At 50.8% G+C, this 57,671-nt stretch carries 47 protein-coding genes, 1 rRNA gene, 1 other RNA gene, 1 pseudogene and 1 other annotated feature; of the genes and pseudogenes, 28 read left to right on the forward strand and 22 right to left on the reverse strand.

The annotated features are described in order from the left end of the window. The 4 genes from OGV98_RS21820 to rluD all read right to left on the reverse strand — a co-directional run. A 16S ribosomal RNA gene (locus OGV98_RS21820) occupies window positions 1-76 on the reverse strand; the annotation flags it as partial. A 440-nt stretch (window positions 77-516) separates the two neighbouring features. Continuing rightward, a complete protein-coding gene (clpB, locus tag OGV98_RS21825; protein WP_003845841.1) occupies window positions 517-3,090 on the reverse strand; it encodes an ATP-dependent chaperone ClpB in 2,574 nt (857 codons plus the stop codon). Window positions 3,091-3,219: 129 nt separating this feature from the next. Beyond that, a complete protein-coding gene (gene yfiH, locus OGV98_RS21830; RefSeq protein WP_096890359.1) occupies window positions 3,220-3,951 on the reverse strand; it encodes a purine nucleoside phosphorylase YfiH in 732 nt (243 codons plus the stop codon). Then, complete coding sequence (gene rluD / locus OGV98_RS21835) at window positions 3,948-4,928, reverse strand: 23S rRNA pseudouridine(1911/1915/1917) synthase RluD (protein ID WP_003031246.1); 981 nt, start codon at window positions 4,926-4,928, stop codon at window positions 3,948-3,950. Before rluD ends, yfiH begins: the two co-directional genes overlap by 4 nt. Before the next feature lie 131 nt (window positions 4,929-5,059). On the opposite strand from rluD, the gene bamD reads away from it, so the two are divergent. From bamD to pheA, 4 genes are all read left to right on the forward strand, one after another. After that, window positions 5,060-5,797 carry an outer membrane protein assembly factor BamD gene (bamD, locus tag OGV98_RS21840; RefSeq protein WP_003031245.1) on the forward strand — a complete coding sequence of 246 codons (738 nt, stop codon included), beginning with the start codon at window positions 5,060-5,062 and terminating at the stop codon, window positions 5,795-5,797. A gap of 269 nt (window positions 5,798-6,066) precedes the next feature. After that, window positions 6,067-6,405, forward strand: coding sequence for a ribosome-associated translation inhibitor RaiA (gene raiA, locus OGV98_RS21845; RefSeq protein WP_286552133.1), 339 nt, complete (start codon window positions 6,067-6,069; stop codon window positions 6,403-6,405). A 102-nt stretch (window positions 6,406-6,507) separates the two neighbouring features. After that, window positions 6,508-6,633 (forward strand) — a sequence feature (Phe leader region). Further along, window positions 6,509-6,556 carry a pheA operon leader peptide PheL gene (gene pheL, locus OGV98_RS21850; protein ID WP_100250063.1) on the forward strand — a complete coding sequence of 16 codons (48 nt, stop codon included), beginning with the start codon at window positions 6,509-6,511 and terminating at the stop codon, window positions 6,554-6,556. (Overlaps the previous feature by 48 nt.) Window positions 6,634-6,655: 22 nt before the next feature. Beyond that, the gene (pheA, locus tag OGV98_RS21855) at window positions 6,656-7,816 is read left to right on the forward strand and encodes a bifunctional chorismate mutase/prephenate dehydratase (protein ID WP_202581070.1); all 1,161 of its coding nucleotides are present in this window, start codon (window positions 6,656-6,658) and stop codon (window positions 7,814-7,816) included. A gap of 96 nt (window positions 7,817-7,912) precedes the next feature. Here the strand turns inward: pheA and tyrA are convergent, their stop codons facing one another. Next, window positions 7,913-9,034 (reverse strand): bifunctional chorismate mutase/prephenate dehydrogenase, encoded by a 1,122-nt coding sequence (gene tyrA, locus OGV98_RS21860; RefSeq protein WP_003031242.1) that lies wholly within the window; start codon window positions 9,032-9,034, stop codon window positions 7,913-7,915. A 10-nt stretch (window positions 9,035-9,044) separates the two neighbouring features. Beyond that, window positions 9,045-10,115 carry a 3-deoxy-7-phosphoheptulonate synthase AroF gene (gene aroF, locus OGV98_RS21865; protein WP_003031241.1) on the reverse strand — a complete coding sequence of 357 codons (1,071 nt, stop codon included), beginning with the start codon at window positions 10,113-10,115 and terminating at the stop codon, window positions 9,045-9,047. Window positions 10,116-10,329: 214 nt separating this feature from the next. Between aroF and OGV98_RS21870 the strand changes: the two genes are divergently transcribed. The 4 genes from OGV98_RS21870 (at window position 10,330) to OGV98_RS21885 (ending at window position 13,095) form a co-directional block, all read left to right on the forward strand. Next, window positions 10,330-10,704: a DUF2799 domain-containing protein gene (locus OGV98_RS21870; protein ID WP_003845849.1), complete on the forward strand. Its 375-nt coding sequence runs from the start codon at window positions 10,330-10,332 to the stop codon at window positions 10,702-10,704. A gap of 158 nt (window positions 10,705-10,862) precedes the next feature. Next, a complete protein-coding gene (yfiR, locus tag OGV98_RS21875; RefSeq protein ID WP_003839843.1) occupies window positions 10,863-11,381 on the forward strand; it encodes a regulatory sequestration protein YfiR in 519 nt (172 codons plus the stop codon). Next, window positions 11,374-12,600, forward strand: coding sequence for a diguanylate cyclase DgcN/YfiN (gene dgcN, locus OGV98_RS21880; RefSeq protein WP_003839838.1), 1,227 nt, complete (start codon window positions 11,374-11,376; stop codon window positions 12,598-12,600). Before yfiR ends, dgcN begins: the two co-directional genes overlap by 8 nt. Window positions 12,601-12,612: 12 nt before the next feature. Beyond that, window positions 12,613-13,095: an OmpA family protein gene (locus tag OGV98_RS21885; RefSeq protein ID WP_003839836.1), complete on the forward strand. Its 483-nt coding sequence runs from the start codon at window positions 12,613-12,615 to the stop codon at window positions 13,093-13,095. A 131-nt stretch (window positions 13,096-13,226) separates the two neighbouring features. Here OGV98_RS21885 and rplS read toward each other — a convergent pair whose 3' ends face one another. The 5 genes from rplS to ffh all read right to left on the reverse strand — a co-directional run bounded on the left by rplS (window position 13,227) and on the right by ffh (window position 16,856). Further along, window positions 13,227-13,574: a 50S ribosomal protein L19 gene (gene rplS / locus OGV98_RS21890; protein WP_002914145.1), complete on the reverse strand. Its 348-nt coding sequence runs from the start codon at window positions 13,572-13,574 to the stop codon at window positions 13,227-13,229. 39 nt (window positions 13,575-13,613) lie between these two features. Next, window positions 13,614-14,381 carry a tRNA (guanosine(37)-N1)-methyltransferase TrmD gene (trmD, locus tag OGV98_RS21895; protein WP_003031232.1) on the reverse strand — a complete coding sequence of 256 codons (768 nt, stop codon included), beginning with the start codon at window positions 14,379-14,381 and terminating at the stop codon, window positions 13,614-13,616. A gap of 44 nt (window positions 14,382-14,425) precedes the next feature. Next, window positions 14,426-14,974 (reverse strand): ribosome maturation factor RimM, encoded by a 549-nt coding sequence (gene rimM / locus OGV98_RS21900; RefSeq protein ID WP_003031230.1) that lies wholly within the window; start codon window positions 14,972-14,974, stop codon window positions 14,426-14,428. Window positions 14,975-14,992: 18 nt separating this feature from the next. Continuing rightward, entirely contained in the window at window positions 14,993-15,241 is a 249-nt protein-coding gene (gene rpsP, locus OGV98_RS21905; protein WP_003031228.1) for a 30S ribosomal protein S16, read from the reverse strand. A 253-nt stretch (window positions 15,242-15,494) separates the two neighbouring features. Further along, entirely contained in the window at window positions 15,495-16,856 is a 1,362-nt protein-coding gene (ffh, locus tag OGV98_RS21910; protein ID WP_003031226.1) for a signal recognition particle protein, read from the reverse strand. A gap of 165 nt (window positions 16,857-17,021) precedes the next feature. Between ffh and OGV98_RS21915 the strand changes: the two genes are divergently transcribed. Both OGV98_RS21915 and OGV98_RS21920 read left to right on the forward strand, forming a co-directional pair. Beyond that, window positions 17,022-17,813 (forward strand): cytochrome C assembly family protein, encoded by a 792-nt coding sequence (locus tag OGV98_RS21915; RefSeq protein ID WP_003031224.1) that lies wholly within the window; start codon window positions 17,022-17,024, stop codon window positions 17,811-17,813. 18 nt (window positions 17,814-17,831) lie between these two features. Next, window positions 17,832-19,121 (forward strand): HlyC/CorC family transporter, encoded by a 1,290-nt coding sequence (locus OGV98_RS21920; RefSeq protein ID WP_008324538.1) that lies wholly within the window; start codon window positions 17,832-17,834, stop codon window positions 19,119-19,121. A gap of 49 nt (window positions 19,122-19,170) precedes the next feature. Here OGV98_RS21920 and grpE read toward each other — a convergent pair whose 3' ends face one another. After that, window positions 19,171-19,764, reverse strand: coding sequence for a nucleotide exchange factor GrpE (grpE, locus tag OGV98_RS21925; RefSeq protein ID WP_003031221.1), 594 nt, complete (start codon window positions 19,762-19,764; stop codon window positions 19,171-19,173). Window positions 19,765-19,886: 122 nt separating this feature from the next. On the opposite strand from grpE, the gene nadK reads away from it, so the two are divergent. The 3 genes from nadK to bamE all read left to right on the forward strand — a co-directional run bounded on the left by nadK (window position 19,887) and on the right by bamE (window position 23,006). Beyond that, on the forward strand, window positions 19,887-20,765 hold the full coding sequence (nadK, locus tag OGV98_RS21930) for an NAD(+) kinase (protein WP_003031220.1): 879 nt from the start codon (window positions 19,887-19,889) through the stop codon (window positions 20,763-20,765). 85 nt (window positions 20,766-20,850) lie between these two features. Further along, the gene (gene recN / locus OGV98_RS21935) at window positions 20,851-22,512 is read left to right on the forward strand and encodes a DNA repair protein RecN (protein WP_032937967.1); all 1,662 of its coding nucleotides are present in this window, start codon (window positions 20,851-20,853) and stop codon (window positions 22,510-22,512) included. A gap of 149 nt (window positions 22,513-22,661) precedes the next feature. Beyond that, the gene (bamE, locus tag OGV98_RS21940) at window positions 22,662-23,006 is read left to right on the forward strand and encodes an outer membrane protein assembly factor BamE (RefSeq protein ID WP_003826401.1); all 345 of its coding nucleotides are present in this window, start codon (window positions 22,662-22,664) and stop codon (window positions 23,004-23,006) included. A gap of 50 nt (window positions 23,007-23,056) precedes the next feature. Here the strand turns inward: bamE and OGV98_RS21945 are convergent, their stop codons facing one another. After that, window positions 23,057-23,353: an RnfH family protein gene (locus OGV98_RS21945; protein ID WP_057102097.1), complete on the reverse strand. Its 297-nt coding sequence runs from the start codon at window positions 23,351-23,353 to the stop codon at window positions 23,057-23,059. Then, a complete protein-coding gene (gene ratA / locus OGV98_RS21950) occupies window positions 23,337-23,780 on the reverse strand; it encodes a type II toxin-antitoxin system toxin RatA (RefSeq protein WP_003031213.1) in 444 nt (147 codons plus the stop codon). Before ratA ends, OGV98_RS21945 begins: the two co-directional genes overlap by 17 nt. A gap of 154 nt (window positions 23,781-23,934) precedes the next feature. Between ratA and smpB the strand changes: the two genes are divergently transcribed. From smpB to OGV98_RS21985, 7 genes are all read left to right on the forward strand, one after another. After that, window positions 23,935-24,417: an SsrA-binding protein SmpB gene (smpB, locus tag OGV98_RS21955; protein WP_003031211.1), complete on the forward strand. Its 483-nt coding sequence runs from the start codon at window positions 23,935-23,937 to the stop codon at window positions 24,415-24,417. A 583-nt stretch (window positions 24,418-25,000) separates the two neighbouring features. Further along, window positions 25,001-36,211, forward strand: coding sequence for a BapA/Bap/LapF family large adhesin (locus tag OGV98_RS21960; RefSeq protein ID WP_286552136.1), 11,211 nt, complete (start codon window positions 25,001-25,003; stop codon window positions 36,209-36,211). A gap of 100 nt (window positions 36,212-36,311) precedes the next feature. Continuing rightward, window positions 36,312-37,721: a TolC family outer membrane protein gene (locus OGV98_RS21965; protein WP_049002923.1), complete on the forward strand. Its 1,410-nt coding sequence runs from the start codon at window positions 36,312-36,314 to the stop codon at window positions 37,719-37,721. Then, entirely contained in the window at window positions 37,718-39,904 is a 2,187-nt protein-coding gene (locus tag OGV98_RS21970; protein WP_057102100.1) for a type I secretion system permease/ATPase, read from the forward strand. The genes OGV98_RS21965 and OGV98_RS21970 overlap by 4 nt, the downstream gene beginning before the upstream one ends. Before the next feature lie 7 nt (window positions 39,905-39,911). Next, the gene (locus OGV98_RS21975; protein ID WP_085951585.1) at window positions 39,912-41,075 is read left to right on the forward strand and encodes a beta-barrel domain-containing protein; all 1,164 of its coding nucleotides are present in this window, start codon (window positions 39,912-39,914) and stop codon (window positions 41,073-41,075) included. 72 nt (window positions 41,076-41,147) lie between these two features. Further along, window positions 41,148-41,511, forward strand: a transfer-messenger RNA (tmRNA) gene (gene ssrA / locus OGV98_RS21980). Window positions 41,512-41,589: 78 nt separating this feature from the next. Continuing rightward, on the forward strand, window positions 41,590-42,159 hold the full coding sequence (locus tag OGV98_RS21985; RefSeq protein ID WP_230121670.1) for a hypothetical protein: 570 nt from the start codon (window positions 41,590-41,592) through the stop codon (window positions 42,157-42,159). A 596-nt stretch (window positions 42,160-42,755) separates the two neighbouring features. Here the strand turns inward: OGV98_RS21985 and OGV98_RS21990 are convergent. From OGV98_RS21990 to OGV98_RS22020, 7 genes and pseudogenes are all read right to left on the reverse strand, one after another. Continuing rightward, entirely contained in the window at window positions 42,756-43,010 is a 255-nt protein-coding gene (locus tag OGV98_RS21990) for a hypothetical protein (protein ID WP_230121671.1), read from the reverse strand. A 164-nt stretch (window positions 43,011-43,174) separates the two neighbouring features. Further along, window positions 43,175-43,990: pseudogene (locus tag OGV98_RS21995) on the reverse strand (hypothetical protein); the annotation flags it as partial. 146 nt (window positions 43,991-44,136) lie between these two features. Then, window positions 44,137-44,643, reverse strand: coding sequence for a phage tail protein (locus OGV98_RS22000; protein ID WP_021293728.1), 507 nt, complete (start codon window positions 44,641-44,643; stop codon window positions 44,137-44,139). After that, on the reverse strand, window positions 44,640-45,092 hold the full coding sequence (locus OGV98_RS22005; RefSeq protein WP_172616068.1) for a head completion/stabilization protein: 453 nt from the start codon (window positions 45,090-45,092) through the stop codon (window positions 44,640-44,642). Before OGV98_RS22005 ends, OGV98_RS22000 begins: the two co-directional genes overlap by 4 nt. Before the next feature lie 96 nt (window positions 45,093-45,188). After that, window positions 45,189-45,890, reverse strand: a complete 702-nt coding sequence (gpM, locus tag OGV98_RS22010) for a phage terminase small subunit (protein WP_052928182.1) — start codon at window positions 45,888-45,890, stop codon at window positions 45,189-45,191. A 3-nt stretch (window positions 45,891-45,893) separates the two neighbouring features. Continuing rightward, the gene (locus OGV98_RS22015; RefSeq protein ID WP_003838043.1) at window positions 45,894-46,916 is read right to left on the reverse strand and encodes a phage major capsid protein, P2 family; all 1,023 of its coding nucleotides are present in this window, start codon (window positions 46,914-46,916) and stop codon (window positions 45,894-45,896) included. A gap of 61 nt (window positions 46,917-46,977) precedes the next feature. Further along, window positions 46,978-47,781 carry a GPO family capsid scaffolding protein gene (locus tag OGV98_RS22020; protein WP_000018794.1) on the reverse strand — a complete coding sequence of 268 codons (804 nt, stop codon included), beginning with the start codon at window positions 47,779-47,781 and terminating at the stop codon, window positions 46,978-46,980. A gap of 161 nt (window positions 47,782-47,942) precedes the next feature. Here OGV98_RS22020 and OGV98_RS22025 point away from each other — a divergent pair, with 161 nt between their 5' ends. The 8 genes from OGV98_RS22025 to OGV98_RS22060 all read left to right on the forward strand — a co-directional run bounded on the left by OGV98_RS22025 (window position 47,943) and on the right by OGV98_RS22060 (window position 56,718). Continuing rightward, window positions 47,943-49,718 (forward strand): terminase large subunit domain-containing protein, encoded by a 1,776-nt coding sequence (locus tag OGV98_RS22025; RefSeq protein WP_048998141.1) that lies wholly within the window; start codon window positions 47,943-47,945, stop codon window positions 49,716-49,718. Next, window positions 49,715-50,776: a phage portal protein gene (locus tag OGV98_RS22030; RefSeq protein WP_086551032.1), complete on the forward strand. Its 1,062-nt coding sequence runs from the start codon at window positions 49,715-49,717 to the stop codon at window positions 50,774-50,776. Before OGV98_RS22025 ends, OGV98_RS22030 begins: the two co-directional genes overlap by 4 nt. After that, window positions 50,773-51,096 (forward strand): Ogr/Delta-like zinc finger protein, encoded by a 324-nt coding sequence (locus tag OGV98_RS22035; RefSeq protein WP_012602735.1) that lies wholly within the window; start codon window positions 50,773-50,775, stop codon window positions 51,094-51,096. The genes OGV98_RS22030 and OGV98_RS22035 overlap by 4 nt, the downstream gene beginning before the upstream one ends. Window positions 51,097-51,431: 335 nt before the next feature. Next, window positions 51,432-52,010 (forward strand): phage repressor protein CI, encoded by a 579-nt coding sequence (locus OGV98_RS22040; protein WP_230121689.1) that lies wholly within the window; start codon window positions 51,432-51,434, stop codon window positions 52,008-52,010. Then, the gene (locus OGV98_RS22045) at window positions 52,007-53,026 is read left to right on the forward strand and encodes a phage integrase (protein WP_230121690.1); all 1,020 of its coding nucleotides are present in this window, start codon (window positions 52,007-52,009) and stop codon (window positions 53,024-53,026) included. The genes OGV98_RS22040 and OGV98_RS22045 overlap by 4 nt, the downstream gene beginning before the upstream one ends. Before the next feature lies 1 nt (window position 53,027). Further along, window positions 53,028-53,996, forward strand: coding sequence for a hypothetical protein (locus OGV98_RS22050; RefSeq protein ID WP_286552147.1), 969 nt, complete (start codon window positions 53,028-53,030; stop codon window positions 53,994-53,996). Between the two features lie 350 nt (window positions 53,997-54,346). Further along, window positions 54,347-55,543, forward strand: coding sequence for an integrase domain-containing protein (locus OGV98_RS22055; protein WP_202581050.1), 1,197 nt, complete (start codon window positions 54,347-54,349; stop codon window positions 55,541-55,543). Beyond that, a complete protein-coding gene (locus OGV98_RS22060) occupies window positions 55,543-56,718 on the forward strand; it encodes an AAA family ATPase (protein ID WP_202581049.1) in 1,176 nt (391 codons plus the stop codon). Before OGV98_RS22055 ends, OGV98_RS22060 begins: the two co-directional genes overlap by 1 nt. A 636-nt stretch (window positions 56,719-57,354) precedes the next feature. Here the strand turns inward: OGV98_RS22060 and OGV98_RS22065 are convergent. Continuing rightward, window positions 57,355-57,579: a DUF2188 domain-containing protein gene (locus OGV98_RS22065; protein ID WP_202581047.1), complete on the reverse strand. Its 225-nt coding sequence runs from the start codon at window positions 57,577-57,579 to the stop codon at window positions 57,355-57,357. Between the last annotated feature and the right edge of the window lie 92 nt (window positions 57,580-57,671).

A 57,671-nucleotide genomic window follows, 5' to 3' on the forward strand; every position in this document is an offset into this window, starting at 1 on the left:
TGTGCTACCGTTCGACTTGCATGTGTTAGGCCTGCCGCCAGCGTTCAATCTGAGCCATGATCAAACTCTTCAATTTAAGTTTGATGCTCGTGAATTAAACTTCGTAATGAATTACGTATGTTCACTCAGAGACTTGGTATTCATTTTTCGTCTTGCGACGTTAAGAATCCGTATCTTCGAGTGCCCACACAGATTGTCTGATAAATTGTTAAAGAGCAGTGCCGCTTCGCTTTTTCTCAGCGGCGCGGGGTGTGCATATTACGCCATCCCGCTGCGAAGTCAAGCATTTAATTTCGCTTTCTTCGCCGGAGTTCTCAGTGGAATCCCGCTGACCCGGCGGCTTGTAATCCGTTGTTCCGTGTCAGTGGAGGCGCATTATAGGGAGTTATTTCAGGCTGACAAGTTAAAAATATAAAAAACTTATCAAGCGATTACTTTTCAATCAATACGTCTATTTTCGCCTGAATTTTAAACAAAAACGAGCCCCGCAGGGCCCGTTTATTGTTGTTTTGTGACTTACTGCACTGCCACGATGCGATCGTCATTCACTTCCAGACGAATCGTTTTGCCCGGAATCAGTTCACCAGACAGAATTTGCTGCGCCAGCGGGTTTTCGATCTGCTGCTGGATAGCACGTTTCAATGGACGTGCGCCATATACCGGATCGTAACCATTCGCACTCAGCAGTTTAAGCGCCTCGTCAGAAATATGGATTTCATAGCCACGTTCTTCCAGACGTTTGTACAGACGCTGCAGCTGGATCTGAGCAATAGAAGCAATGTGCTGCTCACCCAACGGATGGAATACAACAACCTCATCTATACGGTTGATGAATTCCGGTCGGAAGTTATGGCTCACGACGCCCAGCACCATATCTTTCATGTGGCCGTAATCCAGCTCACCAAAGCGTTCCTGGATTAGATCAGACCCCAGGTTTGAGGTCATGATGACAACCGTATTACGGAAGTCGACCGTTCTTCCCTGTCCGTCAGTCAGACGACCATCGTCAAGCACCTGCAGCAGAATGTTGAACACATCCGGGTGTGCTTTTTCCACTTCATCCAGCAGGATGACAGAGTAAGGACGACGACGTACTGCTTCCGTCAGATACCCACCTTCTTCATAACCGACATATCCCGGAGGTGCCCCAACCAAGCGAGACACCGAGTGTTTCTCCATAAACTCGGACATATCGATACGCACCATTGCGTCGTCACTGTCGAACATAAAGTTTGCCAGCGCTTTGCACAGTTCGGTTTTACCGACCCCGGTTGGACCAAGGAACAAGAATGAACCAATCGGACGATTCGGATCGGACAAGCCCGCGCGGCTACGACGGATGGCGTTAGAAACGGCTTCCACCGCTTCGTTCTGACCAATCACACGGCTGTGCAGCTCCTGTTCCATACGCAACAGTTTTTCCCGTTCGCCTTCCAGCATGCGAGCAACCGGGATCCCGGTCCAGCGCGCCAGCACTTCTGCAATTTCTGCATCCGTGACTTTATTACGCAGCAGACGCATGGTTTTGCCTTCAGACTGGGTGGCTGCTTCCAGCTGTTTTTCCAGTTCAGGAATTTTGCCGTACTGCAGTTCAGACATCCGCGCCAGGTCGCCAACGCGGCGCGCCTGTTCGATGGCGATTTTTGCCTGCTCCAGCTCAGCCTTGATAGTTTGCGTTCCCGAGAGGGAGGCTTTTTCAGCTTTCCACTCTTCCTCTAACTCAGAATACTGGCGCTCTTTGTCGTCCAGCTCTTCGTTGAGCATATCGAGACGTTTTTTACTTGCCTCATCAGACTCTTTCATTAATGCCTGCTGTTCCAGTTTGAGCTGGATAATACGGCGGTCGAGTCTGTCGAGTTCCTCCGGCTTGGAGTCAATCTGCATACGAATGCTGGATGCCGCTTCGTCAATAAGGTCGATAGCTTTATCCGGTAACTGACGATCGGCAATATAACGATGAGACAACGTAGCTGCCGCAACAATCGCCGGGTCAGTAATCTGCACATGATGGTGCAGCTCATAACGTTCTTTCAGGCCACGCAAGATTGCGATGGTGTCTTCCACTGAAGGTTCAGCCACAAACACTTTCTGGAAACGACGTTCCAGCGCCGCATCTTTTTCGATGTACTGGCGATATTCATCAAGCGTTGTGGCGCCTACGCAGTGCAGTTCCCCGCGAGCCAGCGCTGGTTTCAACATGTTCCCGGCGTCCATCGCGCCATCGGCTTTACCCGCCCCAACCATGGTATGCAATTCGTCGATAAACAGAATGACGTTGCCTTCCTGTTTCGAGAGATCGTTCAGCACACCTTTTAAGCGCTCTTCAAACTCACCGCGATATTTGGCCCCAGCCACCAGCGCGCCCATATCCAGCGCCAGTACACGACGGCCTTTTAAGCCCTCCGGCACTTCACCATTGATGATGCGTTGGGCCAGCCCTTCAACAATGGCTGTTTTACCGACACCGGGTTCACCGATTAACACTGGGTTATTTTTAGTACGACGTTGCAGCACCTGAATGGTACGGCGAATTTCTTCATCACGGCCGATAACTGGATCGAGTTTGCCCTGTTCAGCACGTTCAGTCAGATCGACGGTATATTTTTTCAAGGCCTGACGTTGGTCTTCAGCCCCCTGGTCATTCACGCTTTCACCTCCACGCATTTGTTCAATTGCCTGAGTGATATTGGCGGTCGTCGCCCCAGCTGATTTTAATAAGTCGGTCAGCGTACCGCGTGACTCAAGCACCGCCAGAACGAACAGTTCTGACGAAATAAAGTTGTCCCCACGTTTTTGCGCCAGCTTGTCGCAAAGATTCAGTACACGCACCAGTTCCTGAGAAGGCTGCACATCACCGCCGGTACCTTCTACCTGCGGCAAACGGCTCAACGCCTGGTCAATGGTTGTACGTAACTGGCCAGCATTAATGCCAGCAGACGTTAATAAAGGACGTACCGATCCCCCTTCCTGATTCAGCAAGGCGCTCATTAGATGAAGTGGTTCGATGAATTGATTGTCGTGCCCCAATGCGAGTGACTGGGCATCGGCAAGAGCAAGCTGGAATTTATTGGTAAGACGATCCAGACGCATAACTCCTCCCATAACAGGTCAAAATTGCTACTGGAGATTAAATGAGGTCATCCCTCAATTATTCAAGGTGAATGACCTGAATTATGTGAAAAGAAAATTACACGTACCGGATCGTCTTGATTCTTTAGGTTATATCAGCCAAATAAAACTTGCCATACGACCCGTGGTATTGTCGCGACGATAAGAGAAGAACGTCTCACTTTCACTAAAGGTGCAACGGTCGCCGCCGTGGATGTTCTCCACGCCGACATTTGCCAGCCGCTGACGGGCAAGCTGGTAGATATCCGCCAGATACTTGTCGCCGTGCGGTACAAATGCGAGGTCCGCTTGCGGATCTTTCGTCATGAATGCCTCGCGAACTTCTGCTCCCACTTCAAAGGCGTTTGGGCCTATCGCCGGACCTAGCCAGGCAATAATGTTTTCAGGTTCGTCGGCAAAACACGCCACCGTCTCTTCCAGCACGCCAGCGCATAATCCTCGCCAACCCGCATGGGCTGCAGCCACTTCCGTCCCGGCGCGATTGCAAAACAGCACCGGCAGACAATCAGCGGTCATTACCGCACACACTGTGCCCGGCGTGTTGCTATACGACGCATCTGCGCGTTTGGAGGCGTAAGGCCCGCCTGTCAGTTTCAGGACATCCTTACCGTGGACCTGCTCCAGCCAGACCGGCTTTGACGGCAGATTGCCCGCAGCAAACAGTCGTTTGCGGTTCTCTTCAACATGCTCCGGGTTATCGCCGCAATGGGCGCCCAGATTCAGCGAATCGTAAGGCGGCATACTGACTCCGCCAATACGGGTAGAACTACACGCCGCGACACCTTGCGGTATCGGCCACTGCGGAACAATTAGCTTACTCATAGCCAGGCAATATCATCCTTATGTTCTTCGAAATCAGCGCGCATCACTTCAATCAATTGCACCATATCTTGTGGGATCGGCGCATGCCATTCCATTTCGATACCGGAAATCGGGTGATACAAACGCAGCATGGTCGCATGTAGCGCCTGGCGGTCGAACTTACGCAGTACGGAGATAAATTCGTCAGAAGCGCCTTTCGGTGGACGTGGACGACCGCCGTAGACCTGATCGCCCACCAGCGGATGAGTGATATGTGCCATGTGCACGCGGATCTGGTGCGTACGTCCGGTTTCCAGACGCAACCGCAGACGCGTGTGCACACGGAAGTGTTCCATAATGCGATAGTGCGTTACCGCCGGTTTCCCCATTGGGTGTACCGCCATGTGCGTACGCTTGGTCGGGTGACGGCTAATCGGTTCCTCAACGGTTCCGCCAGCAGTCATGTGACCAATTGCTACGGCTTCGTACTCACGGGTAATTTCGCGCAGCTGCAATGACTCAACCAGACGTGTTTGTGCCGGAACCGTTTTTGCCACCACCATTAATCCGGTCGTGTCTTTATCCAGACGGTGTACGATACCGGCACGAGGAACATCCGCGATTGGCGGGTAGTAATGCAGTAACGCATTCAATACCGTACCATCAGGATTCCCGGCGCCCGGATGCACTACAAGGTCACGGGGTTTGTTGATGACAAGAATATCATCATCTTCATAAACGATATCCAGTGGGATATCCTGAGGTTCAAAACGAACCTCTTCATCAATTTCTGCATTGATGGAGACACGCTCTCCACCCAACACTTTTTCTTTCGGTTTATCGCAAAGATTGCCATTTACCAGCACGCGCTGGTCGAGGATCCATTCTTTTATGCGCGATCGCGAATAATCAGGGAACAATTCGGCCAAAGCCTGATCTAAGCGTTGACCGAGCTGATTTTCGGAGACTGTTGCGGTGAGTTCTACTCGTTGTGCCATAAACTGCTTCTTCGTTTAACGTTGGGTTTTACGGCTTTGCCGTTTAATATAGTGTGCTATTGTAGCTGGTCTTAACCGGGAGCAGGAACAGAGAATCTCCCGTATTACATTTTGAGGAAAGTCAAAACGTCATGACGCGCATGAAATATCTGGTGGCAGCAGCCACGTTGAGCCTGTTTTTGGCGGGTTGCTCTGGTTCAAAGGAAGAGGTGCCCGATAATCCGCCAAATGAAATCTACGCGACTGCTCAGCAAAAGCTGCAGGACGGTAACTGGAAACAGGCAATAACGCAATTGGAAGCGTTGGATAACCGTTATCCATTTGGACCGTATTCTCAGCAGGTGCAATTAGATCTCATCTACGCCTACTACAAAAACGCCGATCTGCCACTTGCTCAGGCTGCTATCGATCGTTTTATCCGTCTTAACCCGACACACCCTAACATTGATTATGTCATGTATATGCGTGGCCTGACCAATATGGCGTTGGATGATAGCGCACTGCAAGGATTCTTTGGTGTTGATCGCAGCGATCGCGATCCCCAACACGCCCGAGCTGCGTTTAATGACTTTTCCAAACTGGTACGTGGCTATCCGAACAGCCAGTACACCACTGATGCCACCAAACGTCTGGTGTTCCTGAAAGATCGTCTGGCGAAGTATGAATATTCCGTTGCGGAATACTACACTGCCCGCGGTGCATGGGTTGCCGTGGTAAACCGTGTGGAAGGCATGCTGCGCGACTACCCTGATACTCAGGCAACACGTGATGCTCTGCCGTTAATGGAAAAAGCTTATCGCCAGATGCAGATGAATGCGCAGGCAGAAAAAGTAGCGAAAATCATTGCCGCTAACAGCAGCAATACCTGATTTGCCTCAGAATGCAAAACGGCAGCCCAAGGGCTGCCGTTTTTTTATCCGTTAACGCTACAACTGAAGCGGTTTAGCTCCGACGCATCCCATCAAATATGGCCTGCTTTCAGGTATTCCTCAAGTAAAAAATCGCCTGTTCCTGCGGTGCCTCACAAAAAGGTTTTCTTGACAAAAAGCGACAAAAAAATGTGATTTACATCACGTATTTTGACATTGGGAACGGTATGCTGGAATCACCAAGACGGGAAAGACAAGAGGTAAAATTTATGACAATGAACATTACCAGTAAACAAATGGAAATTACTCCGGCAATTCGCCAGCATGTCGCAGACCGTCTCGCCAAACTTGAAAAATGGCAAACTCATCTGATTAATCCACATATCATTCTGTCTAAGGAGCCACAGGGTTTCATTGCTGATGCCACCATCAATACACCGAACGGACATCTGGTCGCCAGCGCAAAACACGAGGATATGTACAGCGCAATTAACGATTTGATCAACAAGCTGGAACGGCAGCTCAATAAAGTGCAGCACAAAGGCGAAGCCCGTCGTGCAACAACTTCAGTCAAAGACGCCAACTTCGTCGAAGCAGAAGAAGAGTAGTCCCTTACATTGAGTGTATCGCCAACGCGCCTTCGGGCGCGTTTTTTGTTGACAGGGTGAAAACAGTACGGGTACTTTACTGACGTAGCCAAAGGAAAATTACATGAAACTTGTTCCGTTCTTCTTCGCATTCTTTTTTACCTTCCCCTGAATGGGAGGCGTTTCGTCGTGTGATAAAGAATGCGAAGACGAACAATAAGGCCTCCCACAACGGGGGGCCTTTTTTATTGATAACAAGAAAGGCAACACTATGACATCGGAAAACCCATTGCTGGCGCTGCGCGATAAGATCAGCACGCTGGATGAAAAATTACTGGCCCTGCTGGCTGAGCGACGTGGACTGGCCGTAGAAGTTGGTAAAGCCAAACTGCTTTCACATCGTCCGGTACGAGATATCGACCGTGAACGTGACCTGTTGGACCGTCTGATTCAGTTGGGCAAAGCACATCATCTCGATGCTCACTACATTACCCGCCTGTTCCAGCTCATAATCGAAGACTCCGTCCTGACTCAACAGGCTCTGCTCCAGCAGCACCTGAACAAAATTAACCCACACTCCGCGCGCGTGGCCTTCCTGGGGCCAAAAGGATCATATTCCCATCTGGCAGCACGTCAGTACGCCGCCCGCCATTTTGAACAATTTATTGAAAGCGGCTGCGCAAAATTTTCCGATATCTTTAATCAGGTCGAAACCGGACAGGCTGACTATGCTGTGGTTCCGATTGAAAACACCAGCTCCGGTGGGATTAACGACGTTTACGACCTGCTGCAGCACACCAGCCTGTCTATTGTTGGCGAGATGACCATTACGATAGACCACTGTGTACTGGTGTCCGGCACGACGGATCTTGAGACCATTGAAACGGTATACAGCCATCCGCAGCCGTTCCAGCAGTGCAGCAAGTTCCTGAATCGCTACCCGCACTGGAAGATTGAGTACACTGAAAGCACCTCTGCGGCAATGGAAAAAGTTGCGCAAGCTAACTCACCGCATGTGGCGGCCCTGGGGAGCGAAGCCGGAGGCGTACTGTATGGTTTGCAGGTTCTCGAGCATATTGAGGCTAACCAGTCGCAAAACATCACCCGCTTCGTGGTGCTGGCACGTAAAGCAATCAATGTATCCGACCAGGTTCCGGCAAAAACCACGTTGCTGATGGCAACAGGACAACAGGCCGGTGCGCTGGTAGAAGCATTGCTGGTGCTGCGTAACCATAATCTGATTATGACTAAACTGGAGTCACGCCCGATTCACGGCAATCCGTGGGAAGAGATGTTTTATCTTGATATCCAGGCCAACCTGGAATCGCCCCAAATGCAAAAAGCATTGAAAGAGCTGGGTGAGATTACACGTTCGATGAAAGTACTGGGATGCTATCCGAGTGAGAACGTGGTGCCGGTCGATCCGAGCTAACGTTTGACAATGCCGGATGGCACTACGCTTATCCGGCCTACAATTCATGCGATTTTTGTAGGCCGGATAAGGCGAAGCCGCCATCCTGCGTCTTAATTAAGGACGGCTGTCATTCGCCTGGCGTAACAAAGTACGGCTTTCACTCTGGAAGCGTTTCGCATAATCACCAAACCAATGCTCCACCTTACGGAAACTGTCGATAAACGCTTGCTTATCGCCCTGCTCCAGTAAACCGATCGCCTCACCAAAACGTTGGTAGTAGCGTTTGATCAGCGCAAGGTTGCTCTCAGACGACATAATAATATCGGCATAGAGCTGCGGATCCTGGGCAAACAGACGGCCAACCATCGCCAGTTCAAGACGGTAAATCGGCGAAGAGAGCGCCAGCAGCTGCTCCAGTTGAACATTCTCTTCCGCTAAATGCAGACCGTAAGCAAAGGTCGCAAAGTGACGCAATGCCTGAATAAACGCCATGTTCTGATCGTGTTCAACGGCGCTGATCCGATGTAGTCGTGCACCCCATACCTGAATCTGTTCCAGAAACCACTGATAGGCTTCCGGCTGACGTCCATCACACCAGACGACGACCTGCTTTGCCAGGCTGCCACTGTCCGGACCAAACATTGGGTGTAACCCCACCACCGGGCCATCATGTGCAGCCAGCATCGCCTGCAAAGGACCATTTTTCACTGAAGCCAGATCCACCAGGATGCAGTCAGACGGCAGACGCGGTAGTTTGGCGATCACCTGCTCGGTGATGTGGATCGGCACACTGACGATCACCATCCCAGCATCAGAGACGATCTCCGGCGCGCGATCCCAATCCTGCTGTTCCAGGATCCGCACCTGGTAACCTGACAGGGTGAGCATTTTTTCAAACAGACGCCCCATCTGACCGCCGCCGCCGACGATCACTACCGGCCGCAGAGAAGGACAAAGCGTTTTAAACCCTTTGTCGTTCTCACTGGAATAGGACTCACGCATAACGCGGCGTAGCACATCTTCAATCAGGTCCGGCGGCACGCCAAGGGCTTCCGCTTCTGCCCGGCGAGAGGCAAGCATAGAGGCTTCCCGTTCCGGCACGTAAATCGGCAACCCAAAACGGCTTTTTACTTCACCAACTTCGGCAACCAGCTCCAGGCGGCGTGCCAGTAAATCCAGCAGCGCCTTGTCGACTTCATCAATTTGATCGCGTAATGCGGTCAATTCAGCAACCATAACCAACCTCTTATGCTACACGCGCCGACAGCTGACCGTTTAAATCTTGACTAATTTCACGCAGCAGCGCATCCGTCATTTCCCAGCTAATGCAAGCATCGGTTACGGACACGCCGTATTTCATTTCGCTGCGCGGCTGTTCAGAAGACTGGTTGCCTTCGTGAATATTACTTTCAATCATCAAACCAATGATCGAGCGATTGCCATCTTTGATTTGTGCAATTACGGATTCAGCCACGGCAGGCTGACGGCGGTAATCTTTATTGGAATTACCATGACTGCAATCTACCATCAGAGAAGGTCGTAGTCCCGCCTGCTCCATCTCTTTTTCGCACTGGGCGACATCTGCCGGGCTGTAGTTCGGCGCTTTACCCCCGCGCAGGATCACGTGGCCATCCGGATTCCCCTGAGTTTGCAACAGCGCAACCTGCCCGGCCTGATTAATACCAACAAAGCGGTGCGACTGCGCAGCCGCACGCATGGCGTTAATGGCGGTCGCCAGGCTACCGTCGGTACCATTCTTAAAGCCAACCGGCATCGAAAGACCGGAAGCCATTTCGCGGTGAGTCTGCGATTCCGTAGTACGGGCACCGATTGCAGACCAGCTAAACAGATCGCCCAGGTATTGCGGGCTATTTGGATCCAGCGCTTCAGTTGCCAGCGGCAGTCCCATATTTACCAGTTCAAGCAGCAGCTGACGCGCAATTTTCAGACCTGCTTCAACATCAAAAGAGCCATCCATATGAGGATCGTTAATTAACCCTTTCCAGCCGACGGTGGTACGGGGTTTTTCAAAATAGACGCGCATCACCAGGTAGAGGCTATCGCTGACCTCTGCGGCAAGGGCTTTAAATCGACGAGCATACTCAATAGCCATTTCAGGATCGTGAATGGAGCATGGGCCACATACGACCAGCAGGCGCGGATCGCGACCGGAGATAATATCTGAGATGGTTTTACGCGACTGGGCGATTTGCGCCTCTTGCTCCTGGCTCAGCGGAAATTCAGCTTTCAGCTGCTCCGGGGTCATCAGAACCTGTTCGTCGGTAATATGTACGTTGTTCAGCGCGTCTTTTTGCATGATGGTGATCCTGTTTAGCTCGTTTGCGATAGTTGATCCTCAGCGAGGAGGAAATAACGATACCACAACAGGTAAAGATTTCAATCCACAATCCGTAAATTTTAATTTACACGGCGTTATTTTAAGGCAAAAACAGCCCTTATAAACGTACACTTATATTTACATCACGAATTTTAAGATCCGCTATGCTTAAAAAAACAAGGGAGCACAGGCAATGAAGCAACTCATCAGCATCTTATTTCTATTCCTTCTTAGCGGATGTCAGATAGATCCCTATACCCATGCCCCCACCTGGACTGGTACTGACTGGTATGACGCCGGGATACAAGATGCCATTTCGGGCTATGCCGTTAAAGATAATGAAACTCTTGCCGACAACTTCAATGATCCCGAAGTCGATCGTACGAAATATCTTAAGGGTTACGCCGAAGGGCAACGCAAAATCTGCCAGCAAGATTTTGTTTACGCCAGAGGTCTGGCCGGGAAAACCTTTCCTGCAAGTTGTGATACGGTCGAAAATATTGACCAGTTACACGATGCCTGGAAAAAAGGAGCAAACGAAGGTACTGCCTCAATAAGATTAAACTAAACAATGGCTTAAATTTTACAGCCAACTAGGATTTAACTTAAATCGCCATCAGCTTTACCCCTGGAATAATGACGACTTAGGAAAATAATGTTATTTTGTCTTAAACAATCTTGAATGTATTTCGACGCTTTACGGCAAACGCTGGTAGGTAACTATTCATGAGCTATTCTTACCGACTCATACTTCTACTGGCACTGCTCCTGACCGGGTTACCGCTGTACGCCCAAAGCGTTACAGAAGAAGCAAAATCTGTACGTGCTATGGTTTCCGGCATCGTCAGTTATACACGCTGGCCTGCACTTTCCGGGCCACCCAAACTGTGTATTTTCTCTTCATCGCGTTTTTCCAGTGTTCTGGAAGATACCAGTACTGGGGCATTACCCTATCTTCCCGTCATCATTCGTACGGAACAAGAAATATTAGTTTCGCAATGTGACGGTTTTTATTTTGGAAAAGAATCACCTACTTATCAGGTGGAATTAAAGAATAAATATCCGACTAAGGCATTGCTATTAATTGCAGAACAAAATCCCGAATGCGTTATTGGCAGCGCCTTTTGCCTCATAATTAAAGATGAAGATGTGAGATTTTCCGTAAATATGGATTCCCTTTCACGCAGCGGCGTAAGGGTCAGTCCTGACGTATTGATGCTTGCACGGAATAATAAGCATGGATAAGGGCCATTCTCCTGTAACACGCCCGACGTTTAAACGGACATTACGGCGTATCAGCATAATCAGTGTCCTGGTGACGATGACGTTGATCTGGCTGCTGCTCAGCATTTCTTCCGTGCTGGCCTTAAGACAGTATGCGCAAAAGAACCTGGATCTGACTGCCGCGACCATGACCCGCACGCTTGAAGCTGCATTAGTCTTTTCTGATAGTGTTGCAGCAACTGAAACACTGGCGGCACTGGGGCAGCAAGGGCAATTTTCCGTTGCGGAAGTTCGTAATAAACACCAGAAGGTGATCGCCACCTGGCGCTATAACGCGCAAGACACCACGGAGAAGATCAGCGGACTGATCAGCCACTGGCTGTTCCCACAACCGGTCACTCAGCCTATTTTGCATAATGGCAACGTCATCGGCGAAGTACGATTGACTGCACGCGATAGCGTTATCAGCCGTTTCATCTATTTGTCGCTGGCCGTTCTTACCGGGTGCATTTTGTTGGCATCAGGCATAGCATTAATGCTCACCCGCTATTTACACAATGGCGTCGTGGAAGCCCTGCAAAATATAACCGAGGTGGTACATGATGTACGTACCAACCGTAACTTTTCGCGACGCGTTTCCGAGGAACGCATTGAAGAGTTTCATCTTTTTGCCCAGGACTTTAATAGTCTGCTGGACGAGATGGAGGAGTGGCAACTTCGGCTGCAGGCAAAGAACGCTCAACTTTTGCGTACCGCGCTACATGATCCTCTGACGGGCCTGGCAAATCGCGCCGCTTTTCGTAGCAGTATTAACGCGCTGATGAATGACGATGCCGCCCACAGCAGCTCCGCTTTGTTATTCCTTGATGGTGATAATTTTAAATTTATCAATGATACCTGGGGCCACGCTGCGGGGGATCGGGTTCTGATTGAAGTCGCTAAAAGGCTGTCCGAGTTTGGTGGTAATCGACATTCGCCATACAGACTTGGCGGCGACGAGTTCGCGATGGTGCTGTATAGCGTTCATTCTGAATATGAGGTTCAGCGGATCTGCGCGGCACTGTCACAAGAGTTTGACCGACCTTTTGACCTGCATAATGGTCATTTAGCAAGCATGACACTCAGCATCGGTTTTGCGCTGACGTGGGAACATGCCTCTGCCGAGAAATTACAAGAACTTGCCGATCAAAATATGTATCAGGCCAAAAATTTGCGTTCTGAACGCACTATTATTAAATAAGGAATTACACACATGCTAAAACGTTTATTATCCCCGTTTCTTCTGCTTTTACTGATTCTGGCAGGCTGTCAGGCGCCTCAGGGAAAATTTACCCCAGAGCAAATTGCAGCCATGAAATCGTACGGATTTACCGAAGCTTCCGGAGACTGGTCTCTGGGCCTGTCTGATAACATCCTGTTTGATAAAAATGACTATAAACTCCGTCCTGAAAGTGAAAAACAGATCAAGGAAATGGCATCCAAACTGGCAGCTACCGGGCTAAATCATGCTCGCCTGGACGGTCATACTGATAACTACGGTGAAGACAGCTATAACGAAGCTCTGTCACTCAAACGCGCGAATGTGGTTGCCGATGCCTGGGCACAGGGTGCCAACATTCCCCGCACCAACCTGACGACTCAGGGTCTCGGGAAGAAATATCCCATTGCCAGCAACCAGACATCAAAAGGTCGTGCTGAAAATCGTCGCGTTGCAGTCGTGATCACGACGCCATAATCATCCCCCAACTGGCTGCGCGCCGCGCAGTCATTCCATTGCCATAAAGAACAACAGAGCAAACGTCGGGATAAAAAAAGGGCCAGCCTTTCGGCCAGCCCTTTTCTAACAGGATGTCGCTTGCGCGAATCTTAGTTAAGACGCTCTTTGATACGAGCAGACTTACCAGTGCGCTCACGCAGGTAGTACAGTTTAGCTTTACGAACAGCACCACGACGTTTAACAGCAATGCTGTCAACTACCGGAGAGTGAGTCTGGAAGACACGCTCAACGCCTTCGCCGTTGGAAATTTTACGAACAGTGAATGCAGAGTGCAGACCGCGGTTACGAATAGCGATAACCACGCCCTCGAATGCCTGCAGACGTTTTTTGGAACCTTCAACAACCCATACTTTCACTTCCACGGTATCACCCGGACGGAAGGAAGGTACGTCCTGCTTCATCTGTTCTTGTTCAAGTTGCTTAATAATGTTGCTCATAATTTAATCTCTTATCCTGGGTAAACTGATATTGGGGGCTTACGCCTGCCCATCATGTTTATGTTGCTGTTGTGCGTGTTCCTTTTTGAACTCCGCCAGCAACCTTGCTTGCTCTTCAGTCAGAGCCAGGTTTTCCAGAAGTTCAGGTCTTCTAAGCCAGGTCCGGCCCAGCGACTGTTTCAAACGCCAGCGACGTATCTCAGCGTGGTTTCCTGACAGTAACACTGCCGGTACTTCCATCTGCTCTAACACTTCAGGTCGGGTATAGTGCGGGCAATCCAGCAATCCATCAGCAAACGAATCTTCGATTGCTGAAGCTTCATGACCCAGAACTCCCGGAATAAACCGGGAAACGGAGTCGATCAGCGTCATTGCCGGTAACTCACCACCGCTGAGTACGTAATCGCCGATTGACCATTCTTCGTCAATTTCGGTTTGAATCACGCGCTCATCTATTCCTTCATAGCGACCACATACCAGAATCAGCTTTTGATTCGTGGCCAGTTCGCTAACGCCCGCTTGATCAAGCTTGCGTCCCTGAGGTGACAGATAAATCACCTTTGCGCCTTCACCAGCCGCAGCTTTTGCTGCATGAATGGCGTCCCGTAAAGGTTGCACCATCATTAACATCCCCGGTCCGCCGCCGTACGGACGATCGTCCACGGTACGGTGCCGGTCATGAGTAAAGTCACGAGGACTCCAACTCTGGATGTTCAGCAGGCCATTTTTTACTGCCCGGCCAGTTACCCCGTAATCGGTAATTGCGCGGAACATTTCTGGAAACAGGCTAACGATACCTATAAACACAAGCCAATCCCCATAACGCCGACTTTTACCGTTTATCCGGTGGTTTAAAAACCAGGATCCCAATCTACTTCGATAGTACGAGTAGCGAGATCGACTTTCTTGATAACCTGCCCATCGAGGAACGGCACAAGACGTTCCTTGATACCAAACGCATCTTTCAGGTTTGCCTTGATGACGATGACGTCATTCGAACCGGTTTCCATCATATCGACGACTTTACCGAGATCGTAGCCTTCAGTGGTCACTACCTGGCAGCCCATAAGGTCTTTCCAGTAGTAGGAACCATCTTCCAGCGCTGGCAACTGCGAGGAATCCACGACAATTTCGCAATTAGTCAGTAGATTCGCCGAATCACGATCGTCAACGCCTTTCAGCTTGATGATCAGATCCTGATTGTGGTGCTTCCAGCTTTCCAGCTGTACTTGCTGCCACTGACCCGCCTTCTGGATAAACCAGGGCTGATAGTCAAAAATGCTTTCGGCGTCTTCAGTGGAAGAAAACACTCTGAGCCAACCACGGATACCGTAAGAAGACCCCATTTTCCCCAAAACGATGGGTTCTACAGGAGCCTGTGCGGCGAGTTGCTTGCTCATCATGACCACCGTGACAGATTAAGCTGCTTTGTTTGCTGCTTTGATCAGCGTAGCTACGCGATCAGAAATAGTCGCGCCCTGGCCAACCCAGTGAGCGATGCGATCCAGATCCAGGCGAGTGCCTTCTTCTTTTTCGCTAGCGATTGGGTTAAAGAAGCCAACGCGCTCGATGAAGCGACCGTTGCGTGCATTACGGCTGTCGGTAACAACAACCTGGTAGAACGGACGCTTTTTAGCGCCGTGACGAGCTAAACGAATAGTAACCATAACATCCTCTTGTGTGAATAAAACACCCAGGCCCCATCGAGGAACGGAGCCCGGGTGTCATATTAAAAGCCCGAAAATTTTACTGATTTCTGGGAAAAAAGCAATCAACATGTGATGAAGCTTTATACCAGGGCGTTACCGTTGCAGCCAGTTTGGCGTCGGCGTGCGCGCAGAAAGCGGAGCGTACACGCAGTACGTGAGCATTTCGAGCACACTCCGGAGTCAAAATGGCAAATAAGGTAGCCCGATATATTTATCTACCGGGGAAGCCGGGCGGCATCATCCCCTTCATACCACGCATCATCTTCGCCATACCGCCCTTCTTCATTTTCTTCATCATGCGCTGCATGTCGTCGAACTGTTTCAGAAGGCGGTTTACGTCCTGTACCTGCATACCGCAACCGGCAGCGATACGGCGTTTACGGGAACCTTTGATAATTTCCGGCTTAGCGCGTTCTTTCATCGTCATCGAATTGATGATGGCTTCCATACGCACCAGAACTTTATCGTCCATCTGCGATTTCACATTGTCAGGGATCTGACCCATGCCCGGCAGCTTGCCCATCAGGCTTGCCATACCGCCCATGTTTTTCATCTGGTTGAGCTGTTCAAGGAAATCATTGAGATCGAAGCCATCGCCTTTTTTCAGCTTGCTGGCTAATTTTTCTGCCTGCGCGCGGTCAACCTTGCTTTCGATATCTTCGATCAGCGACAGCACGTCGCCCATGCCGAGAATACGCGAAGCAATCCTGTCCGGGTGGAACGGCTCCAGCGCTTCGGTTTTCTCGCCGACGCCGAGGAATTTAATTGGCTTACCGGTAATATGACGAATAGAAAGCGCCGCACCGCCACGGGCATCACCATCAACTTTTGTCAGTACTACGCCGGTTAACGGTAGCGCTTCGTTAAAGGCTTTTGCGGTATTCGCGGCATCCTGACCGGTCATGGCGTCGACCACAAACAGCGTTTCTACCGGTTTGATAGAAGCGTGGACCTGTTTGATTTCGTCCATCATCGCTTCGTCAACGTGCAGACGACCGGCGGTATCCACCAGCAGCACGTCGTAGAATTTGAGTTTGGCTTCTTTCAGCGCGGCGTTAACGATATCGACCGGCTTCTGGCCAACATCCGACGGGAAGAAGTCCACGCCGACCTGCTCGGCCAGAGTTTCCAACTGTTTGATCGCCGCCGGGCGATAAACGTCCGCGGAGACCACCAGCACTTTTTTCTTGTGCTTCTCGCGCAGGAATTTACCCAGCTTACCGACGCTGGTCGTTTTACCCGCACCCTGCAGGCCCGCCATAAGCACCACGGCTGGCGGCTGTGCAGCCAGATTCAGGGTCTGGTTTTCTTCGCCCATTGCCGCAACCAGTTCGTTACGGACAATCTTGACGAATTCCTGACCCGGCGTCAGGCTTTTGTTAACTTCATGACCAACCGCTTTCTCTTTTACGCGATTGATAAACTCACGCACTACCGGCAGCGCTACGTCAGCCTCCAGCAGCGCCATGCGCACTTCGCGCAGCGTCTCTTTAACGTTGTCTTCAGTAAGGCGTCCACGGCCACTGATATTGCGCAGCGTGCGCGACAAACGATCGGTTAAATTATCAAACATTGTCTCTCGCCTGGGGTGGAAACGGTCGGTCGCGACAGCGACACATCAACATAAATTTGTCGCAGTATAACATGAAGCCGCCTTTGTTGTTATGCAACGGTTGGAGCAGCGGTCACGTAACGCTATACTGCTTTTCTTTATCACTGGCCAATTGTCGACACCTATATGCCCGTTTTTGCTCTGCTTGCTCTTGTCGCCTACTCAGTCAGCCTCGCGCTGATTATTCCCGCTCTGCTGCAAAAAAACAGCGGCTGGCGGCGTATGGCTATTCTCTCTGCGGTTGTCGCGCTGGTAAGCCATGCTATCGCCCTGGAAGCGCGTATTCTGCCCGGCGGTGAAAGCGGACAAAACCTGAGTCTGTTGAACGTCGGCTCGCTGGTGAGCCTGATGATCTGTACGGTAATGACCATTGTCGCTTCCCGCAATCGAGGCTGGCTATTGCTGCCCATTGTCTACGCCTTTGCGCTGATAAACCTGGCCTTCGCCACGTTTATGCCTAACGAGTTCATCACCCATCTGGAAGCTACGCCGGGCATGATGATCCATATCGGGCTTTCGCTTTTCGCTTACGCCACGCTGATTATCGCCGCACTCTATGCGCTACAGCTTGCGTGGATTGACTACCAGCTGAAAAACAAAAAACTGGCTTTCAGCAATGAGATGCCGCCGCTGATGAGTATTGAGCGGAAAATGTTTCATATCACCCAAATTGGCGTGGTTCTGCTGACACTCACCCTGTGCACAGGCCTGTTTTACATGCATAACCTGTTCAGTACCGAGAACATTGATAAAGCCGTTCTCTCTATCGTGGCATGGTTTGTCTATATCGTTCTGTTATGGGGGCATTACCATGAAGGTTGGCGCGGACGTCGCGTCGTATGGTTTAACGTCGCAGGCGCAGGAATTCTGACACTGGCCTATTTCGGCAGTCGTATCCTGCAGCAGTTCGTGAGTTAAATCTTTAAGGAATCCTACGTGGAACACATCTCCACCACCACGCTCATTGTCACGCTCCTCATCATGGTGGTCATTTCCGCCTATTTTTCCGGTTCTGAAACCGGAATGATGACCCTGAATCGCTATCGTCTACGTCATCGGGCCAAGCAGGGAAATCGACAGGCAAAACGCGTTGAAAAGTTACTTCGCAAGCCGGATCGTCTGATAAGCCTGGTGCTCATCGGCAATAATCTGGTGAATATTCTGGCCTCCGCGCTCGGTACTATTGTCGGTATGCGCCTGTATGGCGATGCGGGCGTCGCCATTGCCACTGGGGTACTGACGTTTGTGGTACTGGTTTTTGCCGAAGTACTGCCAAAGACGATTGCCGCACTATATCCGGAAAAAGTCGCCTATCCGAGCAGTGTCCTGCTGGCTCCCCTGCAGATTCTGATGATGCCGTTGGTATGGTTACTCAACACCATCACGCGGCTGCTGATGCGCATGATGGGCATCAAAACGGATATCGTAGTGAGCGGTTCGCTGAGTAAAGATGAACTGCGAACGCTGGTGAATGAATCGCGATCGCAAATCTCACGCCGTAACCAGGATATGCTGCTGTCAGTGCTGGATCTGGAAAAAGTCAGCGTAGATGACATCATGATCCCGCGTAATGAAATTATCGGCATTGATATTAACGATGACTGGAAATCAATCGTGCGTCAGCTTTCGCACTCTCCGCACGGTCGTATTGTGCTGTATCGTGACTCGCTGGACGACGCTATCAGTATGCTACGCGTACGTGAAGCCTGGCGATTGATGGCCGAGAAAAAAGAGTTCACCAAAGAGACCATGTTACGCGCCGCCGACGAAATTTATTACGTTCCGGAAGGCACGCCACTCAGCACCCAGCTCATTAAATTTCAGCGTAATAAGAAGAAAGTGGGCCTGGTCGTCAATGAATATGGTGATATTCAGGGACTGGTTACGGTCGAGGATATCCTGGAAGAGATTGTTGGTGACTTCACGACCTCAATGTCACCGACGCTTGCCGAAGAAGTCACACCGCAGAATGACGGTTCGGTGATTATTGACGGTAGCGCCAACGTTCGTGAAATCAATAAGGCGTTTAACTGGCACCTGCCGGAGGATGATGCACGTACCGTGAACGGTATTATTCTTGAAGCGCTGGAAGAAATCCCGGTTGCCGGCACACGTGTGCGTATTGGGCAGTACGATATCGATATTCTCGACGTGCAGGACAATATGATTAAACAGGTGCAGGTGTTGCCCGTCAAACCGCTGCGGGAAAGCGTATCGGACCAGTGAGATTAATCCAGACCGGGTAGCGCATCAGCATTACCCGGTCTGAGGCTGATTAGCCTTTAGCTTTCGCCACAGAGACCATCGCCGCACGGATGGTACGTCCGTTCAGGGTATAGCCTTTCTGCATAACCATCAGCACATTACCGGCAGCAACGTCGTCAGACTCTACCATGGCAATCGCCTGATGCACGTTCGGGTCCATCGGCACGTCGATATCCGCAACCACTTGTACGCCAAACTTCGCCACAACATCCAGCATTGACTTACGGGTCAGCTCAATACCTTCAACCATAGCCGCCATCGCGTCATTATCTTTGTCCGCAACTTCCAGCGCACGGTCCAGGCTATCCAGCACCGGCAGCAGCTCGTTGACGAATTTTTCCAGTGCAAACTTATGCGCTTTTTCTACGTCCAGTTCGGTACGACGACGCAGGTTTTCCATTTCCGCTTTGATACGCAACACGCTGTCGCGCTCGCGAGTTTCGGCTTCAGCAAGCTGAGCTTCCAGATTCGCAATTTTTTCATCGCGCGGATCCACCTGCTCAGCAGAAGCGTCTGATTCAACCGCCTCAACTTCTTCGTGCTGATCCATGATAATTTCTTCCGGGGCTTGCCCCTCAGGCGTTTTCTGTTCTTTACTACTCATGAATTTCTCCGCGTTTTTTTCGCATTCATCTCGCTAACCTAGATTATTATGGGGATAAGATTCAGGGTTTCAAGGGAAGTACTCACATTGTCACTAATCTTCGTTACAAGGACCTCGAGAAAATGAACAAACATTTCAAGTGTATTGGCATTGTGGGGCATCCACGTCACCCCACTGCACTGACCACACATGAAATGCTCTACCGTTGGCTGTGCGCCAAAGGTTATGAGGTAATCGTTGAGCAACAAATCGCCCACGAGCTGCAGCTGAAAAATGTGAAAACCGGTACGCTCGCAGAGATTGGCCAGCAGGCAGACCTCGCCGTGGTTGTCGGTGGCGACGGCAATATGCTGGGCGCCGCACGCACCCTGGCACGTTATGACATCAAGGTTATTGGCATTAACCGCGGCAACCTCGGTTTCCTGACCGACCTTGACCCAGACAATGCGCAACAACAGTTAGCTGACGTGCTGGAAGGCCACTACATCAGCGAAAAGCGCTTTTTACTCGAAGCCCAGGTGTGCCAACTGGACTGCCAGAAGCGTATTAGCACTGCGATCAATGAAGTTGTGTTGCACCCCGGAAAAGTGGCGCACATGATTGAATTTGAAGTCTATATCGATGAAATTTTTGCCTTCTCCCAGCGTTCAGACGGCTTAATTATTTCCACACCGACCGGCTCTACTGCCTACTCACTCTCTGCCGGAGGTCCGATCCTGACGCCTTCTTTAGATGCTATTACGCTGGTGCCGATGTTCCCGCATACGCTCTCCGCACGACCGCTGGTGATCAACAGTAGCAGCACCATTCGCCTGCGCTTCTCTCATCGCCGTAACGATCTGGAAATCAGCTGTGACAGCCAGATCGCCCTGCCTATACAGGAAGGTGAAGACGTATTAATTCGCCGCTGTGATTATCATCTGAACCTTATACACCCAAAAGATTACAGCTATTTCAACACATTAAGCACTAAGCTAGGCTGGTCAAAAAAATTATTCTAATTTAACGCCAACCTCTTTACTGTATAAAAAACCAGTTTATACTGTATGTAATTACAGTTATGGTTTTTCATACAGGAAAACAGCTATGTTGGCACAACTGACCATCAGCAATTTTGCTATCGTTCGTGAACTTGAGATCGATTTCCAGAACGGAATGACCGTTATTACCGGTGAAACCGGTGCGGGTAAGTCCATTGCCATTGATGCTCTCGGTTTGTGCCTGGGCGGACGCGCAGACGCCGACATGGTACGTGCAGGCGCCACGCGAGCCGACCTCTGCGCCCGCTTCACCTTAAAAGACACCCCCGCGGCCCTGCGCTGGCTGGAAGAAAACCAGCTTGAGGAAGGCCGTGAGTGTTTGCTACGTCGCGTTATCAGCAGCGACGGACGTTCACGTGGCTTCATTAACGGCACTGCCGTACCGCTGTCACAGCTGCGCGAGTTGGGCCAGTTGCTTATTCAAATCCACGGTCAGCATGCGCATCAGCTCCTGACAAAATCAGAACACCAAAAATCCCTGCTTGATGGCTACGCCAATGAAGCGTCCCTGACTCAGGAAATGGCTGTGCGCTACCAACTGTGGCACCAAAGCTGCCGTGACCTGGCACATCATCAACAACAGAGTCAGGAACGCGCAGCCCGGGCAGAGCTATTGCAATACCAGTTAAAAGAACTGAACGAATTCAACCCGCAGCCAGGTGAATTTGAGCAAATTGATGAAGAGTACAAGCGTCTGGCTAACAGCGGGCAATTGCTCACCACCAGCCAACAGGCACTGGCTATCATGGCAGACGGCGAAGACGTTAATCTGCAAAGCCAGCTGTACACGGCAAAACAGTTGGTTAGTGAACTGGCAGGAATGGACGGTAAGCTCTCCGGTATTCTGGACATGCTGGAAGAGGCCACTATCCAGCTCAGCGAAGCCAGCGACGAGCTGCGCCACTATTGCGATCGTCTGGATTTAGACCCTAACCGTTTGTTCGAACTTGAGCAGCGTATTTCCAAACAAATCTCATTGGCGCGAAAGCATCATGTTGCCCCTGAAGCGCTGCCACAGTTCTATCAGTCATTGCTGGATGAACAACAGCAGTTAGACGACCAGGCCGACTCTCTCGAAACCTTAACCCTGGCGGTGAACAATCACCACCAGCAGGCACTGGAAACGGCAAAAATGCTGCACCAACAGCGCCAGCATTATGCTCAGGAACTGGGACAGCTTATTACAGAGAGCATGCATACTCTCTCAATGCCGCACGGTGTCTTTTGCATTGATGTGAAATTTGAGGAACATCATTTGAGCTCAGACGGTGCCGATCGCGTAGAGTTTAAAGTGACCACTAACCCAGGCCAGCCGTTGCAGCCGATTGCGAAAGTCGCTTCCGGTGGGGAATTGTCGCGCATTGCGCTGGCTATTCAGGTTATTACCGCACGTAAAATGGAAACACCGGCGCTGATTTTCGATGAAGTGGATGTCGGCATCAGCGGCCCGACTGCTGCGGTGGTGGGAAAAATGCTGCGTCAGTTGGGCGAGTCAACCCAGGTAATGTGTGTTACTCACCTGCCGCAGGTTGCTGGCTGCGGTCATCAACATTTCTATGTCAGCAAAGAAACTGACGGCGCGATGACCGAAACACACATGCAGCCACTTGATAAACGCGCTCGTCTGCAGGAATTAGCCCGCTTACTCGGAGGTAGCGAAGTAACGCGCAATACCCTCGCAAATGCAAAAGAACTGCTGGCGGCATAAACTTTTTTACCTTGTTAAGGTCTGAGTTCAACATAAAATCGCCGACCGACCCGACAGCAAAAGGTTTTAAAGTGGTGAAAGGTCTATTATCATCGGCATATTACATATGAGCCGCGTACTGCTCGGGCCCGAAAAGGAATCAAATCACTATGCGCTGTAAAACGCTGACTGCTGCTGCAGCAGTACTACTGATGTTGACTGCAGGCTGTTCCACTCTGGAGCGAGTGGTTTACCGCCCTGACATCAACCAGGGAAATTATCTGACACCTACCGATGTCGCCAAAGTGCGCACGGGTATGACGCAACAGCAGGTTGCTTATGCTCTGGGTACACCAATGATGTCCGATCCTTTTGGCACTAACACCTGGTTTTATGTGTTCCGTCAGCAACCTGGTCATGAAGGCGTAACCCAGCAAACACTGACGCTGACTTTTAACAGCAGCGGCGTTTTGACGAACATTGATAACAAACCTGCGTTGACCGACAACAAGTAGGATTAACAGATCAAAAAAAGGTGCTCAATGAGCACCTTTTTTATTGTCTGCTATTTTTTTGCGGATTTCTCTGCTCGCTGTCGGCGCAGCTCTTTCGGATCAGCAATCAGTGGCCGGTATATTTCCACCCGATCGCCGTCATGCAGAACATCAGCAAGCTTAACCGGACGGCTGTATATCCCGACTTTATTTTTGCTGAGATCGATATCGGTACGTAATTCCAGCAGCCCGGAAGCACGGATTGCCTCTTCCACCGTAGCACCCTGTTGCAGCGTTACATGCTGTAGATACTGTTTCTCAGGCAGCGCATACGCCACTTCAACGACAATTTTAGCCGACGCTGACACTGTAAACCTCTTTCGCGCGAACCGTGAAGGCCTGCACCATGTTTGAAGCCAGCTCTTTAAAGATACGACCAAACGCCAGCTCGATTAACTTATTGGTAAACTCAAAATCGAGATGAAATTCAATACGACATGCTTCATGACTCAGTGGCGTAAACTTCCATCCGCCAATGAGTTTCTTGAACGGGCCGTCGACCAGATGCATCAGGATGCTCTGGTTACTGGTCAATTGATTGCGCGTGGTGAACGTTTTGCTAATCCCTGCTTTCGAGACATCCACAGCCGCGGTCATCTGTCCCGGAGTTGACTCCAGCACACGGCTACCGGTGCAACCCGGTAAAAACTGGGGATAGGATTTAACATCATTCACTAGCTGATACATCTGTTCCGCACTGTAAGGTACTAAAGCGGTCCGGCTAATCTGAGGCATAACAATTTCCATCAATATCAATCACACAAATAATACCATTTATCCCCCGCTAAAAAAAACGCTATAGCCTAACTCGTGCTAAGATAGCGCCTTGCGCCCCGCTGGATGAAATGGGGTGTTTTTCGATTCCAGATTACCTATACTGAGCGGCATTATGACGAAGAAAAAAGCACACAAACCTGGCTCAGCCACAATCGCGCTTAACAAGCGCGCACGACACGAATACTTTATTGAAGAAGAGTTCGAAGCAGGACTCGCTCTGCAAGGTTGGGAAGTCAAATCTCTACGCGCAGGTAAAGCTAACATCGGCGATAGCTATGTCATCCTTAAAGACGGCGAAGCGTTCCTGTTTGGCGCCAACTTCACGCCAATGGCTGTTGCCTCAACGCATGTGGTATGTGATCCCACCCGTACCCGTAAGCTGTTGTTAAACCAGCGTGAACTCGACTCCCTGTATGGTCGTATGAATCGTGACGGTTATACCGTCGTTGCGCTTTCACTGTACTGGAAAAATGCCTGGTGCAAAGTGAAAATTGGCGTCGCAAAAGGTAAGAAACAGCACGACAAGCGCTCCGATGTGAAAGAACGCGAATGGCAGTTAGATAAAGCGCGTATTATGAAAAATGCTGGTCGCTAAACGCTACTCCTCTGTGACCAGTCTCTCACCCTGAGACTGGTTCTTATTTTTTAGTTATTGAAACCCACCCAATACATTCATCAAATTTATGGTTTATTTGTGCTGAATCGTTCAGGTATGAAATAAACTGCCATGGCATTACCGTAGCGACCCATAGTCTAATAAAATAAAACTTCAAGACCATATCGCCTATATTTAGGTTTATTTTATAACACTATTATTACTGTTGTTTATTATATCTCCATCCATTTCAATTTAAATAAAAAACATTAAAATACAACAACTTAAACAAAATAAAATCATTAAATACGCACCGGAAAGTATCCTTTTCAATTAGCCAAATATATTTTTAATATGGATAAGTTGCAGAATACTTTCTTTCTGACTATATCATCTAATACGAAAGAACTATTCTGTCGGCAGGTCCCGAACGTATTTACTAAGTAAACGAACATCTGCATGACCTAATCAATGTAATTACATGTGTAAATTCATCTTTATGATGAACGGGGCCCCTGTCTGCTCATTTTCCCAGCTCGCTGTTGCGGATTAATACTCCCGACATGCCATCAGGAGTGAACATATGCGTCTACTCGCCGTTGTATCAAAATTAACTGGCGTTTCCACAAATGTTGAATCCTCTGAAGTTACGCTCAGTTCGCCTTCTATCGTGAAACTGTCAGTGTCGCGTGAGGAGGTAAGTCAACTGACACGCGTTAATCAGGATCTGGTTGTCACACTCCGCTCGGGTGAAACCATCACCATTAAAAACTTCTACGTCGGAAAAGGTGATGCGCAAAACCAGCTTGTTCTGGAAGACAGCAATGGCGCGCTGTGGTGGGTTCAGGATACTGATGGAGCGTTCCACTTCCAGCATTTAGACGATCTCACTCCGCTAATGACTGCCGAGGGAAGCCATGAAGGCGGCGCCGTCTGGCCGTGGGTTCTTGGCGGGATCGCGGTTGCTGGCGGAATTGGCCTTGCCGCAGGTGGCGGTGGTGGAGGTGGCGGCGGTGGAAGCGATAACAACGCCGGAAGCGGTAATGGCAACGGTAACGGCGATGGTGGTGGCAACGGTAATGGCGATGGCGATGGCGATGGTGGCGATCCGCCAACGACAACACCTAACGCACCAGATGTGCCGGTTATTACCAGCGTAATCGATGACCAGGAGCTGATTACTGGTCCTGTTAATCAGCAGGAATCCACCAACGATAATACGCCCACTCTCCAGGGCACCGGCCCCGCAAATGCTACATTGCATATTTTTGATAACGGTGTAGAAATCGGCCAGGTCGCTATCGATGCCAACGGCAACTGGTCGTTTACGCCATCCTCTCCACTCGCAGACGGTACCCACCAGTTTACCGTAAGCGCCTCAGACGGTACGGGCAGCAGCGGCATATCGGACAGTTGGGAGATTATTGTCGATACGCTTGTCCCCGACGCCCCTGTGGTCACAGAAGTAACTGACGATTCCGGTTCCATTAAAGGCTTGATCGGTAATAACGGCGTAACCGACGATGCCACGCCAACGCTCACAGGCACTGGCGAAGCCGGTTCTTACATCAGCATTTCTGATAACGGCATTCTGATTGGTATGGTCCAGGTGGATGACAATGGCAACTGGACATTTACACCGGACACACCGCTTAGCGACGGTGTTCACAATCTGACGCTGACGCAAACTGACGATGCGGGTAACGTGAGCGCGGAAACGAGCGTACCTACATTCACCGTCGATACTACCCCGCCTGAAGGCGCGGTCATTTCCTCCGTTAATCCGGAAGGCACCGAGGTAACCGGTAGTGCAGAGGTAGGAAGCCAGGTCATTATCATCGGTAGTAATAATCAGATTTTGGGTTCAACCACGGTCGGCCAAACCGGCAATTTCGTCATCGCGATTTCACCTTCACAGACGCACGGTGAAGCGCTAATCGCGAAGATTCAGGACCAGGCTGGTAACATCGGGCCAGATACCCCATTCAATGCGACGAACTCGGGCTATCCTGGCGTACCGGTTATCGTCAGCGTGATGGATGACTTCTCCCCATCAACCGGGCCATTGAGCAACAATCAGGCCACCAACGATAATACCCCCACGCTCTCTGGCACTGCCGATGCCAACAGCACGGTGACTATTTACGACAACGGCACAATTATCGACAGCGTACTGGCTGACGGTAACGGTAACTGGACATGGACTTCCAGCTCCCCGTTATCAGATGAGCTACACGCCTTCACCGCCACCGCGACAAACCAGTCAGGTACAGGAGGCATGTCACCAGCGTTCAATATCAACATCGACACCCAGCCACCGTTGCCACCTGATGATCTCAACGTATCTGCGGATGGGACTGTCGTCACCGGAACGACCGAGCCAGGCAATACCGTAGTTATCACCGGCAGTGGCGGAACTCAGATCGGCAGCGGCGTCGCCGGGCCGGATGGCTCATTTACCATCACCATTAACCCACCACAGACCAATGGCGAAACCATTGAAGCCATCGCAACCGATCCGGCAGGAAACCTAAGCCCGCCAGAAACTGCGCTTGCACCAGACATTACCGCGCCACAGCCCCCAACAAACCTGCTAGTTAATGGCACTGGGGACCAGGTCACCGGCAAGGCCGAACCCAACAGTACGGTCAATATTCTGGATCCGGATGGCAATATCATTGGAACAGCAACTGCCGATACAAATGGGGATTTCACCGCAACGCTGGTTCCGCCACAAACCAACGGCGAGACCCTTACGGCAAATGCGACCGACACCGCAGGCAACAAGGGCGACGACGCCTCTGTCAACGCACCGGACACCACCGCACCTGATGCGCCGACAGGCGTCACAGTTGCAGGAAATGGTGGAGCGGTTAGCGGTCACGCCGAAGCCGGAAGTACCGTCACCGTCAAAGACAGCAACGGGGCTCCTATTGGCGTGGGTCAGGCTGACAGCGGCGGCAATTTCACCGTCCAGATCACCCCGTCGAAAATCAACAATGAAACAGTAAACGTCACCGCAACGGACAGCACTGGTAACGAAAGCCTGCCAACTTCGGCTGTTGCCCCGGATCTCACCGCGCCAAACCAACCCGTTATCATTGCCGTTACTGATGACGTCGCCGATATCACAGGCTCCATCAATAACAATGGGTTAACCAACGACGATAAACCGAAAATTGAGGGCAAAGCTGAGGCCGGCTCTCAGGTCAAAATTTACGATAACGGAACTCTACTTACGACCATTACCGCTGATATCAACGGTAACTGGAACTATACGCCCACCTCAGCATTGGGCCAGGGGGCACATGTATTTACAGTGACGGCAACCGATGCCGCTAATAACACCAGCGCCGCCGCCAGTTGGAAAATCATTGTCGATAGCATCGCGCCGACAGTGCCAGTCATAACGCTGGTTAACGCTGATGTTGGCAGCAGCGCCGGTAACGTCACGAGCAATGCCTGGATTACCAACGACAACACGCCAACCCTCTCAGGTACCGGTGAGCCGGGCTCGCTCGTGAGCCTGTACGATGGCAGTCTGCTGATGACGGTGATGCTTATCGACAGCTCGGGGACCTGGAGCTATACCGTTCCAACTAATCTGGCGCTCAACGATCGCATCCACCAGTTTACGGTATCAGCAACAGATGCAGCCGGTAACGTCGTCACCTCGCCCATCGTAGTCAGTGTTACCGTGGATACCCAAGCACCTGGGACCCCCGTGATTTTGACCGCAACCGACGACGTCGGGAATGCACCAACCGATCTGCCCACCGGTAGCCGTTCAAACGATACCCTGCCGCTGCTGAAGGGGACCGGGACCGTCGACTCCACCATCACTATCTATGATGGCACCACACTTATTGGAACCGCAACGGTCGTGTCCGGGGGCGCCTGGAGTTTCCAGGTCACTCAACCGCTGAGTGAAGGTCCACATGCGCTGTCGGCTATCGCAACCGACGCGGCGGGTAACGCCAGCAGCGCCGGGAACTTCACGCTGACCATTGATACCACCCCACCAGCGGCTCCGGTGATTATCGCCGGTGAAGGACTCGTGGGCAGCGCCACCGTTGCTCTGGCGAACGGCGGTAGTACGAAAAGTACCGCTCCGGCCCTCTCCGGTACGGGCGAGCCGGGCGCAACCATTACTATTTTTGACAATAACGTCAGTATTGGCACCGCCACCGTTCAACCAAATGGAACCTGGACATTTACCCCAGATCCCGTGCTCATCGAGGGGCCACACAAATTCACCGCCACGGCGACTGACGCTGCAGGTAATACGGGGATCCCATCGGCTAGCTTCACTCTGACGGTAGACAATACGCCTCCCGCGCAGCCTGACGCCCCTATCATTACTGACGATGTGGCTCCGGTAACGGGCGTGGTCACGAATGGCAACACCAATGACACCACGCCAACCTTTAGCGGTACAGGGAACGTTGGGGATTTGATTACCGTTTATCTGAACGGCACTCCCCCTTTGCAGGGAACAGCAACAGTAGGTGCAGACGGAACCTGGAGCTTTACTCCATCAGCACCGGTTTCCCCTGGTACTTACCAGATAACCCTTACCGCAACCGATCCGGCTGGCAACGTTAGCCAGCCGTCGAATGCCATAACACTGAACATCGACACGACGCCGTCTGCACCTCCGGTGATTATCGCCGCCAATGATAACGTCGGTGGCTCGGTAGGCGATCTCTTGCCCAATGCCGTGACCGATGACGCCACGCCAACCATTCGCGGTACTGGCACTGACGGGGATATCATCACCCTGTATAACAGCGGTGTAGTGATCGGTACGGCAACGGTGGCTGGCGGCACCTGGAGTATTACGCCCGGGACTGCGCTGGCAAACGGCAACTACACGCTGACCGCTACCGCAACCGATGCGGCAGGTAACATCAGCGGCAGCTCAAACAGCATTTCGTTTACGGTGAACACCACCCCGCTCACAGCGCCACTCGTGACGAATATCGAAGATAACGTCGGCGTGATTACCGGTACACTCGGCAATGGAAGCGTGACGGACGATCTCTCGCCCACCGTCAGTGGAACGGGAACACCGGGTAGTACGATCCTAATCTATGATAATGGCAATCTCATCCCGCTAAACATCACGGTGGGAGCCGATGGTAAATGGAGCGTGGACGTTCCGCTTTCTGCCAATGCGCAACATACGCTGACCTTTGGTGCGCATGATGCGGCAGGTAATAGCCTTCCGGCGGCCAACCCGATCGTTATAACAACCGATACACAAGCGCCGGGCGCCCCCGCTGTAGATACCATAGATAATAACGGTACGCTGGTGAGCGGGACAGCTGAACCGGGCAGTACCGTCATCATCAGAAATGGTACCACGGTACTGGGCCAGGCCGTAGCTGATAGCAATACCGGCGCTTACACCGTCACGATTTCACCAGCGCAGACGGCGGGTGAATCATTGAACGCGATCGCTCAGGATCCAGCGGGTAACCAAAGCGGAGAAACACCGTTTACCGCTGCTACCTCCAGCGTTCCACACCCGCCAACTCTTGAGATCGTGGATGACGTAGCCCCTGGCATGGGCGAAATCGGCAGCGGAAAAACCACCAACGACACTTTACCGCGGTTGCAAGGAACCGCCACGGCAGGGGCTACAGTGACTATCTATCAAAATGGCGCGTCTATCGCCACGGTCACCGCCGATGCGGTTTCCGGCGCCTGGAGTTATCAGTTGCTCACCCCGCTAACTAACGGCACAACCTATAACTTCGCAGTCTCACAAACCGTCAACTTAATACCCAGCGGGCAGTCACCCAATTATGCCATTACCATCGACACCACCGCGCCGCTGGCACCGCTCATCACCAGCATTATCGATGACGTTTCACCCGGCAGTGGGCCGCTGGATAAAGGACAAATTACCAATGACTCACGCCCGACCTTAAACGGAACCGGCGAAGCAGGAGCAACCATCACCCTCTACGATAACGGTATCGCTTATGCCACAACCACGGTAAACAGCAACGGATTCTGGAGCTTTACCCCGACAGACGCGCTGGGAGAAGGCAATCACCTCTTTACCGCTCGCGCAACCGATGCTGCTGGCAACCAAGGCGATGCCTCCGCTGATTTTCTGATCATTGTTGATACTTTAATTCCGAATGCCCCCTCCATTGTCACAGTCACAGACAACGTTGGCACCATTCAAAACCTGACGTCCGGACAGTCAACTAACGATAATACCCCAACGCTCACGGGCGTTACCGAGGCAGATTCAATTGTCACCATCCGTGATGGCAACACAGTAATTGGCACAACCACCAGCGACGCCAGCGGTAACTGGAGCTTTACGCCAGCCCCTGCGCTCAGTGAAGGCAGCCACTCGCTGACAGCCACCGTCACGGATGGTGCGGGCAACATCAGCCCGGCAGCGCCACCGTTCGTCGTAGTTGTCGATACGCTGGCGCCCGCCGCGCCAAGTATTACCTCGGTCATCGACGATCAGCCGGGAAGCACGCTGTTGACCAACGGCCAACTGACCAATGATGCCCAACCAACACTAAGTGGCACGACCGAAGCTAATGCTATTGTCACCATTCGTAGTAACGGAACGATCATTGGCACCGCAAATGCCGATGGCTCCGGTAGCTGGAGCTTCACCCCAACAAACGCACTGGCGCAGGGGGAAAATATCTTTACGGTGACCGCAACGGATGCGGCGGGCAACACCAGCGGAGCTTCTGCCTCATTCACCGTTTTGGTCGATTCAGTTGCCCCGTCTGCACCAGTAATTCTGACCGTTCAGGACAATACCGCGCCGACAACCGGGCCAATCTCCAACGGGCAAATCAGTAACGAAAGTCGCCCGGCGCTCAGCGGTACCGGTGAAGTTGGCGCGACCATTACCGTCCTGAGCGATGGTCAGCCCATTGGCACCACCATCGTCGGCGCAGGCGGAACCTGGAATTTTACGCCCTCAACGGCATTGGGTAACGGCCTGCATACTCTGACCGTCACGGCGACAGATAGCGCAGGCAATACCAGTCTGCCTTCAGGCGGCTTTACCTACACCGTCGACACACAAGCACCGGCAGCACCAGTGATTACTCAGGTTGCAGATGATGTCGGCCCGCTGACCGGAAATCTGAACAACGGCCAGGCGACAAACGATGCGCGCCCTACCCTCAGCGGTACGGCTGAAGCCAATTCCACGGTGAGAATTTACGATAACGGATCGTTAATCGGTTCAATCACAGCGGATGGTACAGGCGCCTGGAGCTTCACGCCAGGAACCGCGCTTGGCAACGGCAACCACACGCTGACGGTGACAGCAACCGACGCAGCCGGAAACGTTAGTCCAACGTCCGCTGGATTTAACATCGTTGTTGATACTGTTGCCCCGCTTGCGCCAACGATTATCCAGGCTTTTGATGACGTGGTGCCGGGAACCGGAACGCTGTCGAACGGCGCTTACACCAATGATACTCGCCCCGTACTGAACGGCTCGGCGGAAGCCGGTGCCCGGGTAGCCATCTACGATAATGGCACGCTGCTGGCGACGGTGACAGCGGCAATAGATGGCACCTGGGAATATCTGCCTGCCACACTGGGCAACGGCCAGCATGTCTTTACCGCCATTGCCACGGATGCCGCCGGGAACGTCAGCCCCACCTCAAGCGAATTTATTATCAACGTTGACACGATCGCGCCGTCAGCGCCGCTCCTGACCTCGGTGGTGGATGACGTCGCAGGCGGTGTGTTCAACGCGGGGCTTAGCAACGGGCAACTGACTAACGATGCCCGACCAACGCTCAACGGTACCGCCGAAGCGGGCAGCACTGTCAGCATCTATGACGGCAGCACCCTGCTGGGCACGGCGCTGGTACAAAGTAATAACAGCTGGACGTTTACCCCAACCACACCGCTGGCGAATGGATCGCACACCTTCACCGTCACCGCTACCGATGCGGCGGGCAACACCAGCGGCGCAACGGCAGGCTTTAGCGTAGTGGTCGACACCACGGCACCAACGCAGCCTTCAATCAGCAGCATTATTGACGATGTTGGGCCAAACATAGGGGCGATTGGCAATAATCAGCCAACCAACGACGCACGCCCAACGTTAAACGGCACCACGGAAGCCAACGCTCGGGTCGATATTTATGATAACGGCACCTTTGTAACCAGCGTAACGGCGGACGGCAGCGGCAACTGGAATTACACGCCACCTACGGCGTTGGGTCAGGGGACGCATTCCTTCACCATCACAGCAACAGACACCGCAGGTAATACCAGCGGGCTATCATCTGCCTCCGCAATTGTGGTCGATACCGTCGCACCGGGTACTCCAACCGGTCTGGCGGTCAACGCCAACGGCACCACGCTGACCGGCGTTGCCGAAGCGAACAGTACGATAATCATCACCTCCAGCAGCGGAACCGTACTTGGTACCGCAACAGCCAACGCCTCCGGTAATTTCACCTTCACGCTGAGCCCACCGCAAATCAGTGGGCAAACGCTGCTGGTCAGCGCACAGGATGCCGCAGGCAACATCGGCACAGCGGGTAACGTGCTGGCACCGTTTACTGGTGTACCGCCTGCGCCGGTTATTGCCAGCGTATTTGACGACGTGGGCACAATTACAGGTCTGGTCGCGGCAGGTAAAACCACCAATGATACCCGTCCAGCCCTTAGCGGAACGGCGCAGGCTAACACCATCATCAATCTGTACAACAACGGCGTACTCATGGGTAGTACGACCGCAGATAGTAACGGGCTCTGGAACTTTACCCCATCCGGCGCGCTCAGCGAAGGTAACCACGCGTTTACCGCCACGGCAACAAACGCCAACGGCGTAAGCGGGGTGTCCGGTTCGTTCAGCGTGATTGTGGATACCACGCCGCCGACCGCGCCAACGATACTGATCAGCGCCGATGGCGGTACCATCAGCGGCGTCGCCGAAGCGGGAAGCACGGTTACCATCTCTCTTCCGGGCGGCACCAGCGTGACGGCAATCGCCAACAGCAGCGGTGTCTACAGCGTCAACCTGCCGGTTCGCCAGATTGAGGGTCAGTCGCTGTCCGCCACGGCGACCGATGCGGCGGGAAATACCTCATTGCCAACAAGCGCTATCGCGCCGGTATTGCCGCTGCTGGCTGAAGACAATGTCACCAGTCTGCCTCTACAAACCGATGTCACCGTCAGCACCGAGCATCAAAGCGATTATGGTTTCCTGTTGGTCAATGCGCTGGGAAATGTCGCCAACGTGCTGGGGAACGATACAGCAAGCGTCAATTTCAGCATCGCTTCTGGCGGCAGCGGATCCATTACAATCAATGCCGCAGCGACCGGCGTGGTGCTGTCGCTGTTAAACACGCTTGAAGTCGTCATCCAGCGCTTTGACACCGCGCTGAATGCCTGGGTAACGGTGGTGGATACCGGGAAACCAGACTTTGCCAGCCTGCTCACCCTGGGTGCCTCGGGCGTAACGCTCAATTACAGCGGACTGACTGGCGGGGATTACCGCGTGGTCAGCTACAACACCAACCTACTGGCGACAGGGGCATACACCAGCCTGGATGTCTCGGTGGTAAAAGCCAGCGCAGGGACCATCACCGGTGGTACTACCGAGTCTGGCAATATCATCACCGATACCGATCCCGCCAATGGGCAGGATAACGCCCCTTCTGGCACGCTGGTCACCACCATCACTGACGGTAACGGCAACGTGGTGAACATCCCGGTGGGCGGCATTGATGTGCAGGGTAAATACGGCACCCTGCATATCAATCAGAATGGTAGCTACACCTATACTCTGACCAATACGTCAATCTCAGTGTATGGACGTTCCGAAAGCTTCACCTACACGCTAACGCATGGCAGCGATCACTCCTCGGCAAAACTGGTGGTCACGCTGGGTCAGGCCCCAACCACCAGCACGGTAACGGCGGCAGACGATGTGGCTGTGCTGACTTACGGGACGCAGGTCATCGCAGTCGACAACCATCCATCACAACAAACCGGCTTCACGCTCGCCAGCGTTGGTTTGGGACAATTGTTGGATGTTAGCCTGGTCAACGGTTTGACCAACCCGATTAAATTCAACGTTGATGACGGCGCGACGCGAACGATCACGGTTCAGGCCAACGTACTTGGCGTAACGCTGGGCGGCTTTGATCTCTATGTCTACCGCTTCAACGAGTCTATTCAGCAGTATGAGCAGTACCGGGTACAGCCGAACTGGGTCACCGCCCTGCTGGGCGGCAGCTCACCGGCGTATACCATTACACTGCCGGGCGGTGACTATCTGTTCCTGCTTAACGCTTCCGGCGGCCTGACGCTGTTAACCAGCTATACCCTGAATATTCAGGCCGATCACACCTACGCCGTCGACAGTCTGAGTGCAGCAACCAATGGAAATCTGCTGGCCAACGACTCGGCTCCGGCTAATACCGTTATCACCGAAGTTAACGGTGTCACCGTTAACACAACAGGCACTACCACCATTAACGGACAGTACGGCACACTGACTATTGATGCGAAAGGGAACTATACCTACACGCTGAGAAGCGGACTGGGCGCAGACGGTATCAATACGCCGGACAGCTTTGTGTATAAGGTCAAAGCACCAAACGGCGATACCGGCAGCGCGTCGCTGAACATTACGGCAACCCCACAGGCGCTGGATGCCGTAAACGACATCAGCAGCCAGATGGCGGTCACCACCCAGGCCGATACATCCAGATCGTTTACCGACAACAGCGTTGGCAACGCCAGCTGGAGCGCCCAACTCCTTTCACCCACCTCACAAAATGGTACTGGCGTCATTGAAGTCGCGACGGGAACGGCGGTGCAAAACGCCATACTGCATTTTAACGTCGCTTCAGGTCTGACGCTGGGCGGACTGACCGTCACCTGGGCGCTGTATGACAGCAACAACGTCAAGATTGCCGGTAACTCATTCAATGGCGGATTGCTGATTGGCGGCAATATTGATATTGCCCTCAGCGGGGTAGTACTGCACCCCGGCAACTATCGCCTCGACTATACCGGCAGCGTCGGGGCTCTGGGGCTGGGGAATATCACCATCACCCCCAGCGTGAAAGGCACGATAATCGACCTGCAAAACTTCGAGACTTCCACAGCGAATAGCGTTACCGGCAATATTTATGACGGAGACCATATTGCCAGCGTGCATACCTTGCTAACGGTGAATGGCACGGGCGGCAGCGCCGCCACGCTGGATCCGCTGAGCAGCACGACCAGCGCCATCATTAACGGGTTGTACGGCAAACTGACCATTGGCATTGATGGTCATTACACCTATGCCCTCAACAGCGATGTCTCGCTCTCCACCATCGTCACCAAAGAGACATTTACCTACACCCTTAACGACCTGAATGGCCATACCGATACCGCTACGCTGACCATCAATATGAATCCGCAAGTGGTGAGTACCGTCGATGCCGATCGCCTGACTGGCAGCGCCTACGGCGATACGCTGATTTATCACCTGCTCAATGCCAACGACGCTACCGGCGGTAACGGAACAGCGGACACCTGGACCAACTTCTCGCTGGCCCAGGGTGACAAAATCGATATCGGTGACCTGCTGGTGGGCTGGAACGGGCAGAACGCGACGCTCGGCAACTACCTCACCGTTACCACCAGCGGTAACAACACGGTTATTGCCATCGACCGTGACGGTACGGGCAACACTTATCACTCAACCAATCTCATCACGCTGGAGAACGTACACACCACGCTCGACGAGCTGGTGCAACAAAATCACATTGTGCCCTGAAGTGAACATATAGCGTTAAAGCGCCATAACTACAGCCCCGGATGCGATGACATCCGGGGCAATAACAGTCGTCGCTGCCGTATTTTGTAAGGGATAATCTATGAGAAATGTCGCGCCTGTTGCCCTACTGCTGGCATTAACGTTCTGTACCCTGCGGGTGAATGCCGAAGATGAACCGCAAATTATTACGCCGGAAGGACTGGCCACTAGCCAGATACTTCCCTCGCTGGACGGCGCGGTTGCCGATCTGCCGCTGAGCGCTGCCGCTCCCGGTAGCCTGACGCTCAACGACGCGGTGAGTCGTGCCGTGAGCTGGCATCCTTCTATTCGTGAATCCATCGGCAAACTGCTCTCACAAAACGAGCAAATCGACGTGGCGAAGTCAAAATATTACCCGCAGGTTTCTGCCGGAATGAACAACGGTTACAGCAATACCTACACCGACCACGGCTTTAGCCCGGCGCTGGTGATTTCGGTATCGCAAATGCTGTACGACTTCGGCAAAGTGGCAAGCCAGGTCCGCGCCGAGACCGCCGGAGCCGCACAACAGCAGGCGAATGTGTTACTCAGTATTGATACCATCGCCCACGCCACCGCCAACGCGATAGTCCAGGTGCAGACGTGGCAGCAAATGGTGGACGCCGCCGAAGAGCAGCTCACCGCCTTAAACGGCATTGGTCGACTGACCCGTCAACGCAATGATGAAGGGGCAACCTCGCTGTCAGACGTGGTGCAAACCGATGCGCGTATCGAGTCTGCACGTTCTCAGTTGGCGCAGTATCAGGCCAATCTCGACAGCAGCAAGGCAACGCTGATGAGCTTCCTCGGCTGGAACTCGCTTAACGGCATCAGCAATGAATTCCCGGTCAAACTGGACAGCAGCTGTGATGTGGTCAAACCGGACGATAAACTGGTTCCCGCGGTCCTGGCGGCATGGGCGCAGGCGAATGTAGCGCAGGCAAATCTCGACTACGCCAACGCGCAGATGACGCCCACCATCTCTCTGGAACCGTCGGTTCAGCACTATCTCAACGACAAATACCCCAGCCATGAGGTACTCGACAAAACCCAGTATTCTGCATGGGTAAAAGTTGAGATGCCGCTGTATCAGGGAGGCGGACTCACCGCCAGACGCAACGCCGCCAGCCATGCGGTAGAATCTGCACAATACTCCATCCAGCGCACCCGACTCGAAGTACGGCAGAAATTACTGGAGTCCCGCAGCCAGGCGATGAGCCTCGCCACCGCCCTGCAGATTCTGCGTCGCCAACAGCGGCTGAGCGAACAAACGCGCGAGCTTTATCAACAGCAATATCTGGACCTTGGCTCGCGCCCGCTGCTCGACGTGCTTAACGCCGAGCAAGAGGTGTATCAGGCCCGTTTTGCTGAACTCCAGACTCAAAACCAACTGCGCCAGCTCCAGCTGAACTGCCTCTATAACACCGGCTCGCTTCGCCAGGCGTTCGCCTTAAATAATCGCAGCATTCAATCGGTGGAGATCAAGCTATGAGCGACCTCGATTCACATGCGGATGATGTAATTGGCGAACACGCCCTGAGCCAGTGGGCGCAGGCGATGACGCATATTGCCAATCACTATCGCGTGGCCTGTTCTCCTGGCGCAATCCAGGCCAACGCCCCATGGTTTGCGGGAAAAAGCCGGGCCACGGCCCTGTCGCAACTGGCGCGTCAGGCGGGACTGTCATTTCATGCGCTGAATACCGCCGCGCAGGCGTTCGGTCAATGGCGCCTGCCAGTGGTGGCGGAACTGCGCGACGGCCAACTGATGGTAATAGAACATTTCAACGGCGAAGATACGTTAGATGTTTTCATCATCGCCGAAGAGGGCCAGCGTAACAGGTTAACGATTGCAGAGCTTCTGCCGGAGATCGTGAGCATTACCGCGCTGCGCCCGCTGTCGGCGCTGAAGGACAGTCGGGTAGACCGCTATATTTCGCGCTTCAAGCCCGACTGGATGCGCGAACTGGTGTTAAAGGACATCCGCCCTTACCTGCCGGTCATGATTGCCGCCTTTCTGATTAACGTCCTGTCGCTCGCCGGGATTATCTTTTCCATGCAGGTCTATGACCGGGTGATCCCCGCCCAGTCTTATCCAACGCTGTATGTTCTCTCTACCGGTGTTCTGGTGGCGGTGCTGTTTGGCTTTTTGCTGCGCGAAGCGCGTACCCACATAATGGACCTGCTCGGCAAACGCGCCGATATGCGCATTTCCGATCGCGTGTTTAGCCACGCATTGCGGCTGCGCAACAGCGCCGTCCCCCGCTCGACGGGGAGCTTTATTTCTCAATTGCGCGAGCTGGAACAAGTTCGCGAGATGATCACCTCCTCAACCATGTCGACCATTGTCGATCTGCCGTTTTTCTTTCTGTTTATCGTGGTGCTGGCATTTATCGCCCCGCCGCTGGCGTGGATTGCCCCCGTCGCGGCCCTTCTGATGATCCTGCCTGGCTTGCTGTTACAGAAGAAGCTGGCTGTGCTTGCCAACCAGGCTGCCCATGAATCCACCCTGCGCAACGCGGTGCTGGTCGAAAGCGTTCAGGGGCTGGAAGACATCAAGCTGATGCAGGCGGAAAACCGCTTTTTACAGCAGTGGAACAGCTATATCCGTATTACCGGAGAGTCAGGGCTACGCACGCGTAAGCTGACTCAAGGGCTGATTGGCTGGGGCATGTCGGTACAAAGCCTGGTCTACGCCGCCATCATTATGTTCGGTGCGCCGATGGTCATTGAAGGCACGATGACCACCGGCGCCGTGGTGGCGGCTTCAATGCTCGGTTCCAGAATGATTGCCCCGATGGCTAATCTGTGCGGCGTGCTGGCCCGCTGGCAACAGGTTAAGGCGGCGAAGATGGGATTAGACAGCATCATGCAGCTTCCCACCGAAACGCAGTACGACGAAGACCGGGTGCATCAGGAGATTTTTCACGGCCATTATCTTTTTGAAAACGCACACTTTCGCTACCACAGTGACGATCAGCGCGTTCCACTGCGAATCTCGCGTCTGGAGATCATGCCCGGCGAACGGGTGGCGATCCTCGGGCGTAACGGTGCCGGAAAATCAACGCTGCTACAGGCCATGGCCGGCGGCGTGGAGATTATCCAGGGCGATGTCCGGCTCGATAACCTGAGTCTGGCGCAAATCGATATGGCCGATTTACGCCGCAACATCGGTTTTCTCAGCCAGAATGCGCGACTGTTTTTCGGCACCCTACGCGAGAACCTGACCCTCGGCGCACCGCACGCCAGCGACGCGCAGATCTTCGAAGCGCTGGAGGTCAGCGGCGCGGCTGCTTTCGTTAAACAGCTCGCCAAAGGGCTGGCGCATCCCATTATGGAAGGCGGCAACGGTTTGTCCGGTGGACAACGGCAGTCGATCCTGCTGGCTAGAATGCTGCTGCGATCGCCCAATATCGTGCTGCTCGATGAACCCAGCGCCTCGCTGGATGAACATACTGAGCGGGAATTTATTCAGCGCCTCAACCAGTGGTTGGGTAACCGCACATTGATTGTCGCCACCCATCGCGTACCGGTTCTGGAACTGGTCGAACGCGTGGTGGTGTTGAAAGAAGGTCAACTGGTCATGGATGCCCCGAAAGCGCAGGCGTTGAATGCGAGCCGGGCACCTGCCCCTACCCACGGTCGGGAGTGGAAAAATGAAAACCAATCCGCATGACGCCGCCATGGACGACCTCGATATCCGCCGCGAGCACCGTTTTTCCGGGGCCAGCCGCATTATTCTGCTCAGCACGCTGTTGTTTGCCGTCCTGGGTATCTGGGCATATTTCGGTAAGCTGGATGAAGTCTCAACCGGCAGCGGGAAAGTGATCCCCAGCTCGCGTGAACAAGTCTTGCAATCACTGGATGGCGGTATTCTCGCCGAACTGACGGTCCGCGAGGGAGATAAAGTCCAGGCTAATCAAATTGTTGCTCGCCTCGACCCCACCCGTTCAGAGTCCAACGTTGGGGAGAGCGCCGCCCGTTATCGCGCCTCACTGGCCTCCAGCGCAAGGCTCAATGCCGAAGTTAACGATCTGCCGCTGGTCTTTCCCGATTCACTGCGCGCCTGGCCGGATCTCATCGCCTCCGAAACTCGCCTGTATAAAAGCCGTCGCGCGCAGCTTGCGGATTCAATGGCGGAACTGCAGGATGCGCTGGTCTCGGTAAATAAAGAGCTGGCCATCACCCAACGGCTGGAGAAAAGCGGTGCCGCCAGCCACGTAGAAGTGCTGCGCCTGCAACGCCAAAAAAGCGATCTGGGATTAAAAATCACCGACCTGCGCTCACAATATTTCGTGCAGGCGCGGGAAGCGCTGTCAAAAGCTAACGCCGAAGTGGATATGCTGGCGGCTATTTTAAAAGGACGCGAGGATTCCGTGACCCGCCTGACCGTACGCGCGCCGATGCGCGGTATTGTGAAAAATATCCAGGTCACCACCATTGGCGGCGTTATTCCGCCTAATGGCGAGATGATGGAGATTGTACCGCTGGACGATCATCTGCTGATAGAAACCCGCCTGTCGCCGCGTGATATCGCGTTCATCCATCCCGGCCAGCGGGCGCTGGTGAAGATAACCGCCTATGACTACGCCATTTACGGCGGTCTGGAAGGCGTAGTCGAAACCATCTCACCGGACACCATTCAGGATAAAGTGAAACCGGAAATCTTCTATTACCGCGTGTTTATCCGCACCCATCAGGACTTCTTACAGAACAAACTGGGACGCCATTTCTCCATCGTACCGGGCATGATTGCAACAGTGGATATAAAAACAGGTGAAAAAACCATCGTCGACTATTTAATCAAACCGTTTAATCGCGCAAAAGAAGCGCTGCGTGAGCGCTAAATCCTTGAGGATTAGGGGTTGCGGGGGCTGGTCACGCGTGTCACAAGTCTGTTATACTTGCTCTAACACATTGGGGCTGATTCTGGATTCGACGGGATTCGCGAAACCCAAGGTGCATGCCGAGGGGCGGTTGGCCTCGTAAAAAGCCGCAAAAAAATAGTCGCAAACGACGAAAACTACGCTTTAGCAGCTTAATAACCTGCTCTGAGCCCTCTCTCCCTAGCTTCCGCTCTTAAGACGGGGATCAAAGAGAGGTCAAACCCAAAAGAGATCGCGTGGATGCCCTGCCTGGGGTTGAAGCGTTAAATCTAATCAGGCTAGTCTGGTAGTGGCGTGTCTGTCCGCAGGTGCCAGGCGAATGTAAAGACTGACTAAGCATGTAGTACCGAGGATGTAGGAATTTCGGACGCGGGTTCAACTCCCGCCAGCTCCACCAAATAAAACAAGGGGTTACGTGAAAACGTAGCCCTTTTTTTTTGTCCATGTCCACTTTGCGTCCATAGAGGTCATTACGATGGTAGATGTATTGATGTTGTATATTGCTAAGTTTGGTCACGTGTTCGCAAAACTTGTAGATTTTGCGGTTAAAGAACCATCAGCTCTATGGGGGTTATTGGGTAGCTTGGTCGGCGGAACCATAACTTTGTTAACCACTCGGCTAACACTAAGGCACAACTTGCAAGTAAAAACTAAAGAGTTGGAACATCAAGATGAAACTAAACGCAATGAAACACTGAAAAATTTGCGTTTAAACTATGTCATTGAACCTGCTTTAAAGTGGCTCACAACCCACACTCAAGAAATGCAAACAATATATGGTTTACAGTTTGAAACTGCTGAAGTAAGAAACCAATATGTTGCCCGCACAGACTATTGGAATGAAATGTCCTCGATACAAGCTAGGCTTGCGAGCCTAGGATCTGACGAGGTGAACCAACTCTTTACCGAAATAACTCGGGACAGAGTAAATTTAAATCACATCATATTTCGTATCACAGACGGTGACCCCTACAAAGTGTTGCAATCTCAAATCAACAAAACCAGTGATTTAATCGCTCGATTGATTCGAGAAGCGACTTCGTAGTTCCTGATTAATACAGCCAATTGAAATATTTTATCGGCCTATAACCTCGACAAACGCTTTACATAAAACAGCATAACAGAGCGCAGATTTTTCAGTTTGCAGAAATCTAGAATACTACTAAAAGCCCCGTAAGGGCTGATAACACGGCTTAGCAGCTCAAATTGGCGATTCAAAGCCAAAGATCCACTCCGGTGAGAAAAAGATAAATTACACCATTTAAAACAGTCAGTTAACATTAAACTGCAATCATTTTGAGATCCTTAAAACTGAAAAACACTGAAATTCTTTTCAATCTTTTCAGTTCACGTTATCCGCTAATCCCCCAGTAATGGTGCTGTCCAGGTTGGTAGTTTGAAGAAAAAGAAAACTGAAAAATTATATCGATCCAGAAACCGCAGGCGGGTGCGGTGTAGTGCCGTTTTTGTCTGTGATAGATTTTTTTCGTCAGCATATAGCATAACCAGCGCTACGTAGCGACACAGATCCTTTTGCGACATTACGCGGTAACAGTCTGCGTATAGATGTGCTTAGAATGCGTCTGGTTGCGTGTGAATGCAGGTATAAAAAAACCCGCACAAGGCGGGTTTTAATCAGTGTTATTCCATTTCATTTAGTGCGTACTCTCCCCTGTCTGATAGACTAACGAATCCATCCTTAATACTTGGCTGAATCAATCCATACATCATTAACTCATTCAGCAGATATTCTGTACTACTTCCTTTATCGGATCGTCCAATAAGACTCTCCTTTGTTAGTTCTTCCTCCTTGAGTAAAGCCAGAATTTTGACAATTGCGGACTGCTTATTTTTGTCTGCAATATCGTGGTATGGGTTGACGGAACATGTTGCCATTGTGATTTCCTCGGTTATGAAAGGTATATTTTACCATGCATAAACAAGGCATATTGGAGTGCTCAATAATCAATCAATTCTAAAATCATTGCGATATATAGAACACAATAAGCACCAAGCATGAAAACGACAAAGCCCGCATTATGCGCGGGCTGATGGGATGATCAGGCGATTATTTTCTGGTACTTACTCCGGGTCTGTCCTGCCCTCTCTGCCGTCTGGGTAAATGCTCCGGCATTGGTTGGCGTACCAACGCTGGGGTGTGAATGGCCCGCACATTGCTGCGCCAGCTCTGCCAGTAAATCAATGGTATCCAGCATCATGGTCAGCGTATTGACGCTCTCACTGCCAATATGGACGGTTGGCCCCATAATCTGCTGACCGCCCGCTGCCACCGATTTGCGCAATGCGGCAATCTTTTCAGTCAGAGTTCCCCCCACATCAACATCCACGGCTCCGGCCACTTTCGTGGATTGTTTGCCGGTAATATCGGCTTCGTCATTTCCTTCAATGCTGGCCAGCCTGTTGCCTTTAACGGCCTGGCTATAATCCCCTGCACTTACATGCTGAATGGCTCCGGCCATCAGGGTGGCAGTGCCCAGTACAGTGGTTTTGTCTGTGGCTTTAACGGTCGTTTCACGGCTGACCAGATCGCGCCGTTCCGTGTCCGCCTTGACCGTCCGCGCCATCGATGTTTCGCTGATGGTCTGATCGGTCTGCCTCACCCAGTCGCCAGCCTGGGTAACACGTTGCGACACTTCCGCCCGCTGCTGTTGCAGCTGCTCGCCGGGTTTAACATCCGGCAGACTGGTACCATCCGGCAGTGTCTGCCTGATAAACGGTTTATCCGGGCGTCCACCGGTAAACGCAACTTCAACCAGCGTCCCTTCAGGCGGGAACTGAAACATACCCGAATCATTACCGGCCATAGGTACCGGCAGCGGCACCGCAGAATATACCGGCGTCTGGTTATCCGGGTTACGGACATGCCGTTTTGCGGCGGCAATCACGCCGTATTTGGCCAGCCTCCAGATAAGACGCTGGCGCTTTTTGGGCGGCAGCTCCATGCTGGCCAGTGATTTACGCAACTCTGCCAGCTGTTTTTTATTCAGCTCGCCACCGGCAATCATTCGTTACCGCCTACCGGCGCACCGGTTTCATCCACGCCATAAATATTGGCGGTGATCGCTATCCAGACTTCAGGGTTAACCAGCGACCAGCGTTTCCCCTGCCACGGGATCGCCCCGTTTTCGTCCTCCCTGATCACCAGTTCTTCCGCCATTGGTACCGTCAGCACAATGGTGGCGGTTTCCTCATCCTCCACTGACACATCCCAGTCCGGTTCAGCTTCAGTCAGGCCGACTTCATCCAGTAATTCCCTGTCAGCCTCATCCAGCCACGCGGCCAGCAGCGACATGAGCAACTGCGGCGGACACAGGCGATACGGGAAACGCTGCCAGCTGATTACCGCGTCATAGCGAATCACCGCCTGGCGGTACTGTCCCAGCCCGTAATCCTTCGCGGCAGGGATGAACTTCATTTCATCCAGCACACTGTCAAATGACTGCATGGCGCGCGGCGGCACGTTTTGCTGAAAAAATGCGGTCAGGCTCTCAAGCTGCGTCTGGCTCATACTTTTTTCACCGTTGCCCGTTTCAGTCCCTTCATGCGGCGGATCACCACTGAAGCCTCAGCCAGTAACCCGGCGCGGGTTTCCATACTCTCCTGCCCCGGATGGGTTTCACGCCGCCCGACAGTGGCGAACTCCCCCAGCAAATCCGCTTTTGCCCTGGCAAATACCGCTTTCATATACTGGGCGCACAGGCTGTTAAGCCCGCCCATGCTGACACCCGGAACATCTGCCGCCAGCGTGTGGCCTTTTGCTTTCCAGCTGGCCTCAACGTTTTCCAGCTCGGCATTCACCTCCGCGACAGCGGCCAGCAGCGCCTGACTGATGGTGTCCGCGTCGATATCGGCTGGCAGTGACCGCTGCGCCTGAAAGTCCTTCAGATTCAGATCCGGCCAGAACCCGTTATTCGTCAGCGGTTCATCCTGATAATCCAGCGGTTTTCCGCTAAACATAATTCCCCCGAAAAAGGCGGACTGACCGGTTTCCACGGCACAGTGACACACGGAGCGTTCTGCCCTCCACCGCGTCCGCCTGGCTTGCGGTAGTCTTTACCCCTGCGTCAGTTTTCGGATACGGGCGGCAATCGTCTGCCGTGCCGTTCTGACGCCGATTTTTAAATAGTATTTTTCTGCGGTGGCCAGCAGTTGATCGGCTTTCTCCAGCGTTTCAATGTCGTCCACGCCCGCAGCCGTTGTCTGGCCATCTTCGCCACGCAGCAGCTCCAGCCCGGCAAACTTGAACCACTTGGCCGTGACTTGTTCATGCAGCCGCCAGGTACTGGCGACACGCTCAAATGTGCGGGAAAAATACGGCTCAACACTTTCCCCGCGCCCGGATGTTTCCTGCGCCCAGGCCAGCATCGTATCGGCCACGAACGTAGGAAAATTGCTGCGCAACCGATCCGGGGTTGCCTGCTGCTGGCTGATTGCAATGTCAGCCCAGTCCAGCGCCTTATCCAGATCGCCCACGTCAAACAACCAGATAACACACCAGGCAAATACCGGGTTGGCGTACACCTGCCCGCTTTCCAGATAGGCTTCCACAGTCGGTGTCCAGCGCGGCAGCAACACATCCCGCTTAAACTCAACGCGATCCGCGATTGTTGGCAAGTTACGGGCATGTTCCACATCCGTTTCCAGCGCCTTAATCAACAGGTGCATGCTTTCCGTGGTTTCCAGTGCCTGGCTGCGTTTCAGCTTTTGTTCCATCGCAATGCGCTGGCTGTGACGCTGCGCGGGAGAAAGTGCCATTTATCAGCCCTCTGCTGGTTCGGAAACCTTGCCGATGGTCACGGCGGATTCATCAATGGCCGCATACAACTCCGGCACTTCAACCGCATAGCCTTCATTACGCAGGTATTTGTTTTCGAACTGCTTACGGTCTTCAACAAATTCCGCCTTACGCATGCGGGTGTTGCGCTGGGTGTAGATATGCAAATTAGAAAGCGGCGTGACGACCATACGTTTACCCGGCATAAACGGCGGGATAACAGCAGGACGGCCAGCAATAGTGCTACCCAGCATCTGCGCCGCAATTTTCTCAGTCGGGCGGTCTGCGGCCTGATACAGTCGGTATTGTTCAGCAGCAACCAGATCAGCACCGACCAGAACCACCAGGCGCGGGTCATTGCGGAACTGGGCAGGAATCTTGGCGTTAATCAGGTCTGAAGCCATTGCATCCAGTGACTTGTAATCCCCGGCCTCATCCAGCACGACCGGATCGGTCATAATCTGATTACCACCCAGCAGCGTTTTCATACGCTCATGCCAGCCGATGTTGACATCTTCGCCGTTCGGGTTATCCGTTGGATTCGTCGTTTTGGCACGGCTCTTACCGTTAAAACCAATACGCAGCATATCCAGCGCAAACGCCTGTGTGGTAAACGCCTGGACCAGGTTGTAAAACTCGTTTTCGTCCTTACCGGCATTGGCCCAGACCGAAAGCAGATCCCAGCGCAGTGCGGCGCAGCTGTCCGTTTCAACCAGTGAATAGTCATTGCCGTCCACGCCAACCTGACGAACAAAGCGGCCATTTTCACTGCGGCCGGTATGCAGCACGGAGGAACCGACAGAAATCACCTGGCCACTCAGCTGGTCAACATCCAGACAGGTGATCATGTTCAGGAACTCCACGGACTCCAGCAGCGCCAGACGCAGCGCGTTTTCCTGCGGGTCATTCAGGGAGAAATAACGACTGGTATCACGTGCGCCAAACTGCTGCGCCATACCACTCGAATATTTATCCAGTAAATCCCGTGCACGATTATTAAGGTGCATAAAACTCCCTCGCGATTAAGCGATAATAAAAATGTTTTGTACTAATTAACGTCAGAACGTATTACAGGAAATTAAATTTACCCGCTTTTTCTGAAATCTTGCGCCCTGGTGTACGGGTGGATTTATTACCCAGATCGTTAAAACGTTTAACGATATCTTTTGCATTATCACGAATAGCCGCAAATTCTTCGGTATCGACCACTTCCGCAATGGTATCCACATCACCCTGAACATCATTGAGCTGATTTTCAATTTTGGCCACACGGCCTTCCAGTTCGTTTACCGCATTGGCCAGCGCCTGTAACTTATCATCACCCTGTGCGGTATCATCAGGCGGCGTTTCATCTTCAAACTTCGGTTTAATACCAAACAATTTTTGCCAGTTCTTCATTCGTATGTCCTGTTTAATTTTTCCGTCACGGGAAATCACACAACTGTAATATCCCTGCTTAGATAATTTTTTGCGCCGACTACTAAAGCGCAGCCGTGTGGTGCCAACACTGGCGGGAGTATCTGTTACCGCCAGCCCCTTGAGGTATGTACGCCCACTACCGCGCCAGTTTTCTTCCGGTTCAATCGAGAAGAACAGGAGCTGATCTTCATGGTTGGCGAAAATTAAACGCATATTCGGGCAAAGGCTGACGTAAAGCCGCGCCAGTCCGTCCTCACCATCATGCCAGGTGGCTTCCAGTACCTCCCCAAAATTACCGCAATCATCCTCGTGTTCTGGCCAGATTAGAGCGACATAGTGGTTATAGTCATAGGTTTCCCCCATATCGATAATCCACTGACGTTTAATATCTCTGCCATCAACGGTATCCCCTTCGGTAGCAACACACAGCCAGTCAGTTTTTAAATGCGACATATCCCCCCTGATTTATTCACCGACGCTGCAAATCAATTATTGCCAAATAAAACCACCACCGCATCACGCTTTATTCTGAACAGTTCGGTTATCACGTATTACCGAACAGACGCGAATTAACACCGCCGTTTTTTCATAACAGCCACGGCATAATTATCCGCATGGCTAAATACTCAGAAGAACTAAAAGGCGTTGTCCGCGCACTTTATTTGCGCCGCTATACGCCCAAAGAAATTGCATCAGAATTAAATCTGCCGAATGCGCGGATCGTTTACTACTGGGCTGAGAAATACAGCTGGGCGGATTTACTCAGCTTTGAAAGTACAGAGGAGGCAATTGAACGCCGCTACCAGCTGCTGGCCAGCCGCGATAATAAAACCGATCTCGACCTGAAAGAAATGGACATGCTGATTGCCCACGCCACAAAGCTGCGTGCTCAAAGCAATAAGCATAAAGAAAAGATGGCCAGCGGCCAGAGTAACGGTCAGGCAGCTGCGCGGGACAGCAACAGCGATGAACCGCGCCCCAAACGCAAAAACAGGAAAAACGATATTTCTTCTCTGACTCAGGCGGATTTTGACACCTGGGCGGATGAACATCTTTTTGAATACCAGAAACACCTGCGCAGGAATATTGGCCAGCAGGTCAGGAACATCCTTAAAAGCCGCCAGATCGGTGCCACCTGGTACTTTGCATTTGAAGCCTTTGAAAACGCGGTCATGACAGGCGATCCGCAAATCTTCCTGTCAGCCTCCAAAGTCCAGGCGGAATACTTCCGGTCTTACATCGTCAACATTGCAGAGCAGTATTTTGGCATCACGCTGACCGGCAACCCGATCCGCCTCAGCAACGGCGCTGAACTGCGTTTTCTCTCAACCAACAAAAATACGGCGCAGTCCTACAGTGGCCACCTGTACTGTGACGAATATTTCTGGGTGCCTAACTTCGCCAGGCTTAACGAAGTGGCCAGCGCAATGGCCACCCATGACAAATGGCGCACCACCTACTTTTCAACGCCATCGGCCAAAACACACCAGGCTTACCCGTTCTGGACGGGTGAGGAATGGAAACAGGGCAGCAAAAAACGCGCGGCCGCCCAGTTCCCGTCCTTTGATGAAATGCGCAACGGCGGACGGCTTTGCCCGGATGGGCAGTGGCGCTATGTCATCACAATGGAGGATGCCATTGCAGGTGGCTTCAACCTGGCCAACATCGAGAAGCTGCGCAACCGCTACAACACGGCCACCTTCAACATGCTCTATATGTGCGTGTTCGTGGACAGCAAGGATTCCGTATTCAGCTTTTCTGACCTGGAAGCCTGCGGTGTGGAGGTGGACACCTGGCAGGATCACAACCCGGACGCTGCACGGCCATTTGGTGACAGGCCAGTATGGGGAGGCTTTGACCCGGCACGCAGCGGCGATTTGTCGTGTTTTGTGATTATTGCCCCGCCGATGTACGCCGCAGAGAAATTCCGCGTTCTGAAGGTTATTAACTGGAAGGGCATGAACTTCCGCTATCAGGCCAGGCAGATCGAACTCCTGTTTAAAAAATACAACTTCACCTATCTGGGAGTGGACGTTACCGGTATTGGCCAGGGTGTTTTTGACAACATCCAGCACTTTGCCATGCGCGTTGCCGTCGCCATTCGTTACGACATGAACACGAAAAATCAGCTGGTACTGAAAGCGGCGGACGTGGTGGAAAGCCAGCGTATTGAATGGGACAAAAACCTGAAAGAGATCCCGGCCAGCTTTATGGCTGTACGCCGCACCACCACGCAAAGCGGTAACGCCATGACATTTGTCGCTGACCGCAGCCAGGACACTGGCCACGCAGAGGCATTCTGGGCCATTACCCACGCCCTGCATAACGAACCACTCAACTACGAAAACAAACCGAAATCCCGCTGGGGTGTAAGGAAAGAGGCTGCATGAGTAAAAAAAACCGCTTCGTTAAGCGCAACCCGCGCGGCGATAAGTCCAAAAAAATGAGCATCATCACATTCGGCAAACCGGAACCTGTCCTGACCACCGGCACGGATTACCGCGACATCTGGTACGACAATGCCGCCGATCACTTTACCCAGCCGATTGACCGGCTGGCACTGGCACAGCTTATCAATCTGAATGGTCAGCATGGCGGCATCATCCACGCCCGGAAAAATATGATTGTGTCTGATTATCTGGGCGGTGGCCTGACTTACGACCAGCTGGAAGCCGCGGCGTTCGACTATACAACCTTCGGTGATATCGCAATTGGTAAAATCCGCAACGGATGGGGGGACGTGATTGCCCTGGAACCTTTACCCGGCCTGTATATTCGCCGCCGTAAAGTCAGGGACAACGCCACAGACCAGCCCGGCGATTATGTGGTGTTGCAGGACGGTGAACCGCAGGTATGGCCGCAGGAAGATATCATTTTTATCAAGATGTACGACCCGCAGCAGCATATTTACGGGCTGCCCGACTATATCGGCGGCGTACACTCGGCCTTGCTTAACAGTGAAGCCGTCATTTTCCGCCGCCGCTACTACCACAACGGCGCCCATACTGGCGGCATTCTCTACACGCGCGATCCCAGTATGACGGATGAAATGGAAGAGGAAATTGAACAGCAGCTGCGGGACAGCAAAGGTATTGGCAACTTCTCCACCATTCTGGTGAACATTCCAGGCGGGGATGGGGATGCGATCAAGTTCATTGAAATGGGGGATATCTCTGCAAAAGATGAATTTGCCAACATCAAAAACATCAGTGCGCAGGACATTCTCAACGCGCACCGCTTTCCTGCTGGCCTGGCCGGAATTGTCCCGCAGAACACTGCCGGTCTGGGGGATGTTGAAAAGGCGGAAAGGATTTACAAGAAAAGCGAGATAGCGCCTATTCAGCGCCGGTTTATGACCGCTGTTAACAATGATCCCGAAATACCGGAACGTCTGCACCTTCACTTTGATTTAAGTTACACAGAATCAACGGATAAGGATGCGGCATGAGGCGAAAAAGGCTAAAATCCAGGCATCATTTAACAGCTGGAGCATGGAATATGCGAGTTCTGAAAATCGAATGCCCGGAATGCGGCTCAAAGGCTGTTATTCGTAAAACAAACCGGAAGCACCGGCAGATTGCGGATATTTACTGCGCCTGTTCAGATGTGGAGTGTGGCCATACGTTTGTGATGAATCTGACGTTCTCCCACACTCTCAGCCCCAGCGCAAAAACGGGTGATGCTATGGTGCAGAAAATACTGAATGCACTGTCACCCGATCAGCGTCAAATGGCATTAGACCTACTGAAAGCGACTCCCGCCGCCTGATAAGCCCCCTTCCCGGGGGCTTTTACTTTCATATTCATCAAGTTTACTTTCCAGATCTGAAGTCAGCTCGCTGAGCCAGGCAAGTGCAATGTCCTTTTCACAGCCAGTGCAATTACTTTTGGCTATCAACCTGGTAAACAACGCAATCCGCTGCAATGCGATAGTTTGCAGCACTAGTTTTCATAAGGCAAAATCTCCTGCTCAGTTGTCACCAGCTGCTACTAGTGACAACCATTGTTAACAAACTACATTCGACAAAGCATACTAACTACAAACGAAACATTGCAGAGAGTATTTTTGATTTTGTCGTTTGTCAACCACTGCGAACTACAAACATGAAAACGTACAATATCAAAACAGGCGCTCGGGAAGCAGTAGAACGAATCTGTGAAGCATATGGCTTTACATCAAGACTTCAGCTTTCCAACTACCTTGGAATGTCCGCTAGCGCTCTAAGCACTAGAATCATGCGCGATAATTTTCCTGCGGACCTGGTCTTGCTTTGTGCTTTACAAACAGGGGCTTCTATCGAGTGGCTAACGACTGGCGAGGGTGTAAGATTCGATCCGGCAACCAGTGATACTTGTCGCATCCCAGCCTATAAAATTGATGGGGCAGATGTTGTTAGGCAGGCCTCTTTCCTTTTTGATAAGGCAATGCTGCCTAATTACAAAGGCGAACTCCAAATCATTACAGAAGGCAATACTAGTTACTTTATTGATGTGGCTAATCATTCTATAGCGGATGGAAAATTCCTCCTTGAATATTCCGGTGCTAAGAGCATCAAAGAGATAACCCTTCTACCAGGCAATAAATTGCGAATCGATTGGGGCAAGTATCCTTTAGATTGTGATATTTCAGATGTGAAACTAATTGGCAAAGTGATTGCCATCTACTTGGTTAATGAGTCATGACCGTAAGAAAAACAACTGAAGGGGAATGGATTTGTGATTTGCGCCCAAACGGTGCAAAGGGGAAACGGATTCGGAAAAAATTCGCAACCAAAGGAGAGGCCTTAGCTTATGAAAAATACATATCTAGTGAATTAGAAGACAAACCTTGGTTAGGAGAAAAACAAGATAACCGCCGTCTCTCTGATTTGATTGAGCAGTGGTATTCGCTTTACGGCAGAACTCTCTCGGATGCAGACCGGATGATGTCTAAGCTCAAGGGAATATGTGCAGGAATGGGAGATCCCATTGCATCAAATATTACGGCAGCCGATTTTAGCGCATATCGTGAAGGGAGATTAAAAGGAGAGATACCAGATATTCATGGGCGTTACATGCCTATAAAACCACAAACAGTGAATCATGAACAAAGGAATTTATCGGCGGTATTTGGAACTCTAAAAAAACTTGGGCACTGGTCTTTACCAAATCCGATTGCAGGAATCCCAACGTTCAAAGTAGACGAAAAAATGGTTACATTTCTTTATGCCCAAGAAATTAAGACACTCTTGCAATTTCTATCAGAGTCTAATAGCAAGGACGTTATGATTATTGCAAAAATTTGCTTAGCCACTGGTGCTAGATGGAGTGAAGCCGAAAATTTAGAAGGTTCTCAAATAACAGAGTATAGGATTACATATAAAAATACAAAAAGTAGAAAAGTGAGAACAGTACCTATATCTAAAGAACTGTATGATGAAATTCCGAAAAAGCGCGGGCGACTATTCACTCCATGTAGAAAAACTTTCGAGAGAGTAGTTGCAAAGGCTGGAATTGATTTACCGGAAGGACAGTGCACACACGTTCTGCGCCATACGTTCGCCAGTCACTTTATGATGAATGGTGGAAACATTCTTGTATTAAGAGAAATTCTCGGTCATTCAGATATAAAAATGACTATGATATATGCCCATTTTGCCCCTACCCATTTAGAAGATGCAATAACAAAAAACCCATTAACAATGATTAGGGATATTTAATATGCTTACTTCATTAAACAACTATATCATTACAGCCAATGTTATTTTTATAATTTTTTATCTGGCATATTTATTTAAAATAAAAGCATTTAAAATGAATGCTGAACCATTAACACACCAACCCTTATTCAAAGCTGCATTAATAATGCCAATTGTGAGTTTTGCTTTATTAGGTAGTATTGTGTGGCAAGGGTATAGTTTTCAAATCGACGACGACGGCTTCAACAACTTTCTGACAATCAGTAAACTTCCACTGGCCGTACTATCGCTTTGCATTCCTTTTGGAGTAATAGTCAACAATATCCACAGAACCATTCAAACCGATAAGCAAATTAAAGAAGCTGAAAGAAAAAACATCGTTGATGGATTTTACTCGCATAGAAAACATACCGTAGAAGTAATACAAAACTTAGAGTTTACCCCGATAAATATCTTAGGGGAAGAATATGAGTTACAATTTAGAAATAGCTATTCTTGTTATAGGGTGTTTTTTCCTTTCGCTACCGAATCAAAGTTGGACTTTAATGCCTCACCAACTTTCACTTCCAAACTAGAAAGGTTATGGTTAGAAATGGCAAGCTTAATCAAAAAACCTCACTTTAATGATCAGCATCATTATTATTCCCACCTTAATCTCATGGAAAATGCTCTTTTCCAAATTCACCTCGCCTGTTTATTTAAAGACTTTGACAATCAAAAAATATTTTCAATCATTTTTTTGGACAGCAAAGGTGATTCATGGGAATTAAGAACACGGTTTTCCTCTGAATATTCCTTTAAAAGAAGTATTAGCGGTTACTGGCATGCATATATTTCAATAATGGAACTATTTGAATATCAATATTCCGATGAATTTAAGCAAAAGACCAGGCCAATGATAGACTACATCCTAGGGTTCGAGAAACGGTTTGAAAAATGGACTGATGGTAATGAAGTTAAGGCACCTCTCCCGCTGCTCCTGAAACTATGATCCACATTTTGTCCATCCGGGTTGTAAACGGCTGTCAATGACTGTTAACCATTGTCATATATGTTACTGTTATTCAACATAAACATATGATTTCACTAGATGGAATGGAGAATGTAGGAATTTCGGACGCGGGTTCAACTCCCGCCAGCTCCACCAAAATTCTCCCTCAACGATTACCAGAGTCGTCCGAGGAAGTCCTGAAAGCCCGCACAGCGTAAGCCTTGCGGGCTTTTTTGTGCCTGTCGTTGTCCGAGAACATCCGGCTAAATCCAGAGTAAATTGGTACACGTTTAGGTACACGCTATACTGTGGGCCATAAAACGTGTACCAATTATGGAAGGGATCCAGACATGGCGCACATTACACGCCCCCTCACTAACAACGAAATCCTCAAAGCGAAAACCCGAGAAAAAGATTTCACTCTGCATGATGGGGAGGGCCTGTTCTTACTCGTGAAAACATCTGGTAAAAAGCTCTGGCGCTTCCGATACCAACGTCCAGTAAGTAATAGCCGAACGAATCTGAGTCTCGGCTCATATCCTGCCCTTACACTCGCAGCAGCTCGCCAGATACGCGACCAACATTTAGCTTCGCTAGCTCAAGAGATGGATCCACAACGGCAACAAGAACAAGCGTCAGAGCAACGTCAGATTGAGCTGGATAGTATTTTCTCAACTGTGGCGGCCAACTGGTTCAAAATGAAAAGCAAAAGCGTCACAGAGGATTACGCGAGAGATATATGGCGCTCTTTGGATAAGGACGTGTTTCCGGCAATCGGTACGATACCCGTTCAGGAGATAAAAGCCAGAACGATTGTTGAAGCTTTGGAACCAATCAAAGCACGAGGCGCATTAGAAACTGTTCGTCGCTTGGTCCAGCGCATTAACGAAATAATGATTTACGCAGTCAATACCGGCCTGATTGATGCTAACCCGGCATCAGGTGTTGGAATGGCATTTGAGAAACCCAAAAAGCAAAACATGCCCACGCTACGACCAGAAGAATTACCCGAGCTGATGCGTTCTCTGGTCATGTCAAATCTAACTGTTTCGACTCGCTGTCTTATTGAGTGGCAACTCCTGACTCTTGTTCGCCCTTCAGAAGCTTCTGGCGCTCGATGGGCAGAGATAGATCTCGATGCAAAGTTATGGACAATTCCAGCAGAGCGGATGAAAGCTAAGCGCGAGCATATTGTTCCGTTATCTCCACAGGCATTAGATATTCTAGAAGTAATGAAGTCTATTAGTTCTCATCGAGAACATGTTTTCCCGAGCAGGAATGATCCAAAACAACCAATGAACAGTCAGACTGCAAATGCCGCCTTGAAGAGGATAGGTTATGGAGGTAAGTTAGTGGCTCACGGAATGCGTTCAATTGCCAGTACTTATTTGAATGAATCAGAATTTAATTCAGATATTATTGAGGCAGCCTTAGCTCATGTAGATAAAAATGAAGTGAGAAGAGCTTATAATCGTTCAACATATTTGGCTCAGAGAATTGAGCTAATGAATTTCTGGGATTTAAAAATTATGAGTGAGAAAAAATAATGATAATAGATCAAAATTCATCCATCAATATCATTACAGGGAATAATGGCTCTGGAAAAAGTTCAATATTAGCAGAAATTTCAAATGAAGAGTTCGCAGTAGGTCAAAACGTCATATGCTTATCAAACACATCAACCAATAAATTCCCAAAAAGGAGGAGTCAGCGTTTCCATGTCCTAAATCAATCATCCAACACACTAAATAAAGCAATCAAAAAGGTAGTAATAAGTAATGGCCATGATAAAATTAGAACGTCTCACGCACATACTTTCCCAAGAGTTTTGCAATATTTAGAATTTGAGGAACAATTGACTTTTAAATTCACAGTATTCCCATATGAAAGCTTTATCAGGAAGTTTCAATCCGAAACATATAATAACGAATGGATTAGAAATGATATCGAAGAGATAACAAACAACCTAAAAAAATTAATTAAAATTAATGATGACATCAATTACCAATCAGACAGAGAAATAAAAAGCTCTCACATACTTTATTTGGAATACTCATTCACATATGAAGCAGATAAAAGAATCAACACAATACACAACATACTTATTGAGTTGATATTAAAACATGAGAGATTATTAAAAAAACATCATTTAATATCAGATATTGAGATAAATTTTCATCGCGGACATAACATTATACCATCCTCACATTTAAGCTCCGGCGAAGCGTGTTATATTGCAACACTTGCATTTATTCTTACGCATGTATCAGATAGCAACACAATAATAATAGATGAACCAGAAAATAGTTTGCATCCTCGCTGGCAAAAAAAATACACTTCCAACTTATTAGACCTTCTATATTATTTTAACGTGAGGATAATATTAGCCACACACTCACCGATGATTGTTATTGGGGCAGTAGAGGACAATAGCAGTCTTAGAGTATTTAAATCCGAAAATAGCATCCTCTGCCCACTTGAGGGAAATGAAACAAATATAGATGAAGTTATGGTAGATGTTTTCGGAGTACTAACGTCTAGAAGCAGATATTTTAGTTATAAAATCAATGAAATCTTAAATGAATTCAATAATAAAACAATTAATTTAGCTACCGCTCAACAAAAACTGGATAAAACTTTATCACTAGGCCCTGATGAAAGCCAAGAGAATATAATAAAAGCAGCTTATAAAATCCTTGATGAGATGAGTAAAAATGCCTAACTTTATATTTAAACCTGAACACATTTCACACATACGAACCGTTATTGCTGAAAAGAATGCTGATGATAAAGTGAAAGTGTGGGAGAACTCTTTACTGAGCCCTTTGAGAAGAGAACTCAAGCATTATATCCTTTCTAATCGTACTGACGGTATAAAATGTGCATACTGCTTAAAGAATTTTTACAATGAACACAGTATGAATATTGATGTTGAACATATTCTTCCTAAATCGCAATACCCAGAATATACTTTCACCTTAAAAATTTAGCTGTTGCCTGTAAAAGATGCAATCTATTAATAAAAAGGAATGACGTTTCTTTTTTGAATGATAATTTCAATAGAAAAAAACCATTCAATTCAAAATATTATGCAATAACCCACCCTGTAATCGACAGAAAAAACAGCCTATATCTTTTAGATGTTCACTTTAACGGGTGCCATATAATTAAATATCAAACAAAAAGTGTAAAGGCCGAGAATACTTATAATTACTTCAAACTTAATGAAGTAGAGATAGAAGCATTGAATAGTGCACAGGGAATTAATCAGATAGTTGATTTACTCAACACTTTCAATCCTTGAAATGAAAGATAAAATCATATCTAGAAAGCCGCCAACAAGGCGGCTTTGATTCAATTAGCCCTTAGATTTTTTCGGATCATCTTTTCGTTGGTAAGTCCGTTCTTCCTGAATCCGTCCATCCTCTTTGTGAATCTTTACTGAGCCCGTTTTATCTTTCATAAACTCTCGCATTTCTTCAACAATTTCATTTTTGGTTGTCGCAGTCTTGCTAGGTCTTTGATTCCCTTCTTTTTGAAGTTTCCATTTATCACCATCTTTAGTAATGTGATAATTATCCATCAAAGTCTCCAAATGTAGTTGAACATAAGAAATGTCATTAAAAATTTTAACCAAAACGAAACGCTGGGTTTGTGTAGCACCTCTCATCCACA

Origin of the sequence: Citrobacter sp. Cf136 (genome assembly GCF_030333815.1) — a bacterium.
Taxonomy (GTDB): Bacteria; Pseudomonadota; Gammaproteobacteria; order Enterobacterales; family Enterobacteriaceae; genus Citrobacter; species Citrobacter freundii.

What these genes read in the sequence shown, in the direction of transcription:
- dgcN (WP_003839838.1), top strand. Translation starts at nt 11,374, where the DNA reads ATGGATAAGGGCCATTCTCCTGTAACACGCCCGACGTTTAAACGGACA.
- OGV98_RS21960 (WP_286552136.1), top strand. Translation starts at nt 25,001, where the DNA reads ATGCGTCTACTCGCCGTTGTATCAAAATTAACTGGCGTTTCCACAAAT.
- OGV98_RS22050 (WP_286552147.1), top strand. Translation starts at nt 53,028, where the DNA reads ATGCTTACTTCATTAAACAACTATATCATTACAGCCAATGTTATTTTT.
- rluD (WP_003031246.1), bottom strand. Translation starts at nt 4,928, where the DNA reads ATGGCACAACGAGTAGAACTCACCGCAACAGTCTCCGAAAATCAGCTC.
- nadK (WP_003031220.1), top strand. Translation starts at nt 19,887, where the DNA reads ATGAACAAACATTTCAAGTGTATTGGCATTGTGGGGCATCCACGTCAC.
- raiA (WP_286552133.1), top strand. Translation starts at nt 6,067, where the DNA reads ATGACAATGAACATTACCAGTAAACAAATGGAAATTACTCCGGCAATT.
- OGV98_RS21915 (WP_003031224.1), top strand. Translation starts at nt 17,022, where the DNA reads ATGCCCGTTTTTGCTCTGCTTGCTCTTGTCGCCTACTCAGTCAGCCTC.
- OGV98_RS21985 (WP_230121670.1), top strand. Translation starts at nt 41,590, where the DNA reads ATGGTAGATGTATTGATGTTGTATATTGCTAAGTTTGGTCACGTGTTC.
- clpB (WP_003845841.1), bottom strand. Translation starts at nt 3,090, where the DNA reads ATGCGTCTGGATCGTCTTACCAATAAATTCCAGCTTGCTCTTGCCGAT.
- tyrA (WP_003031242.1), bottom strand. Translation starts at nt 9,034, where the DNA reads ATGGTTGCTGAATTGACCGCATTACGCGATCAAATTGATGAAGTCGAC.
- OGV98_RS22030 (WP_086551032.1), top strand. Translation starts at nt 49,715, where the DNA reads ATGAGTAAAAAAAACCGCTTCGTTAAGCGCAACCCGCGCGGCGATAAG.
- OGV98_RS21975 (WP_085951585.1), top strand. Translation starts at nt 39,912, where the DNA reads ATGGACGACCTCGATATCCGCCGCGAGCACCGTTTTTCCGGGGCCAGC.
- OGV98_RS22065 (WP_202581047.1), bottom strand. Translation starts at nt 57,579, where the DNA reads ATGGATAATTATCACATTACTAAAGATGGTGATAAATGGAAACTTCAA.
- recN (WP_032937967.1), top strand. Translation starts at nt 20,851, where the DNA reads ATGTTGGCACAACTGACCATCAGCAATTTTGCTATCGTTCGTGAACTT.
- OGV98_RS22000 (WP_021293728.1), bottom strand. Translation starts at nt 44,643, where the DNA reads ATGAGCCAGACGCAGCTTGAGAGCCTGACCGCATTTTTTCAGCAAAAC.
- OGV98_RS22020 (WP_000018794.1), bottom strand. Translation starts at nt 47,781, where the DNA reads ATGTCGCATTTAAAAACTGACTGGCTGTGTGTTGCTACCGAAGGGGAT.
- yfiR (WP_003839843.1), top strand. Translation starts at nt 10,863, where the DNA reads ATGAGCTATTCTTACCGACTCATACTTCTACTGGCACTGCTCCTGACC.
- ffh (WP_003031226.1), bottom strand. Translation starts at nt 16,856, where the DNA reads ATGTTTGATAATTTAACCGATCGTTTGTCGCGCACGCTGCGCAATATC.
- OGV98_RS22055 (WP_202581050.1), top strand. Translation starts at nt 54,347, where the DNA reads ATGGCGCACATTACACGCCCCCTCACTAACAACGAAATCCTCAAAGCG.
- OGV98_RS22060 (WP_202581049.1), top strand. Translation starts at nt 55,543, where the DNA reads ATGATAATAGATCAAAATTCATCCATCAATATCATTACAGGGAATAAT.
- OGV98_RS22035 (WP_012602735.1), top strand. Translation starts at nt 50,773, where the DNA reads ATGAGGCGAAAAAGGCTAAAATCCAGGCATCATTTAACAGCTGGAGCA.
- OGV98_RS21870 (WP_003845849.1), top strand. Translation starts at nt 10,330, where the DNA reads ATGAAGCAACTCATCAGCATCTTATTTCTATTCCTTCTTAGCGGATGT.
- OGV98_RS22025 (WP_048998141.1), top strand. Translation starts at nt 47,943, where the DNA reads ATGGCTAAATACTCAGAAGAACTAAAAGGCGTTGTCCGCGCACTTTAT.
- gpM (WP_052928182.1), bottom strand. Translation starts at nt 45,890, where the DNA reads ATGGCACTTTCTCCCGCGCAGCGTCACAGCCAGCGCATTGCGATGGAA.
- OGV98_RS21990 (WP_230121671.1), bottom strand. Translation starts at nt 43,010, where the DNA reads ATGGCAACATGTTCCGTCAACCCATACCACGATATTGCAGACAAAAAT.
- bamD (WP_003031245.1), top strand. Translation starts at nt 5,060, where the DNA reads ATGACGCGCATGAAATATCTGGTGGCAGCAGCCACGTTGAGCCTGTTT.
- bamE (WP_003826401.1), top strand. Translation starts at nt 22,662, where the DNA reads ATGCGCTGTAAAACGCTGACTGCTGCTGCAGCAGTACTACTGATGTTG.
- OGV98_RS22005 (WP_172616068.1), bottom strand. Translation starts at nt 45,092, where the DNA reads ATGTTTAGCGGAAAACCGCTGGATTATCAGGATGAACCGCTGACGAAT.
- ratA (WP_003031213.1), bottom strand. Translation starts at nt 23,780, where the DNA reads ATGCCTCAGATTAGCCGGACCGCTTTAGTACCTTACAGTGCGGAACAG.
- rpsP (WP_003031228.1), bottom strand. Translation starts at nt 15,241, where the DNA reads ATGGTTACTATTCGTTTAGCTCGTCACGGCGCTAAAAAGCGTCCGTTC.
- grpE (WP_003031221.1), bottom strand. Translation starts at nt 19,764, where the DNA reads ATGAGTAGTAAAGAACAGAAAACGCCTGAGGGGCAAGCCCCGGAAGAA.
- aroF (WP_003031241.1), bottom strand. Translation starts at nt 10,115, where the DNA reads ATGCAAAAAGACGCGCTGAACAACGTACATATTACCGACGAACAGGTT.
- OGV98_RS22045 (WP_230121690.1), top strand. Translation starts at nt 52,007, where the DNA reads ATGACCGTAAGAAAAACAACTGAAGGGGAATGGATTTGTGATTTGCGC.
- OGV98_RS21965 (WP_049002923.1), top strand. Translation starts at nt 36,312, where the DNA reads ATGAGAAATGTCGCGCCTGTTGCCCTACTGCTGGCATTAACGTTCTGT.
- rimM (WP_003031230.1), bottom strand. Translation starts at nt 14,974, where the DNA reads ATGAGCAAGCAACTCGCCGCACAGGCTCCTGTAGAACCCATCGTTTTG.
- rplS (WP_002914145.1), bottom strand. Translation starts at nt 13,574, where the DNA reads ATGAGCAACATTATTAAGCAACTTGAACAAGAACAGATGAAGCAGGAC.
- OGV98_RS22040 (WP_230121689.1), top strand. Translation starts at nt 51,432, where the DNA reads ATGAAAACGTACAATATCAAAACAGGCGCTCGGGAAGCAGTAGAACGA.
- pheA (WP_202581070.1), top strand. Translation starts at nt 6,656, where the DNA reads ATGACATCGGAAAACCCATTGCTGGCGCTGCGCGATAAGATCAGCACG.
- smpB (WP_003031211.1), top strand. Translation starts at nt 23,935, where the DNA reads ATGACGAAGAAAAAAGCACACAAACCTGGCTCAGCCACAATCGCGCTT.
- yfiH (WP_096890359.1), bottom strand. Translation starts at nt 3,951, where the DNA reads ATGAGTAAGCTAATTGTTCCGCAGTGGCCGATACCGCAAGGTGTCGCG.
- OGV98_RS21970 (WP_057102100.1), top strand. Translation starts at nt 37,718, where the DNA reads ATGAGCGACCTCGATTCACATGCGGATGATGTAATTGGCGAACACGCC.
- OGV98_RS22015 (WP_003838043.1), bottom strand. Translation starts at nt 46,916, where the DNA reads ATGCACCTTAATAATCGTGCACGGGATTTACTGGATAAATATTCGAGT.
- OGV98_RS21885 (WP_003839836.1), top strand. Translation starts at nt 12,613, where the DNA reads ATGCTAAAACGTTTATTATCCCCGTTTCTTCTGCTTTTACTGATTCTG.